The organism is Blastococcus sp. MG754426, from assembly GCF_021699055.1.
In the GTDB taxonomy this organism is placed as follows: Bacteria; Actinomycetota; Actinomycetes; order Mycobacteriales; family Geodermatophilaceae; genus Blastococcus.
On the sequence record NZ_SSXC01000004.1, the window covers coordinates 57,672 to 113,563 of the forward strand.

The 55,892-nt window shown below is 75.1% G+C and carries 60 protein-coding genes (2 of these 60 cut by a window edge); 26 read left to right on the plus strand and 34 right to left on the minus strand.

The window, feature by feature from the left end; all coding sequences use genetic code 11:
- The 3 genes from E9549_RS03305 to E9549_RS03315 form a co-directional block, all read left to right on the plus strand.
- Positions 1-360 carry the 3' portion of a universal stress protein gene (locus E9549_RS03305; RefSeq protein WP_236825160.1) on the plus strand. The gene continues 51 nt to the left of window position 1, outside the view, so only the last 360 of its 411 coding nucleotides appear in the window; its start codon lies beyond the left edge, outside the window; the stop codon is at positions 358-360.
- Positions 361-545: 185 nt separating this feature from the next.
- Positions 546-1,904 (plus strand): MFS transporter, encoded by a 1,359-nt coding sequence (locus E9549_RS03310; RefSeq protein ID WP_236825161.1) that lies wholly within the window; start codon positions 546-548, stop codon positions 1,902-1,904.
- Positions 1,905-1,950: 46 nt separating this feature from the next.
- Entirely contained in the window at positions 1,951-2,196 is a 246-nt protein-coding gene (locus E9549_RS03315; RefSeq protein WP_236825162.1) for a hypothetical protein, read from the plus strand.
- Positions 2,197-2,439: 243 nt separating this feature from the next.
- Here the strand turns inward: E9549_RS03315 and E9549_RS03320 are convergent, their stop codons facing one another.
- The 5 genes from E9549_RS03320 to E9549_RS03335 form a co-directional block, all read right to left on the minus strand.
- Complete coding sequence (locus tag E9549_RS03320) at positions 2,440-3,027, minus strand: nitrile hydratase subunit alpha (protein WP_236825163.1); 588 nt, start codon at positions 3,025-3,027, stop codon at positions 2,440-2,442.
- Positions 3,024-3,320, minus strand: coding sequence for an SH3-like domain-containing protein (locus E9549_RS23120; protein WP_255714746.1), 297 nt, complete (start codon positions 3,318-3,320; stop codon positions 3,024-3,026). Before E9549_RS23120 ends, E9549_RS03320 begins: the two co-directional genes overlap by 4 nt.
- On the minus strand, positions 3,313-3,618 hold the full coding sequence (locus tag E9549_RS23125) for an SH3-like domain-containing protein (RefSeq protein WP_308113068.1): 306 nt from the start codon (positions 3,616-3,618) through the stop codon (positions 3,313-3,315). Before E9549_RS23125 ends, E9549_RS23120 begins: the two co-directional genes overlap by 8 nt.
- Before the next feature lie 77 nt (positions 3,619-3,695).
- Positions 3,696-4,550 (minus strand): TMEM175 family protein, encoded by an 855-nt coding sequence (locus E9549_RS03330; protein ID WP_308191114.1) that lies wholly within the window; start codon positions 4,548-4,550, stop codon positions 3,696-3,698.
- An 8-nt stretch (positions 4,551-4,558) separates the two neighbouring features.
- Positions 4,559-4,774 carry an alpha/beta fold hydrolase gene (locus E9549_RS03335; RefSeq protein WP_374201405.1) on the minus strand — a complete coding sequence of 72 codons (216 nt, stop codon included), beginning with the start codon at positions 4,772-4,774 and terminating at the stop codon, positions 4,559-4,561.
- Positions 4,775-5,166: 392 nt separating this feature from the next.
- On the opposite strand from E9549_RS03335, the gene E9549_RS03340 reads away from it, so the two are divergent.
- Positions 5,167-5,457: a hypothetical protein gene (locus tag E9549_RS03340; protein WP_236825166.1), complete on the plus strand. Its 291-nt coding sequence runs from the start codon at positions 5,167-5,169 to the stop codon at positions 5,455-5,457.
- A gap of 190 nt (positions 5,458-5,647) precedes the next feature.
- Here E9549_RS03340 and E9549_RS03345 read toward each other — a convergent pair whose 3' ends face one another.
- The 4 genes from E9549_RS03345 to E9549_RS23965 are packed head-to-tail and all read right to left on the minus strand — an operon-like array spanning position 5,648 to position 8,724.
- A complete protein-coding gene (locus E9549_RS03345) occupies positions 5,648-6,439 on the minus strand; it encodes an IclR family transcriptional regulator (RefSeq protein ID WP_308191116.1) in 792 nt (263 codons plus the stop codon).
- Entirely contained in the window at positions 6,394-7,356 is a 963-nt protein-coding gene (locus tag E9549_RS03350) for a PDR/VanB family oxidoreductase (RefSeq protein WP_236825167.1), read from the minus strand. The genes E9549_RS03345 and E9549_RS03350 overlap by 46 nt, the downstream gene beginning before the upstream one ends.
- Before the next feature lie 10 nt (positions 7,357-7,366).
- Entirely contained in the window at positions 7,367-7,651 is a 285-nt protein-coding gene (locus E9549_RS03355) for a hypothetical protein (protein WP_236825168.1), read from the minus strand.
- Positions 7,648-8,724, minus strand: coding sequence for an aromatic ring-hydroxylating dioxygenase subunit alpha (locus E9549_RS23965; protein ID WP_236825169.1), 1,077 nt, complete (start codon positions 8,722-8,724; stop codon positions 7,648-7,650). Before E9549_RS23965 ends, E9549_RS03355 begins: the two co-directional genes overlap by 4 nt.
- A gap of 426 nt (positions 8,725-9,150) precedes the next feature.
- Between E9549_RS23965 and E9549_RS03365 the strand changes: the two genes are divergently transcribed.
- The 3 genes from E9549_RS03365 to E9549_RS03375 all read left to right on the plus strand — a co-directional run bounded on the left by E9549_RS03365 (position 9,151) and on the right by E9549_RS03375 (position 11,402).
- Positions 9,151-10,134, plus strand: coding sequence for a hypothetical protein (locus E9549_RS03365; RefSeq protein ID WP_236825170.1), 984 nt, complete (start codon positions 9,151-9,153; stop codon positions 10,132-10,134).
- Between the two features lie 300 nt (positions 10,135-10,434).
- The gene (locus tag E9549_RS03370) at positions 10,435-10,863 is read left to right on the plus strand and encodes a hypothetical protein (protein WP_236825171.1); all 429 of its coding nucleotides are present in this window, start codon (positions 10,435-10,437) and stop codon (positions 10,861-10,863) included.
- Positions 10,864-10,958: 95 nt separating this feature from the next.
- Positions 10,959-11,402, plus strand: a complete 444-nt coding sequence (locus tag E9549_RS03375; RefSeq protein WP_236825172.1) for a TIGR03618 family F420-dependent PPOX class oxidoreductase — start codon at positions 10,959-10,961, stop codon at positions 11,400-11,402.
- A 62-nt stretch (positions 11,403-11,464) separates the two neighbouring features.
- On the opposite strand, the gene E9549_RS03380 is transcribed toward E9549_RS03375, so the two are convergent.
- The 3 genes from E9549_RS03380 to E9549_RS03390 all read right to left on the minus strand — a co-directional run bounded on the left by E9549_RS03380 (position 11,465) and on the right by E9549_RS03390 (position 15,099).
- Entirely contained in the window at positions 11,465-12,043 is a 579-nt protein-coding gene (locus tag E9549_RS03380; protein WP_236825173.1) for a GNAT family N-acetyltransferase, read from the minus strand.
- The gene (locus E9549_RS03385; protein WP_236825174.1) at positions 12,040-12,486 is read right to left on the minus strand and encodes a cupin domain-containing protein; all 447 of its coding nucleotides are present in this window, start codon (positions 12,484-12,486) and stop codon (positions 12,040-12,042) included. Before E9549_RS03385 ends, E9549_RS03380 begins: the two co-directional genes overlap by 4 nt.
- A gap of 63 nt (positions 12,487-12,549) precedes the next feature.
- Positions 12,550-15,099 (minus strand): LuxR C-terminal-related transcriptional regulator, encoded by a 2,550-nt coding sequence (locus E9549_RS03390; protein ID WP_236825175.1) that lies wholly within the window; start codon positions 15,097-15,099, stop codon positions 12,550-12,552.
- A 77-nt stretch (positions 15,100-15,176) separates the two neighbouring features.
- On the opposite strand from E9549_RS03390, the gene E9549_RS03395 reads away from it, so the two are divergent.
- Positions 15,177-16,049: an SDR family oxidoreductase gene (locus E9549_RS03395; RefSeq protein WP_236825176.1), complete on the plus strand. Its 873-nt coding sequence runs from the start codon at positions 15,177-15,179 to the stop codon at positions 16,047-16,049.
- Between the two features lie 165 nt (positions 16,050-16,214).
- The gene (locus E9549_RS03400; RefSeq protein ID WP_236825177.1) at positions 16,215-17,225 is read left to right on the plus strand and encodes an SDR family oxidoreductase; all 1,011 of its coding nucleotides are present in this window, start codon (positions 16,215-16,217) and stop codon (positions 17,223-17,225) included.
- Here the strand turns inward: E9549_RS03400 and E9549_RS03405 are convergent.
- Positions 17,215-17,607, minus strand: a complete 393-nt coding sequence (locus tag E9549_RS03405) for a DUF2200 domain-containing protein (protein ID WP_236825178.1) — start codon at positions 17,605-17,607, stop codon at positions 17,215-17,217. The genes E9549_RS03400 and E9549_RS03405 overlap by 11 nt on opposite strands.
- 265 nt (positions 17,608-17,872) lie before the next feature.
- Here E9549_RS03405 and E9549_RS23970 point away from each other — a divergent pair, with 265 nt between their 5' ends.
- Complete coding sequence (locus E9549_RS23970; RefSeq protein ID WP_236825179.1) at positions 17,873-18,085, plus strand: DUF1918 domain-containing protein; 213 nt, start codon at positions 17,873-17,875, stop codon at positions 18,083-18,085.
- A 70-nt stretch (positions 18,086-18,155) separates the two neighbouring features.
- Here the strand turns inward: E9549_RS23970 and E9549_RS03415 are convergent, their stop codons facing one another.
- From E9549_RS03415 to E9549_RS03430, 4 genes are all read right to left on the minus strand, one after another.
- The gene (locus tag E9549_RS03415) at positions 18,156-18,344 is read right to left on the minus strand and encodes a hypothetical protein (protein WP_236825180.1); all 189 of its coding nucleotides are present in this window, start codon (positions 18,342-18,344) and stop codon (positions 18,156-18,158) included.
- 22 nt (positions 18,345-18,366) lie between these two features.
- On the minus strand, positions 18,367-19,143 hold the full coding sequence (locus E9549_RS03420; RefSeq protein WP_236825181.1) for a formate/nitrite transporter family protein: 777 nt from the start codon (positions 19,141-19,143) through the stop codon (positions 18,367-18,369).
- Between the two features lie 221 nt (positions 19,144-19,364).
- Entirely contained in the window at positions 19,365-19,952 is a 588-nt protein-coding gene (locus tag E9549_RS03425) for an SRPBCC family protein (protein ID WP_236825182.1), read from the minus strand.
- A 4-nt stretch (positions 19,953-19,956) separates the two neighbouring features.
- A complete protein-coding gene (locus tag E9549_RS03430; RefSeq protein ID WP_236825183.1) occupies positions 19,957-21,669 on the minus strand; it encodes an FAD-dependent oxidoreductase in 1,713 nt (570 codons plus the stop codon).
- 86 nt (positions 21,670-21,755) lie between these two features.
- Between E9549_RS03430 and E9549_RS03435 the strand changes: the two genes are divergently transcribed.
- Together E9549_RS03435 and E9549_RS03440 are read left to right on the plus strand one after the other, a co-directional pair.
- Positions 21,756-22,610, plus strand: a complete 855-nt coding sequence (locus tag E9549_RS03435; protein WP_236825184.1) for a hypothetical protein — start codon at positions 21,756-21,758, stop codon at positions 22,608-22,610.
- Entirely contained in the window at positions 22,607-23,080 is a 474-nt protein-coding gene (locus tag E9549_RS03440; RefSeq protein ID WP_236825185.1) for a hypothetical protein, read from the plus strand. The genes E9549_RS03435 and E9549_RS03440 overlap by 4 nt, the downstream gene beginning before the upstream one ends.
- A gap of 13 nt (positions 23,081-23,093) precedes the next feature.
- On the opposite strand, the gene E9549_RS03445 is transcribed toward E9549_RS03440, so the two are convergent.
- The gene (locus tag E9549_RS03445) at positions 23,094-23,510 is read right to left on the minus strand and encodes a cyclic nucleotide-binding/CBS domain-containing protein (RefSeq protein WP_236825186.1); all 417 of its coding nucleotides are present in this window, start codon (positions 23,508-23,510) and stop codon (positions 23,094-23,096) included.
- Between the two features lie 101 nt (positions 23,511-23,611).
- On the opposite strand from E9549_RS03445, the gene E9549_RS03450 reads away from it, so the two are divergent.
- A complete protein-coding gene (locus E9549_RS03450; protein WP_236825187.1) occupies positions 23,612-23,935 on the plus strand; it encodes a GNAT family N-acetyltransferase in 324 nt (107 codons plus the stop codon).
- Between the two features lie 39 nt (positions 23,936-23,974).
- On the plus strand, positions 23,975-24,847 hold the full coding sequence (locus E9549_RS03455; protein WP_236825188.1) for a DUF4349 domain-containing protein: 873 nt from the start codon (positions 23,975-23,977) through the stop codon (positions 24,845-24,847).
- 65 nt (positions 24,848-24,912) lie between these two features.
- Here E9549_RS03455 and helR read toward each other — a convergent pair whose 3' ends face one another.
- Positions 24,913-27,054, minus strand: a complete 2,142-nt coding sequence (gene helR, locus E9549_RS03460) for an RNA polymerase recycling motor ATPase HelR (RefSeq protein ID WP_236825189.1) — start codon at positions 27,052-27,054, stop codon at positions 24,913-24,915.
- Between the two features lie 203 nt (positions 27,055-27,257).
- Entirely contained in the window at positions 27,258-27,485 is a 228-nt protein-coding gene (locus tag E9549_RS03465; RefSeq protein WP_236825190.1) for a cation:proton antiporter, read from the minus strand.
- Positions 27,486-27,665: 180 nt separating this feature from the next.
- Between E9549_RS03465 and E9549_RS03470 the strand changes: the two genes are divergently transcribed.
- Positions 27,666-29,213: an MFS transporter gene (locus E9549_RS03470; protein ID WP_236825191.1), complete on the plus strand. Its 1,548-nt coding sequence runs from the start codon at positions 27,666-27,668 to the stop codon at positions 29,211-29,213.
- Positions 29,214-29,449: 236 nt separating this feature from the next.
- Here the strand turns inward: E9549_RS03470 and E9549_RS03475 are convergent, their stop codons facing one another.
- From E9549_RS03475 to E9549_RS03490, 4 genes are all read right to left on the minus strand, one after another.
- Positions 29,450-29,815, minus strand: coding sequence for a hypothetical protein (locus E9549_RS03475; RefSeq protein ID WP_236825192.1), 366 nt, complete (start codon positions 29,813-29,815; stop codon positions 29,450-29,452).
- A gap of 81 nt (positions 29,816-29,896) precedes the next feature.
- On the minus strand, positions 29,897-30,877 hold the full coding sequence (locus E9549_RS03480; RefSeq protein ID WP_236825193.1) for a sigma-70 family RNA polymerase sigma factor: 981 nt from the start codon (positions 30,875-30,877) through the stop codon (positions 29,897-29,899).
- A gap of 133 nt (positions 30,878-31,010) precedes the next feature.
- Positions 31,011-32,777, minus strand: coding sequence for a bifunctional UDP-sugar hydrolase/5'-nucleotidase (locus E9549_RS03485; RefSeq protein ID WP_236825194.1), 1,767 nt, complete (start codon positions 32,775-32,777; stop codon positions 31,011-31,013).
- 109 nt (positions 32,778-32,886) lie between these two features.
- Positions 32,887-34,536: a hypothetical protein gene (locus E9549_RS03490; protein ID WP_236825195.1), complete on the minus strand. Its 1,650-nt coding sequence runs from the start codon at positions 34,534-34,536 to the stop codon at positions 32,887-32,889.
- A gap of 232 nt (positions 34,537-34,768) precedes the next feature.
- On the opposite strand from E9549_RS03490, the gene E9549_RS03495 reads away from it, so the two are divergent.
- From E9549_RS03495 to E9549_RS03505, 3 genes are all read left to right on the plus strand, one after another.
- On the plus strand, positions 34,769-36,076 hold the full coding sequence (locus tag E9549_RS03495; protein WP_236825196.1) for a sensor domain-containing protein: 1,308 nt from the start codon (positions 34,769-34,771) through the stop codon (positions 36,074-36,076).
- Positions 36,067-36,711, plus strand: coding sequence for a response regulator transcription factor (locus E9549_RS03500; protein ID WP_236825197.1), 645 nt, complete (start codon positions 36,067-36,069; stop codon positions 36,709-36,711). Before E9549_RS03495 ends, E9549_RS03500 begins: the two co-directional genes overlap by 10 nt.
- A gap of 66 nt (positions 36,712-36,777) precedes the next feature.
- Positions 36,778-38,019, plus strand: a complete 1,242-nt coding sequence (locus E9549_RS03505; protein WP_236825198.1) for a GNAT family N-acetyltransferase — start codon at positions 36,778-36,780, stop codon at positions 38,017-38,019.
- Positions 38,020-38,103: 84 nt separating this feature from the next.
- On the opposite strand, the gene argG is transcribed toward E9549_RS03505, so the two are convergent.
- From argG to E9549_RS03520, 3 genes are read right to left on the minus strand one after another with little or no spacing between them, the layout of a single operon-like run.
- The gene (argG, locus tag E9549_RS03510; protein ID WP_236825199.1) at positions 38,104-39,555 is read right to left on the minus strand and encodes an argininosuccinate synthase; all 1,452 of its coding nucleotides are present in this window, start codon (positions 39,553-39,555) and stop codon (positions 38,104-38,106) included.
- Positions 39,556-39,609: 54 nt separating this feature from the next.
- Positions 39,610-40,188 carry a hypothetical protein gene (locus E9549_RS03515; RefSeq protein ID WP_236825200.1) on the minus strand — a complete coding sequence of 193 codons (579 nt, stop codon included), beginning with the start codon at positions 40,186-40,188 and terminating at the stop codon, positions 39,610-39,612.
- The gene (locus E9549_RS03520) at positions 40,185-40,676 is read right to left on the minus strand and encodes a ribose-5-phosphate isomerase (protein WP_236825201.1); all 492 of its coding nucleotides are present in this window, start codon (positions 40,674-40,676) and stop codon (positions 40,185-40,187) included. The genes E9549_RS03515 and E9549_RS03520 overlap by 4 nt, the downstream gene beginning before the upstream one ends.
- Before the next feature lie 26 nt (positions 40,677-40,702).
- On the opposite strand from E9549_RS03520, the gene E9549_RS03525 reads away from it, so the two are divergent.
- Both E9549_RS03525 and E9549_RS03530 read left to right on the plus strand, forming a co-directional pair.
- Positions 40,703-40,849, plus strand: a complete 147-nt coding sequence (locus E9549_RS03525; protein ID WP_236825202.1) for a hypothetical protein — start codon at positions 40,703-40,705, stop codon at positions 40,847-40,849.
- On the plus strand, positions 40,846-41,616 hold the full coding sequence (locus tag E9549_RS03530; RefSeq protein WP_236825203.1) for an MBL fold metallo-hydrolase: 771 nt from the start codon (positions 40,846-40,848) through the stop codon (positions 41,614-41,616). Before E9549_RS03525 ends, E9549_RS03530 begins: the two co-directional genes overlap by 4 nt.
- Here E9549_RS03530 and E9549_RS03535 read toward each other — a convergent pair.
- Complete coding sequence (locus E9549_RS03535; protein WP_236825204.1) at positions 41,603-42,364, minus strand: SDR family oxidoreductase; 762 nt, start codon at positions 42,362-42,364, stop codon at positions 41,603-41,605. The two genes, E9549_RS03530 and E9549_RS03535, sit on opposite strands and share 14 nt — an antisense overlap.
- A 127-nt stretch (positions 42,365-42,491) precedes the next feature.
- Complete coding sequence (locus E9549_RS03540) at positions 42,492-43,157, minus strand: DsbA family protein (RefSeq protein WP_236825205.1); 666 nt, start codon at positions 43,155-43,157, stop codon at positions 42,492-42,494.
- A gap of 132 nt (positions 43,158-43,289) precedes the next feature.
- On the opposite strand from E9549_RS03540, the gene pepN reads away from it, so the two are divergent.
- Positions 43,290-45,839, plus strand: a complete 2,550-nt coding sequence (pepN, locus tag E9549_RS03545) for an aminopeptidase N (protein ID WP_236825206.1) — start codon at positions 43,290-43,292, stop codon at positions 45,837-45,839.
- A gap of 65 nt (positions 45,840-45,904) precedes the next feature.
- Here pepN and E9549_RS03550 read toward each other — a convergent pair whose 3' ends face one another.
- From E9549_RS03550 to E9549_RS03565, 4 genes are all read right to left on the minus strand, one after another.
- Positions 45,905-46,369, minus strand: a complete 465-nt coding sequence (locus E9549_RS03550; protein WP_236825207.1) for a DUF5130 family protein — start codon at positions 46,367-46,369, stop codon at positions 45,905-45,907.
- 54 nt (positions 46,370-46,423) lie between these two features.
- Positions 46,424-46,825 carry a hypothetical protein gene (locus E9549_RS03555; protein ID WP_236825208.1) on the minus strand — a complete coding sequence of 134 codons (402 nt, stop codon included), beginning with the start codon at positions 46,823-46,825 and terminating at the stop codon, positions 46,424-46,426.
- A 30-nt stretch (positions 46,826-46,855) separates the two neighbouring features.
- Complete coding sequence (locus tag E9549_RS03560; RefSeq protein WP_236825209.1) at positions 46,856-48,289, minus strand: amidase; 1,434 nt, start codon at positions 48,287-48,289, stop codon at positions 46,856-46,858.
- 61 nt (positions 48,290-48,350) lie between these two features.
- Positions 48,351-48,878 carry an HNH endonuclease gene (locus E9549_RS03565; protein WP_236825210.1) on the minus strand — a complete coding sequence of 176 codons (528 nt, stop codon included), beginning with the start codon at positions 48,876-48,878 and terminating at the stop codon, positions 48,351-48,353.
- 220 nt (positions 48,879-49,098) lie between these two features.
- On the opposite strand from E9549_RS03565, the gene E9549_RS03570 reads away from it, so the two are divergent.
- The 5 genes from E9549_RS03570 (at position 49,099) to E9549_RS03590 (ending at position 55,457) form a co-directional block, all read left to right on the plus strand.
- Positions 49,099-51,168, plus strand: a complete 2,070-nt coding sequence (locus E9549_RS03570) for a prolyl oligopeptidase family protein (protein WP_236825211.1) — start codon at positions 49,099-49,101, stop codon at positions 51,166-51,168.
- Between the two features lie 153 nt (positions 51,169-51,321).
- Entirely contained in the window at positions 51,322-52,632 is a 1,311-nt protein-coding gene (locus E9549_RS03575; protein ID WP_236825212.1) for an MFS transporter, read from the plus strand.
- Positions 52,629-53,027, plus strand: coding sequence for a globin (locus tag E9549_RS03580; protein WP_236825213.1), 399 nt, complete (start codon positions 52,629-52,631; stop codon positions 53,025-53,027). Before E9549_RS03575 ends, E9549_RS03580 begins: the two co-directional genes overlap by 4 nt.
- 127 nt (positions 53,028-53,154) lie before the next feature.
- On the plus strand, positions 53,155-54,741 hold the full coding sequence (locus E9549_RS03585; RefSeq protein ID WP_236825214.1) for a glycoside hydrolase family 13 protein: 1,587 nt from the start codon (positions 53,155-53,157) through the stop codon (positions 54,739-54,741).
- A gap of 119 nt (positions 54,742-54,860) precedes the next feature.
- On the plus strand, positions 54,861-55,457 hold the full coding sequence (locus tag E9549_RS03590) for a biotin transporter BioY (protein ID WP_236825215.1): 597 nt from the start codon (positions 54,861-54,863) through the stop codon (positions 55,455-55,457).
- An 87-nt stretch (positions 55,458-55,544) separates the two neighbouring features.
- Here the strand turns inward: E9549_RS03590 and E9549_RS03595 are convergent, their stop codons facing one another.
- A protein-coding gene (locus E9549_RS03595; protein WP_236825216.1) for a bifunctional 2-polyprenyl-6-hydroxyphenol methylase/3-demethylubiquinol 3-O-methyltransferase UbiG crosses the window boundary here: on the minus strand, positions 55,545-55,892 show its end. It continues 786 nt past the right edge of the window; the window shows 348 of its 1,134 coding nt (coding positions 787-1,134); its start codon lies beyond the right edge, outside the window; the stop codon is at positions 55,545-55,547.

Below are 55,892 nucleotides of genomic sequence, written 5' to 3' on the forward strand. Positions count from 1 at the left end.
CTGCTGGAGCTGGCGTTCCAGGCCGCTCCCGGCCCGGCGCGCCTGCACCTGGTCACCCTGGTCCGGGTCGGGACCGAGGGCGACGAGGTCCAGCGACTCCGGCGCACGGAGCGGAGCCTGGCCCAGCAGGCCGAAGCCCTGACGGCCAAGGGCTACGACGCCTCCTGGGAGGCCGGCGTCGTTGCCGTCAGCGCGGCCGTGGACCTGGTCCGGATCGCCGAGACGCGCGCGGCCGACCTGATGGTCATCGGCCTGGCGAGGCGCAGCCGGGTCGGCAAGGCCCTGATGGGCAGCGACGCCCAGCGGATCCTGCTCAGCGTCGACTGCCCCGTGCTGGTCAGGCAGCTGCACGGCATGTAGCCGGCCGACGCCGGGCCGTACAGTCCCGACCGGAGCCAGGGCGGCGCCCCGCCATCGACACCACACTGCCCGCACATAGGGCACCGAACGGGTCCGGGAGGATCGTGCTCTCGCGCTCGGGCACCTCGACCGACCGGCGCCGTGCGCCCCGCGGTTCGACGGCCCCGGCGTCCCGGTTCGGGCGATTGCGGGCCGTCGACCTCGGACCTCGCCTCGTCGTCCCCCTCTGCGCCGGGGCGATGCTCAACCCGGTCAACTCCACGGTGATCGCCACCGCGTTGTCACCGATCGGCGGTGAGCTGGACATCGGCGCCGCCGCGACGGCGTGGCTGGTGGCGGTGATGTATCTGGCCAGCGCGATCGGCCAGCCCGTCGCCGGTCGGCTGGCCGACCAGTTCGGCCCGCGCCGGGTGTTCCTGGCCGGCGGCATCCTGGTCGCGGCCGCCGGCACCCTGGGTGCGCTCGCACCGACCTTCGGATGGCTGGTGGCCTCGCGGGCAGTGGTCGGGCTGGGCACGGGTGCGGCGTATCCGGCGGCGATTGCGATGCTCCGGGAGCAAGCCGACCGACTGGGCGTGCCCACTCCGCCCCGCACGCTGGGCCTGCTCAGCACGGTGAGCCTGGTGACGCTCACCATCGGTCCGCCCCTGGGCGGTGTCCTCGTGGACACGATCGGGTGGCGGGCCGTCTTCGCGGTCAACGTGCCCCTCGGCCTGGCCGTCACCGCCCTGGGCTTCCTCCTGCTCCCGCGGTCGCGCCCGCGGGCCCGGACGGTCGCGGCATGGCGGCTGCTGGACCTGCCGGGAACCGCCCTCTTCGGCGGCACCGTCGCGCTCTTCCTGCTGACCACCATGGAACTGCCCCACCCGCCGGTGCAGGTCCTGCTCGGGCTCGCGGCCGGTCTGGTGCTCCTCGTCCTCGTCGAGCTCCGCGCGCGGACACCGTTCATCGACCTGCGCATGCTGGCCTCGAACCCCGCTCTGGTCGTCGCCTACCTGCGGGTCTTCCTCACCTTCCTCGTCGTTTACGGCGTCCTCTTCGGGCTCACCCCCTGGCTGCAGGACAGCCGAGGGCTGTCCGCCAGCACGGCCGGACTGGTGCTCCTAAGCATGTCCGCGGTCGGGGCGGTCGCGTCGTTCGTCGGCGTCCGCGGTCGCCGCCTGGTCTGGCCGTTGCTCGTGGGAGCCCTCGGACTCCTCGCCGGGAGCGTCGGGATGCTCTCCCTGGACGCCGACTCCCCCACCGCTCTGCTCGTCCTGGTGTCTGCGGTGTTCGGCCTGCCGAACGGACTCGGGCTCGTCGGGAACCAGGTCCTCGTCTACCGGGCGGCGCCCGCCGATCAGGTCGGCGCCGCTGCGGGCCTGTTCCGCACTGCGCAGTACACCGGCGCGATGACCGCCACCGGAATGGTGGCACTCGCCTACGCCGGCGGGGCCGACGACGGCGGGATCCAGGTGCTCGGCTGGGTGTCGGTCGGTGCCGCGGCCCTCCTGGTCGGGCTCACGGTCGCCGACCGTGGCCTCTACCGGGACGCCCGCGACTGAGACCCGGTGTCGTGCCGATCGGCCTGGGATCGGCGGGCTCGCGGTCGTGAGCGGCAATGCCGACGCGCACGTCACCACCTGGGACAGCGGCCTGGCTGCCGCGCAGGCGGGCGAGATGCCGATCGTGGTAGCCAGCGACGAGTCCGTCGAGTTGCTCCCCGACGTCCCGCAGGCCACCGCGTTCACGCCGGACGCCTGTGAGAGCCAGAAGCTGCTGGAGAGCCTGGTCGAGCTGCAAGAGCCCGGGGGCGCGGACTCTTTCCGCCCCCCGGGCTCCCCGAGGAGCGACTGACCGGGCTGCGTGAGGCCTTCGAGTCCGCGGCTGGCAATGAGGAGCTCATCAGCGATGATGGAAGCCCAGCAGCGGGTCATCGACGTCGTCACCGGCGACGAGCACGCGACGCAGGTGCGCAACGTGCTCGACGCCTCCCCCGAGTCACGCCGTGCTCGAGGACTCCTTCTGGGAGCAGCACGCACCACGGGCGCCGGGACGCTGCGGGGTCCCGGGGCTCCGCGCCCCCGTCCTGGGGGCGGGTCAGACGAGGGCGGTGCCGATCAGACCGTTGCGCGTGACGAGCGCGGCCAGCTCTGTCTCGGTGAGCGCGTCGGTACCCTCGGGACGGCGGGGTAAGACCATGTATCGGGATTCGGCGCTGGCGTCCCAGACGGTGATCCGGGTGTCGGCGGGGAGTTCGAGGTCGAAATCCCCCAGGACGCCACGCGGGTCGCGGACCACCCGGGCACGGTAGGCATCGCTCTTGTACCAGGTCGGCGAGGGCCCCAGCAGCGTGGTCGGGTAGCAGGAGCAGAGTGTGCAGACCACGACATGGTGCTCCCCGGGACCGTTCGCGATGACCTTCAGGCGCAGTTCCTCGCCTCCGCCCATCGACAGCTCCAACTCACGGATGGCCGTGTTGGCATCGGCGAGCAGCCGGTCCCGGAAGGCCGGGTCCGTCCAGGCCCGCGCGACGATCCGCGCGCCGTTGAGCGGGGAGCCACCGGCGAGCAGGGCGTCGATGCGGTGGTCGATCTCGCCGGGAGCGATCACGCCGCGCTGTTCCAGCAGGTTCTCGATGTGTCGGACCTGCCCGGCGATCGGGGCGCTGGGGTGGTGCCCGCTCATGGCGCTGCGTTCCCGTCGTGGTTCGTGAGTGGCTCGAGGTAGTCCTGCCACAGCTCGACGGTGACGGTGTGGTCCCCGGAGCCGAACAGGTCACTGGCGCGGAACCTCACGTGGTAGACCGGCTGAGGCTCCCCGGGCAGTCCGCGCGCCCGGTCCTCGGCCCGGGGATGGTTGCCGGCCCGTTCCACGATCTCCCCCACCGCGCCGCGCGCGTAGCGGGGGAGGCGAGTGTGCCCGGGCGGATCGAACGTCGTGGTGCGGACCCGATCCCCCGGGTTGAAGGCCTCACGCATCGGCAGCGCCGTGCCCGTTGCCGGCCACCTCCGCAGCCGTGAGGACGCCCTTCTCCACCAGCAACGTGGTGATGGCGCAGTACCACCGCTCGTAGTACGAGGCGGTCAGGTACACCGCTGGCGCCATCCGCTCGAGGGCGTCCCGGAACTCGTCGCGGTTGTAGACGCCCTGGCGGATCAGCAACGCGTTCATCGCGTGCAGATGAGCTTCCCAATCGGCGTGGAAGGGCGGTTCGTCCGGCTCCTCCACAACCGCGAGGAATCCCTCCATGCCGCCTACGTCGTTGATCCGGCTCACCCCCACTTTCTACCGGCCGGCCCCACACCCCGACCAGGGTTCGGGGGCAAGTCGGGCGGTATCTCGTTGACCTGGGCCTATGAGGGCGGGCACGGGTCTCGTGGTGGTCTTGAGGTGTCGAATCTGTCGATCACCAGCGAGAAGGGCCCCCGGCAGTCGGTCGTCTGCGAGCACGTCCGCGTCCGTTCCGGGAGCTGATCGGCGACTGGTCCATCCCGGCTGGTCACGGCGTAGAAGACCGGGAGGGCGGCGACGACCCCTAGGCCGAGGAGTGGCTGCCAGGCGGCGCTGCCGGCGGCTACCGCGTAGGCGGCGATGCCGACGAGGGAGCGCCGGCGTTCGGCGGCGGAGAACTCGGGCGGCGTCCCGGCGACCAGCAGTCGAGGTCGGTGGCACAGGTGATGGAAGAGCGCCAGCCAACTCGTCCCCATGGCAGCCGCCAACGCGCAGTACAGGAGGAGTGCGGCAACCTGGTCGGCGCGGGTCCCGTGCTGGAACGCGGTGCTGTGGACCGCTGTGGGGAGCGGCAGGAACGACGTGGTCAGCAGAAGCAGGAGGTTGCGCCACAGCAGGCCGGCGTCGACGGCCCGGATCCGCGTGAACAGCTCGTGGTGGTTGACCCAGATGACCGCGATGTACCCGAACGAGGCCAGGTAGCCCAGGTAGCCGGGCCACTGCTCGAGCAGCTCGTGAGGCATCGCACCGGGTTCCGACGGCGGGTCCAGCTCCAGCACGAGCAGTGTGATGACGATGGCGAGGACCCGTCGTTGAAGGCCTGCACGCGTCCGGTCTCGGCCGTTGTTCCGCCGCGCACCGGAGCCACCGTCGCAGTGGCTCGGAGCCTCATCGGGAGTCCGCCCCCTTCCGTCCAGGCGAGCGACGTGGCGCCTTTGCGGGCAGGCGGTGCAGGCGGCCCGCACCCCCGCCCGCACCGCGCGTGTCAGGCCGGGATCGCCGTGACCGCCTCCACCGCCGCCAGGATCGTGGCGGCGACCTCGTCGGGCTGAGAGACCGAGAGCGCGTGCGAGCCCTCGGGGATCGCCCGGACCTCGCGGGCGCCGGCCCGTTCAGCCATGGACCGCTGGAGGGCGGCGGGGATGTTCAGGTCTGCGTCCCCGGACACGAACCACGACGGTCGCTCGCGCCACGCCGGCACCGCAGCGGGCAGCCCTTCTCCGGGGGCTCACGCGCCGCCTCATCCGCGACGGATGATCCGGGGCACTCCCGGCGCGCCGTTGCAGGTGGTCAATCGGTCCCTGGCGTAGCCGACGCCCCGCACCCCGGCGTCGAGCTGCCCGACGGTGCCTAGCGGGGACTGGGGCTCCGCCCGGCGCCGGGCCGGCAGGCTTGTGTGCAACGTCCGACATCATGAGGTCCACCCTCCGGCCGGCTCGACCGTCTGCTGCTGCGCCTGCCGGGGCGCGGGCACGTCCGCTGCCGCAGCGACCGCCGCCAGTGCCGTGGCGATCAGGTCGGCGACCGGTCCGGGCCGGGAGATCATGAGCACGTGCGAGCCGTCCAACTCGACGATCTCCGCACCCGGACGCCTTGTTGCTGATCAGCACACACGGCTGGCCCGGCTCGGTGATCGAACTGCTCGAGATCGTCGGCCCGCTCGCCGACCCGACCGCGCACGACGGCTCTCCCGAGGACGCGTTCGACCTGGTGCGGCCGCCCTCCCCGGCTACGGCTTCTCCGACGCACCCGCTCGAGCTCCTCCAGTCCGGCCAGGTCCGGCCCGGTGACCACCTCGCCGGCCGGGATGCCGAGCCCCTCGGCCACCGCCCGCCCCGCCGGTGTTCAGCCGACGGGGATCACTGCACAAGAGAGGCACGCTGAAGGCACGGTGTAGGGCAGAGAAGCTGCTGACCAGGCAGTTTGGATGCCAGTAGCCCTAGCCTTCCAAGCTGGCCATGCCGGTTCGATCCCGGTCACCCGCTCCAGGTACTTGCCATCTCGTATGCCGGTCCGCGCCGCTCAGCGGGGCAACCCTGGTCCCTCCGCACATCTCGACGACCGGCCGCCCGCGTCAGCCACGGGCCCGGTCGAGGGTGCGGGAGATGCCCAGGGCGGCGGCCCGCACGCCCGGCGTCACGGCCCGGACGTCGGCCGCCGACGTCCCCCGGACGACGATCGACAACGCCGCGACGGCCTCCCCCCGTGCGGTCACCGGGGCCGCGACCGACACGGCGTCCATGGTCACCTGCCGGTCGCTGACGGCGAAGCCCGTACGACGGACGTCGGCCAGCACGGCGCGCAGTCGACGGGGATCGGTGATCGTGAGGGGCGTGTAGCGCTGCAGCGGGACGGCGAGGACCCGCTCCTGGACATCCACCGGCGCGTGCGCGAGCAGGACCAGCCCCACACCGGTGGGCGGCATCGCGAAGCGGCCACCCACCTGGGTCAGGACGTCGACGGCCTCGCGCGAGGCCAGCCGCTCGACGAAGACCAGCTCGTCGCCGTCCCGCACGGCCAGCTGGACGTTCTCGTGGGTCACCTCGTAGAGGTCCTCCATGAAAGGCAGAGCGACCTCGCGGAGTCCCAGCGCCCGGGGGGCCAGCGCACCGAGTTCCCAGACGTGCAGCCCGATCCGGTAGCGCCCGTCGTCGGACCGTTCCAGGCCGCCCCAGCTCACGAGCTCGGCCACGAGCCGGTGGGCCGTGGACAGGGGCATCCCCGCCGCGCGGGCGATCTCCGACAGCGCGAGAGCCGGCCGCGAGCGGGTGAACGCGTCGAGGACCGCCAGCAGCTTGCCGCCGGCCGTCCGATGTGCGCTCAGAGGTCGAGCACCAGCTTCGGGCAGGCCGCCCGCGAGACGCAGATGAACATCGTGTCGTTCGCAGCCTGCTCCGCTGGGGTCAGCAGGGAGTCGCGGTGGTCGACCTCCCCCGCCAGAACCGCCGTCTCGCATGTCCCGCACGTCCCCTCCTGGCACGAGGAGAGCACCGGGATCCCGGCCTCCTCGACCACGTCGAGGACAGACTTGCCCGGCGGCACGGTCAGCGACAAGCCGCTGGCCGAGAGCTCCACCTCGAAGGACGACGTGAGCACCGGCTCGCCGACGTCCTTGGGCGCGAACCGTTCGAGGTGCAGCGTCCCCTCCGGCCAGGAGCGGCAGTGCCGCTCGACGGCCGCGAGGAGAGGCTCCGGGCCGCAGCAGTACACCAGCGCGCCGGATGGCGGCTCGCCGAGTACCCGGTCGAGGTCGATGAGGCCGACCTCGTCCTGGGGGTGGAGGGTGATCCGGTTGCCGGTCGACTCCTCGAGCGCCTCGAGGAAGGCCATGGACCGGCGACTGCGGCCGCCGTAGTGCAGCTCCCAGTCGGCGCCGGCCGACTCCGCAGCGGTGATCATGGGCAGGATCGGCGTGATGCCGATGCCGCCGGCGATGAAGACGTAGCGCGGCGCCGGCACCAGCGGGAAGTGGTTGCGGGGACCCCGGACGTCGATGTCCGCCCCCGCCTGCAGTGACTCGTGGACGTGCGCAGAGCCCCCTCGGCTGTCCGGCTCCCGCAGGACGCCGATCCGCCAGACCGACCGGTCGGCCGGGTTGCCGCACAGCGAGTACTGACGCGTCAGGCCGCCGGGCAGGCGGAGGTCGATGTGGGCCCCCGGCGCCCACCCCGGCAGTTCGGCTCCCGAGGGGTCGACGAGGTCGAGGACGACGACCCCTTCCGCGCCCGCGCGGCGTTCGGCGACGCGCAGCCGCAGGTCGGTCTCAGCGTGGGTGGTGTGCACGGTTCCTTCTTCAGGCGGGGACGGTGGGGCGCCGTCGCACCAGCGCAGGGTCGGCGACCAGGTGCGCCGGTGGTGGGAGGTGCACGTCGGGCGGCTCGGGCAGGGCCGGGCCGCCGACCGGGTGGGCAGGGTGCGCCACGAGCCAGTCCCACAGCAGGATCGGGTCCTCGGCCTCGGACTCGGCACCGCAGTGGCAGCGGCCGCGGAGCCGGTCGGAGCCCGGGAGCCAGCCGACGCGGATCACCCGGTCTCCGGCGAGCACCTCGCGCGGCGCGGGCGGAGCGAAACCGGTCACCGGACGATCGCGCCGGTCGCCGCGCCGGCCGGGGTCCCGGAGTTCTCGGCCGCGAGTCGGGCGATCATGCGGCGCGCCGCCAGGCCGCCGGTGTCGATGTTGATCGACAGCTCCTGGTAGCCGTCCGGCTCTCCGGTGAGCACCCGTTCGAGCACGTCCAGGGCGGTGACGTCCTGGAGGACGACGGTGCGGTTGCTCTCCCGCAGGAACCCAGAGACCTCCTCGTCGTCGAGCGCGAAGTCGCGGGCGACGGCCCAGAAGTCGTGGGTGGAGGACTCGGTCTCGGGGGTGATGGCGTACACGACCTCGACGTGGAAGGCGTCGGGGTCGGTGCCGTCCTCGTCGGGCAGGACGCCGACCGGCGCGATCCGCGAGTGCAGCTTGTACAGGCAGGGCGGGGTGAACTCGATGTCCTGCCAGCGGGTGATCCGGCCCTGGATGCCGGTGCTCTTCGCGTAGAACGGCGGGCACTCGGCATCGGCCATGTGCCGGCTCACGTAGACGATCCCCGCCTCGTCGTCCACCTCGGTGGTGATCGGGGTCTCGGCGACCTCCGGCGTCCCGATGTAGCCGCCGTGCAGGTACGTCTCGTGCGAGAGGTCCATCAAGTTGTCGACCAGCAGGCTCGCCCGGGCCGCCAGGGGCTCCATTCCCGACACCGTCGTCCAGCCGGCCATGTCCAGCCACGGCGCCCGGGGGATCCGGGTGGTGCCGGCGCGGTCGGGGTCGCCGATGAAGACCCAGACGAAGGAGTCCTGCTCCACGACCGGATAGGTCTTGAGCCGGGCCGTGCGGGGGATGCGGGTCTGGCCGGGGACCGCCACGCATGCGCCGTCGGCACCGTAGGTGAAGCCGTGGTAACCGCACACCACCGTGTCGCCGACGAGATGGCTCGGCGACTCCGACAGCGGGAACCGGCGGTGCACGCAGCGGTCGCTCATCGCGGTGACGTCGCCGGAAACGGTGCGCCAGAAGAGGATGGACTCACCGCAGACGGTGCGGCTGAACAGCTCCCGCCCCACCTCGCGCCCGTACGCGGCCACGTACCACTGGTTCTGGACGATCGACGTCACCTGGCTGCTCCTCGGGTGTCGGTTGGCTGGGCCGATCGTGACCGGCGACACGAGACGCCGGACACACGCCTTCCATGTGGTGGAAGCCGAAGGTGCTCCGCTGGGCCGGCCCACGCCGTGAGGGGTCGCGCGAGGCGACGCCGGGCAGCAACCCGCGCCAGTGCTTCTCGCGCCATTCGGAGGACGGATCGCTCCACCTCGTCGTGCGCGCCCAACACGCCCGGTCGACCGAGGAGCGTCGTGACCGAGGAGCCGTTGCACGCCGACGAGGCCCGCCGAACCGCCGGCCGGACGCGCTGTCGGCGACCGCCGCGACGATGCTGGTAGCGCGGCACGATCCTCCACGGCCACACTGACCGACGCCGGATCATCGAGGAGTCAGCCGTGGCCGCAGCCTCCGACGTCCCAGAACCCCGGAGCGGATCCGTGCCGGATCTGCCCGACCTCCTGCCGGTGCTGGCGCGACGAGCTCTGGTCTGCGAGTACGCCACCCTCACCGGGGACGGTCGACCGGTGACGTGGCCGGTCACCCCGTACCCCGGTGAGGACGGCGCGACGGTGGACGTCTCGACCGGGCTGACCTACCCGGCGAAGGCCGAACGGGCCCGCCGGGAGCCCCGGGTCGCCTTGCTGTTCTCCTCGACCAGCGACGCCGAACTCCCCGGCGCGCCCACGGTGTCGGTGCAGGGGCTGGCGACCGTGCGGGACTCAGCCCTGCAGGCCAACACCGACCGCTACCTGCGCCAGAGCCTGGCGAAGCTGCCTGAGGCCTACAAGGGCATGCCGCCGTTCCTCCTCCGCCGTCTGGACTGGTACCTGGCTCGCATCTGGGTGCAGGTGACGCCGCTCCGCGTCCTGTCCTGGCCCAGCGGGCGGCTCGATCAGCGACCCGAGAGCTGGCAGGCGCCGCCGGGCACCGCAGCACCTCCGTCCGATCCCGCCCCCCGGGGTCCCTCGCTGCCCTCGAGGTCCGAGGCGCCGGCGGACTGGCGCCCCTTCGCCGACCGGGCCGACCGGCTCGGCGTCCCCGTGCTCACCGTCGTGGACGCGGATGGATGGCCGCTCCCGGTGCGTTGCCGGAGCGCTGAGCGCGCAGCGGACGGCTACCTCCTCGTGCCGCCCACCGGCGTCCACCTCACCGGAGGACCGGCCTGCATCACCGCGCACTGGCACGCGCCGGACATGAGCCAGCAGGAGAACGTGGTCCTGCTCGGTACCGCGGAACCGGCCGACGACGGCCGCGTCCGGGTCCGGGTCGTGCGTGCGCTCAGGGACTGGAGCCTCACCGGCTCACGGCTGGGCAGGACCCTCGGCTTCCTCGCCAACGGCAGAACGCTGCGACCGCGACTGCAGCAGGAGGCGATGCGACGCGGGCAGGCGCCCCCCGCCGTCAACCTGCCGAGATCCTGACCCTCTCCGCGGGGACTGCCGGGTCCGGCCGGTCCTGGTGTGACTCGGGCCGGCTCGAGCGAGGGCAGCTCCGACCGGGGCACGGACCGGGGACCGACCTCTCGGTCGTTCGGCGGTCCGGGCCGGGAGTCGGCGCGATGGGGGCGATGCCCAGACGGCACCTCTCCCCCGGAACTGGTCGTGCGTGCAGCGCCGCTGGATCACCGGGACGGAGCTGCTGGAGCCCTCCTCCGAACCGGTCCCGGCTCCTACGATGCAGCCAGCATCCCCGATGACGCTCACGAACGGACGGTGCCGGCCGTGGACCTGCCCATGCTCGCAGCCGCCACCCTATTGGCGGGAACGGCGGCGTACGGGGCCCGAGTGGGAGCGCGCGAGGAGATCGCCGGGGAACCGTTCGGATGGCGGCTCCCCGGGCGGGTGGCTCGGCACCAGGCATGGGGCTACGGCTCCGGCACGATGGCGCCCTGGCCGATGCCGGTCGCGGCCCTGGCCGCGGCTGTCAGGGCCGGTGGAGGATCGGAACAGCCTGCCCGGGTGTGCCTCGCCATCGGATCCGTCTGCCTGATCGGCACCGTCGTCGAACCACAGACCTGGGGGCGTCGCTCCACCTCGCGCGCCGCGACCGTGGCCACGGCGCTGCACCTGCTCTCCGGCACGGCACTCGTCCTGGCGGGTCAGCGCGCCACGCTGGCCTCTCGCCGCTCCCGGTCGGTGGTCAGAGCCTGAGCGTGCCGCGTCCTGCCCCAGCGGGGGGCCGACCTCTCCGGTGGTGGGCCGGTGGAGTCGGCGGTCCCCCACGCGGCGTCGTGCCGCAGTGCGGCGTGACCATCCTCGACGACGTCGCGGCCCTCGCCGTCCGCGAGGAGCACCTCGCGGTCGTCTCCACGCTGCGAGCCGACCCGGCCATCCGGTCGTCGGTGGTCAACGCGGGGTTCCTCACCCATCCTTCGACCGGACGGCAGGCACTCGCGTTCGTCACCTCCGGCCGGGTCAAGCTCGCCGATCTCCGCGTCCGGCCGCAGGTCACCGCGACGTTCCGGCACGGCTGGGAGTGGGCGAGCGTCGAAGGACGTGCGGAACCGGCTGGACCCGACGATCCGCAGCCGTGGCTGGCCGACGCCGACCGGCTCCGCCTGCTGCTCCGCGACGTGTTCACCGCTGCGGGCGGCCGGCACGACGACCGGGAGGAGTACGACCGCGTGATGGCCGAGGAGCGACGCACCGCCGTGCTGATCGACCCGGTCAGGACCTACGGCGACAGCTAGCGGCGGCACCGCTTCCCACGCCAGGACGCTCCACCGTCCCTCCTGGCGGCAGGGGCCGGAGGTCACAGCCGACACCCCGGCGGGAGGAGTCGGCGCCGCGCAGCCCTCACCATGCGGATCTCCCGCACCCCGCCCTCCACCTCCACCGTCCCGTCGGCGAGGAAGCCCTGCTTGCGGTAGAACGCCTGGGCTCGAGGGTTCGGGTCGGCCACCCACAGCGCCACGGGCTCTTCCGGGTCGACGACCGCCCGCAGCAGCGCCGGCCCGGCGCCCGTGCCGTGCTCGCCCGCCACCACGTACAGGACGTACAGCTGCCGCCGCCACGGCGCCCCGGCGTCCAACGGCGGGCCCGACATGGCGATCCCGATCGTCTCGCCGCTCCGCAGGGCGACTGCCACGCGGTTCTCGCGGTAGCGCCCGTCGGTCAGCGCGGCGGTCCAGAACCGCGCCCGCGCGGCGAGGAAGCCCGGGGCGTCGAGCACCGCATCGGGCATCACTCCCCGGTACGTCTCCTGCCAGCACTGCACGTTCACGCGCGCCATCTGCGCGCCGTCGCCGGCCTGAGCCGGGCGAACGGTCAGGCCGGGCCGCGCCGCGGCCACGGCCGGGGTGCCGCCGTCGGCCGTGCCCGGTGGGCTCATCCGCCCGCGAGCGCGACGCCGTGGCGGCTGGTCACCGAGCGGATCGCCGTCATCGACTCCTCGATCGGCCGGTCCAGCGCGACGGTGCCGGCGAAGTCGGCGAAGAACCGCCCGGCGCCGTCGCCGGAGGTGATCACCAGGAGCCGGGCGGATCCGCCGACGACCCCGAAGGTGGCCGGCGTACCGGCGGGGACGACGACCAGCCCGCCGGGCTCCACGTCGTAGGACGTCCCGTCGACGACGGCGGTGATCCGGCCCTCCAGCAGGAACAGCACGCCGGCCCACGGCGAGATGTGCGGCGGAGCCATCGGCCCCGCGGGCGCGACCACCTCGAAGACCTCGAAGGTGCCGCCGGCGTCGTGGACGGTGGCCTTCGCGATGTGGTCGCCGTCGATCATGCGGTGGTGCCGGCCCTCACCGGGCCGGACGTGCACGGTGCTCATGTCTCCTCCTCAGGGTGGGAGGACAGCCTCGGGCGGCGGAGCAGCCGGCTCGCGAGTAGTGCGCTACCCGACCCCGAGGACGTCCGCCAGCGCCGAGCGCTCGGAGACGCCGAGCTTGAGGCCGGCGCGGTAGAGGTGACCCTCGACGGTGCGCACCGACACGGTCAGCCGCGCGGCGATCGCCTTGTTGGACAGCCCCCGGGCGGCCAGCGCGGCGATCTCGCGCTCGCGGGCGGTCAGGGGCAAGGGGCGGACCGCGACGGCGAGTGCCGGCGTCCGGGCACCGGACCGGCCGGCCGTCCTCTCGGCGAGGGCGGCGGCGTTGAGGGCCGACCCCGGCCGCCCGTGCCGGCGGTGCAGGTCGGCGGCCTGGGCCGCCGCGTCGCCCGCGGCGACGAGGTCGCCCAGTCGGGCCCAGGCGTCGGCGGTCGCGAGCAGCGCCTCGCCGTCCTGGTCGGCCCAGGCCCGGGCATGGGCGAGGGCCACCGCCGCCCGAGGGCCGAGCTCGGCGAGCGCTGCCAGGCGGGGCAGCGCCGCAGCGGCCTCGCCGAGCTGGACCGCGGTCTGCCAGGCCAGCACCTCGTAGGCGGGGGCGCCCGACTCGCGGGCGAGGTCGGCTGCCGCGGCGGCGTGGCGGAGCGACTCGGTCGCCGCCCCCGCCGCGGCTGCTCCCCACGCGAGCGCGAGGAGGTCGTCGGGCGCGTGGAGCCGGTAGGCCGGATGCCCTCCGGTGACGATGCCGGCCAGCAGCGGAGCCGCCGGCGCCACCTCACCGGCCTGCGCCCAGGCCGTCGCCAGCAGCGTGCGGCAGCGGAACCGGAACTCGTGCCCCGAGTCCGCCAGCCCGCCCCACGCCTCGCGCAGCAGGGCGAGCGCGTCACCGACCCGGCCTCCGGCGAGGGCGGCGTGCCCGGCGACGACCAGCCCCATCAGCCGGGCCGGGCCCGGGAGGTCGGCCGACGCGGCCTGCAGGCGCCGGGCCTGCCCGTCCGCCCGGTCCGGCCTCCCGGCGAGGCGGTGCCCGAGCACCTGCAGGTCCGCGAGCCCGAACCCGGGGATGGCGGTGGGCACCCGGTCGGCGGTCAGCCCACCCACCACCGCGGCCTCGTCGAGCAGCCCGACATCCCCGGTGACGGCGGCGGCCGCGGACACCGCGGAGGCGACCAGGATGCGAGCCAGGTCGTCGGGCAGCTCCTCGTGCAGCAGCTCCCGGCCGCGGGCCAGCACCGGCGCGACCTCGCCGCCCGCGGCGGCCAGGGCGAGGGACATGCCCACCACGTGGAGCGGCGCCGCCCCGGTGGCCTCGGCCGCGGCCAGGGCCCGGCGGGCGTCGTCGGGCCGGGCCAGCGTCCAGAGCAGGTTGCCGGTGCGGTGGAGCTGCGCACGCGCGCGCGTCCCGCTGTCCGGTGCGCTCCCGGCGAGCCGGTCGAGGATCGCCTCGGCCTCGTCGCCGCGGCTGAGCCAGGACAGCGCCGCGGCGTGCACCAGCCGGGCTGCGGGGTCGCCGGTCGCGGCGGCCGCGCGGGCGAGCCGCTCGGCCAGCGGCAGGTCGTACACCCGGGTCGCCGCCTCGGCCGCCCGGAGGAACAGCCCGGGTGCCGGGGGCAGATCGGAGTCGAGCGTGAGCACCGCTCCGGGGATCGGGTCGGTCGCGACGTCCAGGGTCCGCGCGACCCGGCCGCGCAGGCGGCGCGCACGCAGGGTGCCCATGACCTCGCGGCGGACCTCCCCGTACAGCGGGTGCGCCAGCCTGGCGACCAGCCCGTCGGTGCGCACCAGTCCCCGCTCCTCGGCCGCCTCCAGGTCTGCCGGCGAGGTCAGCGCGGACAGCGTCGCGACCGCCACCGGCTCGGCCAGCGCGACCAGGTCGACGACGTCCTGCACCCCGGGCGCGAGGCGGCCGATCTGCTGCTCGAGCAGGTCGACCAGCTGCGGCGAGATCGCCGGCTCGCTGGTCCACCGCCAGATCCCGGACGCCGGTGCGAACCGGCCCCCGGCCACCTCCCCGGCCAGCAGGTGCCGCAGGAACAGCGGGCTGCCCTCGGTCAGCCTCCACAACCGGCGGGCGGACCGCGATTCGACCGGGCCGCCGAGCACCCGGGCGACCAGGCCGGCGGTGGCTGCGGCGTCGAGGGGTGCCAGCTCCAGGCGCGGGAGGTGGTCGTCCTTCCACAGGGACGTCACCGTGTCCGGGGCCGGCTCCCCGGTGCGGAGGGTGACCAGGACCGGCGCCAGCCGCCGCACCACCACGCGGTGCAGCACGATCGCGGAGTGCTCGTCGAGCAGGTGCGCGTCGTCGACGGCGAGAACCGGGCGCGGCTGCCGGGCGAGCGCGTCCAGCGCCCGGCCGACGAGCTCCCCGGCGTCGCCGGCCGGGACGTCGAGCAGGCCGGCGAACGCGCCGAGGGGGTACGGCCGGGCGGCCAGGCTGCCGTGGGCCCAGACGACGGTCGTCCCCCGGTGCCCGGGAGCGGCCAGCGCCTCGCGGGCCAGCCGGGTCTTCCCCACCCCCGGCGGGCCCGCGACGACGATCCCCACCGCCCCGGGCCGGAGAGCCGCCGCAACCTCGCACAGCTCCTCGTCCCGGCCGGTGAGCGGCCACGGCCGCTCCATGGGGGTCAGGCTAGCGATCCCCGATCGGGTACCGCACTACTCGCAGCCCCGGCGCCGGTCCGCGCGAGGGTCGGCGCATGAGCACCGGATCCGTCCTCGTCACCGGCGCCGGCCGCGGCATCGGCCGGGCCGTCACCGTCCGCCTGGCGCACTCGGGCTGGCGGGTCTTCGGCGGCGTCCGCGGCGACGTCGCCGCCAAGAGCCTGGCCGCGGAATCCGACCTGATCACGCCGGTCGAGCTCGACGTCACCGTCCCGGAGCACCTGGTGGCGCTCGACCGCGTGCTGCCCGAGCGGCTCGACGCGCTGGTCAGCAACGCCGGTGTCGCGGTCGCGGGGCCGCTCGAGACGCTGTCCCGGGCCGACATGCACCACCAGTTCGACGTGAACCTGGTCGGGCCGCTCGCGCTGACCCGGGCCGTGCTTCCCCGGCTGCGCCGGGCCCGGGGCCGGGTGGTGTTCATCTCCTCGATCAACGGCCGGGTGTCCTTCCCGTTCACCGGGATCTACAACGCCTCGAAGTACGCGACCGAGGCCGCCGCCGACTGCCTGCGGGTCGAGCTGCGCCCCTTCGGCGTCCAGGTCGGCCTCGTGGAGCCCGGCGTCATCGACACCGACCCCTGGCACGGCATGGACCAGCTCATCGACGAGCTCGAGGCGAGGCTCGCGCCCCGGGATCGGGAGCTGTACGCACCCCACTTCGCCGGCGAGCGCCGGTTGACGGCGAAGCTCCGCACGAACGCCAAGCCGCCCGAGCTGGTCGCCGCCGCCGTCGAGCGCCAGCTGACCCGCCGGCGGATGCGGCCGCGCACCCTGGTGGGCGCCGACGCCCGGGCGATCCTCGTCATGAAGGTGCTGCTCCCGGCCCGCGGCCTCGACGCCCTCTGGGCCGAGGGCATCGGTGTCCGGCGTCCACGACGGACGCCGGTCGCGTCCCCGGCCGTCCCCTGACCCGCGGACCGCCCGTCCTCCGCGCGGGATCGGTGCAGCGAGCAGCCGGGCGACGGTCTCGCCCGGGTCCGCAGCAAGCCCGCGGCAAGTGCGCCGCAAGCGGGCCGGTCGAGGCTTGCGCACGAGGCCGGGAGGGACCCGGCCCGCAGCACGAGAGGCACCGCCGTGGCCCAGCCCCCCGTCCCCGTCCTCGCCGGCCCGCTCCCGGCCGGTACGCCCGTCCTCGTCATCGGCGCGACCGGCCAGGTCGGCCGCCAGGTCGTCGCCGCCCTGCTGGCGCGCGGCGCCACCGTCCGTGCCCTGCTCCGCGATCCCGAGGGCGCCGACGTGCCCGCAGGCGTCGCGCGCGTCCGCGGCGACCTCCGCGACCCGGCGTCGCTCCGAGCGGCGCTGCGCGGCGCCGGGGCGGCGTTCTACGTCTCCCCGCACGAGGCCGACGAGCGCGCCCTCGCCGCCGCCGTCGTCGCCGCGTGCGAGGCCGAGCGGGTCCGGCTGGTCTTCGTCGGCGTCCACGTCCACGCCCGCAGCCGCTGGCGGGCGGCCCTGCTGCGCGTCGTCTTCGGCCGGATCCTGCCGCACTACCGCGGCAAGATCGCCCTGGCCCGCGACGTCGCCCGCTCCCCGCTGCGCCCGGTCATGCTCGTCCCGGCCAACTTCATGCAGAACGACGAGGTGTTCGCCGAGGAGATCCGCGCCGGCCGGTTCGTGACGCCGCTCAGCGACAGGGGCGTCAACCGGGTGGACCTGCGTGACGTCGGCGAGGCCGCCGCCCGGGCGCTGCTCGACGGCGACGTGGCCCCCGGTTCCTACGACGTCGCCGGGCCGCGCGCCGTGGGCGGGAGGGAGTCGGCGGCGGTGTGGGCCGAGGCCCTCGGGCGTCCGGTGGCCTACCTCGGGGACGACGACGAGCTCATGGCGCGGACCTTCGCCCGCTACCTGGACGGGCAGCGTCTCGCGGACTGGACGGCGTCCTTCCGCGTGCTGCGCCGCATCTCGATGCCGACCTCGCGCCGGGAGCTCCGCACCACGAGGAAGCTGCTCGGCCGGGAGCCGCGGTCCTTCGAGACCTACGTCCACGACACCGTCGCGGCGTGGCGGGCCGCCGGTCTGCTGGACGGCTCACCGGCCACCGCTCCCGGCGCCGGCGCGTCCCCGCCGGTCGGCCTCACCCGGTAGCGCGGGCCTGCACCGCGGTGCTGCTGTCGTGACCACCCCGGAGCACCTTGCTCATCGGCCGCCCCTTGGCGATCTCGTCGACGAGCTTGTCGAGCATGCGGATCTTGCGCATGAGGGGATCCTCGACCTCTTCCACGCGGACCCCGCAGATGCTGCCGGTGATGAGCGCGGCGTGGGCCGTCATCGCCGGTGCGCGGTCGAAGAAGGCCGCGAAGTCCACCTCGCCCTCCAGCGCTGCGGCGAGGCCTGCGGCGTCGTAACCGGTGAGCCAGCAGATCGCCTCGTCGACCTCCTCCCGGGTACGGCCCTTGCGCTCGACCTTGGCCACGTAGTGCGGGTAGACGCTGGCGAACGGCGTGGAGAAGATGCGGTGTGCGGGCACGGCGGGGCTCCCGGGGTGCAGCTGCAGCGGCCTGGTCCCCGGGACGCTACGCCCCTCGACCGACCTGACCAGCAGCACGACCTGCCCTGGTTCCCCGCGCCTCGCGTCGGCGGCGGCCACGGTCCCTCCCGGGGCAGGGTCGGAGGTCCGTCCGGGCCAGGGTCCATCGGCGGTTACCCGCCCCGGCGGCCTCGGCCACGCTGACCCTGCGGGAGGCTCGCCCGGGCCGAGGCGCGAGCCCGCGTCGAGCACCGGGGAGGCCGCCGTGCGGGTACGGGTGGGTGACCGGCTGGTGGTGCACAGCCGGCGGGTGGACGACGGCGTCCGCGAGGGGGAGGTCGTCGAGATCCCCCACGCCGACGGCAGCCCGCCCTACGTGGTCCGGTGGCTCGACGACCAGCGCACCAGCCTCGTCTTCCCCGGCCCGGACGTGAGTCTCCGCCCCGACGAGCACGCGACCGAGCGGGCGGGGGGCTGACGCGCCCCGCACCGCCGGTCAGCGGCGAGCGCGGTCGCGGAGCGGGCCGGAGCGGCCGGGCGGGGCGGCGCTAGTCGGAGACCTCCTGGGCCTCCGGGTCCCCGGCGGAGACGAGGACCCGCTCGGCCATCGCGGCTTCCAGGCTCTCGGTCAGCAGGTAGGACACGCCGGCGACGAACGGCGCCAGCGCCCACACGGCGAGGTGCGAGAAGAAGGCACTCAGCAGCGTCGCGGCGCCCAGCCCGACCAGGACCGACACGCTGCCTCCGCGCCTCACGAGGTCACCCGCTCTTCGCCCGGGCGGTGTGCGTGACGGTGATGAGCAGCACCCCGCCCAGCAGGTTCCCCACCGTGGCCAGGCCCAGGTTCGTGGCCACGGCTCCGTAGCCGACGGCGCCGTCGAGCCACACACCCAGCAGCAGGTGCAGGGCGGAGACGACGACGTGGTCGAACGGGCCGAGAGCCAGGAAGAAGCCGACCATGTAGGCCAGCAGGATGCGCCCGGTCACCGTGTCGACGGCGTTGAGCATGTACGAGAGCAGGGTGATGAGCGCCCCGGCCAGCACCGCGCGGACGAGGGTGGCCGCCCAGCCCTTGCTCGCGATCTCCTCGGCGACGCGCGAGAGGGTGTGCGTGGCCTCCGAGGGGAGCGCGCCGTCCACGGTTAGCAACGCGACCAGCAACCCACCGCCGACGAGGTTCAGCACGAGGGTGACGCCCCACAGGCGCAGCAGCCGGGTCCACGGATGGCGTTCGCGGTGCTCCACCGCGGCCGCGACCGGGTCGAAGAAGTTCTCGGTGAAGAGCTCCGACCGGCCCACGACCAGGAACACCAGCCCGATCGCGAAGGCCAGGGCGCCCGCCACCCTGCCCACACCGGATGCGGCGCTCTGTGCGACGAGCCCCTCCACCACGCCCAGGGCGATGATCCCGAAGATGATCGTGACCCCGGCGATGAAGGCGGTGGACACCTGGTCCAGCAACGAGAGCGAGAGCCGGCGGTCACCCTCGTCGGTCGAGCGCTCGTAGATGCTGTCGGGGTTCGGGGCCACGCCCACGGGTGCACGCTCCTCTCACGGAGGACGCCCTCCCGCGATGCACGGACGCCCGTCCTCGCGCCGGGTGCCGTCGTCGACCCGGCCTCCTGCTCCCTCGGGTTCTGGGAGCGCGCAGAACCTGCCCGACGGGTCCGGCGGTCAACCCACGATCCCGGTCGCCGGTATCCGGCTCGACCGCTGTCTCCGGGCGGCCCGGCGCCTCCCGCGGCGCGGACGCGGCGTCACGGTCGCAGGGGCCGCCTGCGCTGTCCCCTCGCTCCCGACCGCCGGAGCAGCGCCCGGAGCCCCAGCGCCGCCGCCGGCCACACGGCGGCCGCGACCACCGCCGGTGCCAGGGCGGGCTCGCAGACCGTCGGTGCCAGCAGCCGCGTGCCCAGCCGCTGCGCCAGCGCCGCGCCACCCTCCTCCATCAGCGCCCGGTGGTTCCAGACGAACACCGGGCGGGCCACCGGTGAGAGCAGCCGCATCCAGAGCAGCTGCGGCCGCACCTCCCAGTCGAAGGCCACCAGCGCCCCGCCCTCGACCGCGCTGACCTCCCACCGGCCCTCGCCCTCGACCCGGCCGGTCACCGTCGTCCGCACGCCACGCAGCGGGTCGTCCCGCAGCACGCGGGCCTCGAACTCCATCCGGTAGGGCAGCCGCGTCCGGAAGACGAACCGCCACACCTCGCCGTCGCCGGTCGGCACCGGGGTGACGCTCTGCACCGACGGCCACCACTCCGGCCACCGTTCGACGGCGCGCACCACCTCGCGCGCCGCCTCCGGGGCCGCCGCGACCCGCCACTCGTCGCGGAACACGTAGGCGGCCACGGGATCAGCCCTGCCCCGCGGCGGCCCACGCGAGGTACTGGTGCACGAGCGCGACGGCAATCGCCCCGGCACCCACCCCGGAGGCCACCCGCTTCACCGAGCCGGCCCGCACGTCACCGGCCGCGAAGACGCCGGGCACGCTCGTCTCCAGGAACATCGGCGGCCGGTCCAGCGGCCAGGCCGGCGTCGCGCCGCCGAGGTCCGGCCCGGTGAGCACGAAGCCGGCCCGGTCCTTCGCGACCGCCTCGCCCAGGCACCCGGACGCCGGCGTGGAGCCGATGAGCACGAAGACGGCGTCCGCACGGAGCGTCCCCCGCTCCCCCGTGTCGAGGTCCTCGACGACGACCTCCTCGAGCACCTGCCCGCCCGACCCGCCGACCAGCTGCACGCGGGAGCGGACGTCGATGTTCGGCGCCTCGTCGATCTCGTGCACCAGGTACTCCGACATCGTGGTCGCCAGGCCCCGGCGCACCAGCACCGTCACCTGCTCGGCGTAACGGGCCAGGTGGACGGCGGCCTGGCCCGCGGAGTTGCCCCCGCCGACCACGAGCACGTGCCGGCCCGTCATCGCCTTGGCCTCGCTCACCGCCGCGCCGTAGAAGAGGCCGCGCCCCTGGAACGCCTCCAGGCTCGGCACGTCCAGCCGCCGCCACTCGGCCCCGGTCGCCACCACGACGGCGCGGGCCCGCAGGGTCGCGCCGTCGGAGAGGTGCACCCGGTGCTCGCCGTCGGCGCTGGACAGCCCCACCATGCTGCGCGACCAGAGGAAGGTGGCGCCGAACGACCACGCCTGCTGGTAGGCGCTCGCGGCCAGCCGGTTGCCGCTGATGCCCCGCGGGAAGCCGAGGTAGTTGCGGATCAGCGAGCTGGTGCCGGCCTGCCCGCCCATGGCCAGCGGCTCGATGACCAGGGTGCGCAGCCCCTCGGACGCCGCGTACACGGCGGCGCTGAGGCCCGCCGGCCCGGCACCCACCACGACGACGTCGAAGAGCGTGCCCTCGTCGACCGGTTCGAGCACCCCGAAGGCGGCGGCGATGTCCAGCGCGCTGGGATCGGTCAGCACCGGCACCTCCGGGCGGAACCGCAGGACGACGACCGGCAGCGCGGGCCGCTCCAGCCCGAGGGCCGCCAGCATCTCCCGGCCCTCGGGTGCGGAGGCCTCGTAGAAGCCGACGGGCACCCGGTTGCGGGTGAACATGTCCCGCAGCTCCTGCGAGCGCGGCGACCAGCGCTCGCCGATCACCTGCACCGCCTCGTAGCCCGAGCCCTGCCGGGCGTCCCACTCGGCGAGCAGCTCGGCCACCGAGAGGTGGAAGTCCTCGTCGCCGGCCCGCTCCGGGCGGTAGAGCCACCCGTCGAGCCGGCCCAGGGTGATCGCCTCGAAGATCGGCGCCGCCGTCTCGAGGTCGCCCCACCGCACCAGGCAGGCCCGCACCGCCCCCGGCGCCAGGGCACCCGCCCGGTCCAGCACGTCGAGCCCGCCCGGGTCGTCCGGGCCGAGGCCCGCCAGGACGAGCGCGACCGGCGTGCCGCCGTCCCGCAGCTGCGCGATCCGCGCGGCGACGTCGTCCCCCGGGTCGCACACCGCGACCGCGTAGTCGGCGCCGTAACGCCGCCCCAGCTCGGCCCCGACCTGCTCCCGCACCGGCGGGTCCCGGCTCACCAGGACGAGCGCCGCTCGCGGGGTGACATCGCTGTCGGGCTCGGACGCAGCCACGTAGCATGCCTAGGGCGTCACCGCACGGGGGTCAAGGGACATCGGGCTCACGCTCGTCCCGTCCTCCACCGCACCGAGGTCTGATCATGACCGGTCCGTTCGGCTCCCGTGCCGTGCTCCCCGGCACGCGCCGGATGCTGCAAACGTTCACCGCGCTCACCCTGCTGGCATTCGTCGCGCTCTTCATCGGCTCGTCGCGCACCGACGAGTCCTTCGCCTGGACCATCGAGCCGCCGGCGACCGCCGCGTTCCTCGGCGCCGCCTACGCCGCCGGGTGCGTGCTCGTCGTGCTGTCACTGCGCACCCCGGTGTGGGCGCACGTCCGCATCCCGTTCGCCACCGTGCTGGTCTTCACGGTCCTCACGCTGGCCGCCACCCTGCTGCACCTGGACCGCTTCCACTTCGGGGCCCCGGGCCTGGTGGCGAACGCGGCCGCCTGGTTCTGGCTGGCCGTCTACATCGCGGTGCCGGTGGGGATGCTCGCGATGCTCGTCGCGCAGGAGCGGCTCCCCCACCCCGACCCGCCGCGCCGGCTGCTGCTGCCCTCCGGCCTGGCCACCGTGCTCGCGGTTCAGGGCGTGGTGTTCCTCGTCGCCGGGGCGGTGCTGTACGCCGCACCGGCGACCGAGTCGGCGCTGTGGCCCTGGACGCTCACCCCGCTGACGGCCCGGGCGGTGGGGTCGTGGCTGCTCGCCTTCGGTGTCGGCATCGCCCTGGCCCTGCGCGACCGGGACCTCGACCGGCTCCGGCTCGCCGCGGTGGCCTACGCCGTGTTCGGCGCCCTGGAGCTGGTCGTCCTCGCCCGGTACCCCGACGTCGTGCGGTGGGACTCCGCCGCGGCGTGGGTGTACGTCGTCCTCATGGTCTCCACGCTGCTCAGCGCGGGGTACGCGCTGCGCCGTCTCCGCGCGGCGCACCCGGTCGGGGCAGGGTCGGCGTGAGCCGGGCGCACCTGTGGCGGGGGGCGCTCGTCGGCTACGCCGCCAGCCGCACCATGGACGCCGCGACCGCGGTGTTCCACCGCCGGCAGGACGACGCCTCGCGCGCCCGGGAGGAGGAGATCGCCCCCGGCGGGACGCTGGTGCAGCTCGGGAAGCAGCTGGGCGCCGCCGTGGGCCGCGACCTCGACGACGGGGCGGCGGGCCGCGTCGGGCTGGTGGTGCACCGGACGTTCGGGGTGCTCTACGGGATCACCGCCGCGGCCCTCGTCCGACGGGGGTTGCCGCCGATCGTCGCCGGGCCGGCCGTCGGGACGGCGGCGTTCCTGCTGGTCGACGAGGGGACGGCGCTGCCCACGCTCACCACCTACCCGCTGGTGAGCCACGCCCGCGGGGTGGTCGGGCACGCCACCTTCGGCCTGGCCGCCGGGGTCCTGCTCGCTCTCGTCGACGACGGGCACAGGCGGCGGTGACGGCGTGACCCCGCTACGCCGCCGGCCGGCCGAGCAGCGCGCGGCACACGAGGGTGAGGTCGACCAGTCCGAGCAGCCTGCCCTCCTCCACCACGGGCAGGTACTGGAGCTCCTCGGACAGCATCAGCTCGGCGGCGTCCGCCACGGTCATGTCCGGGCCCACGGTGACGGGCACCGGGCGGTGCAGGTCGGTGATCCGGGTCTCCTCCGGGTTCCGGCCGTCGGCGACCGCCTGCGCGATGTCGCCGTCGCAGAGCAGCGCCACGGGCCGGCGGCTCTCGGGGTCGTTGAGCACCACCAGGGCGCTGTCCCGCGCCCGCTTCATCAGGTACGCGGCGCCGGCGATGTGCGCGGTGCTCTCCACGGTCGTGACCGGGGGGCGCATCACCTCGCCCACGGTGAGCCGTCCGGCTGCTGGTTGCTCCGACATGGCGGTCCCTTCCGGGAGGGGTGGGGACGACGGCATTGTGCCGCTGATGACCGGCCGGCGGGACCCGTGCGGCGCCCCCGGCCCCGGGCGGAGGGAGAGACGTGACCACGAGTGCACCGGTCGTCGTGGACGACAGGGCGGCCGGCCGGTTCGAGGTGCTGGTCGACGGGCAGGTCGCGGGGTACGCGGAGTACCGGCGGCGGGGGCCGTCGGTGGCGTTCACCCACACCGTCGTCGAGCCGGAGTTCGAGGGCCGGGGCGTCGGCTCCGCCCTGGCACGGGGCGCGCTCGACGCGGTACGGGCGGAGGGGGCGTCGGTGCTCCCGTTCTGCCCGTTCATCCGCAGCTGGATCCAGCGCCACCCCGGCTACGCCGACCTCGTCCCCGAGGCCCGCCGGGCGCAGTTCGGGCTCGCGCCCGGCTGACCGGCGGAACCGTTTCCGCCGCCACCCCGTCCACCGGGCATGGACGCCGTTCCCGCCCGCCTCCTCGCCCCGGCCGTGCTCGCCCTCGCCCTGCTCGCCGGCTGCACGGGCCCCTCCGGCGGCGAGTCGGGGAGCGCCGACGGCGCCACCGGCGGTGGCGCGGTCGCCCCCGTCCCCGCTCTCCCCGGCAGCGGCGAGGCCCCCGCCGACCGGCAGGTGGTCGCCACCGCCCACACCTCGGTGTCGGTCGCCGACCCGGCCGACGGCGCCCAGCAGGTCAGCGAGCTCGTGGAGTCCGCCGGGGGGCGCGTCGACGAGCGCACCGTGCAGTCCACCTCCGGCCCGGACGGCGTCGAGGGTGCGGTCGCCGACCTCGTCGTGCGGGTGCCCGCCGATGCGCTGACCGGCGTCCTCGCCGACCTGGCCGAGCTCGGCGACGTCGAGGACGTGTCCGTGTCCCGCTCCGACGTGACCGCCACCGTCGTCGACCTCGACGCGCGCATCTCCGCGCTGCAGGCCTCGGTGGCGCGGCTGCTCGCCCTGCTGGCGGACGCCGCCACCACCGAGGCCCTGCTCGAGGCCGAGCAGGCGCTCTCCCAGCGCCAGCAGGACCTCGAGTCGCTGCAGTCGAGGCGGGCCGCGCTGGCCGACCAGGTGGAGCTCTCGACGCTCCGGGTGCACCTGCAGCCCTTCGGCGTCGCACCCCCCGGCGGGCCAAACGGCTTCCTGGACGGGCTGGCCACCGGCTGGCGGTCCCTGGTCGCCGTCGCGGGCGGGACGGTCGTGGTGATCGGCGTCGTCCTGCCGTGGCTGGCGCTCACCGCGCTGGTCGCCGCCGCGGTGCTGGTGCCGCTCCGCCGGTCGCGGCGGCGGGCCGCTGCCCCGCCCCCGGCGGCGGCCACCGAGGGCTGACCCGCGCCGGGCGACGTCGAGCCGGGTGCGCACGCGGCTGGACGGCGGCCGGCGCGGCTCGACCCTCACCGGCTCGTGAGGACGACGAGCCGCTGCGTCGCCCGGGTCATCGCGACGTAGCGATCCACCGCTCCCCCGACGCCCGGCCCGAACGCGTCGGGGTCGACGAGGACGACGAGGTCGAACTCCAGCCCCTTCGCGAGCGCCGGGGTCAGCGACCGCACCCGGGGCCGCTCCGGGAACGCGGGCGCCCCGATGACGCAGGCGGTCCCCCCGCCGTGTTCCGCCAGCCAGCCGTCCACGACCGCGTCCAGTTCCGCGACGGAGCCGTACCCCACCGGCACCCCCGTGCTGCGGACCGACGTCGGCACGTTGGCGTCCGGCAGCACCGCGCGGATCACCGGCTCGGCCTCGGCCATGACCTCCGCCGGCGTGCGGTAGTTGACGGTCAGCGACATCTGCCGCACCTCGGTGAGCCCGATCCGGCGCAGCCGCTCCGCCCACGGCTCGGGGAAACCGCGCCGAGCCTGCGCCCGGTCGCCGACGACGGTGAAGCTCCGCGACGGGCAGCGACGCAGCAGCACCTGCCACTCGGCGTCGGTGAGCTCCTGCGCCTCGTCGACGACGACGTGCGCGAACGCCCCGGCCAGCGGGTCGGCCTCCACCGCGGGCACGGCATCCTGGTCGACCAGGGCGTCGCGGAGGTCGCCGTGGCGCAGGCTGGTCATCAGCAGCAGCTCGGAGTCGTCGGCCGCGATCAGCTCGTCGATCACCGCCGACATGCGCTCGCGCTCCCGGGCCACGACGGCGGCCTCGCGCTGCCGCCGCCGCACCGCGCCGGCGTCGCCGAGCCGCATCCGGGCCGCGTCCAGCAGCGGCAGGTCGGCCGTCGTCCACGCCCGGGGGTCGCTCCGCTGGAGCCGCCGCACCTCGCCGGGCGCGAGCTCCGGTGCGCACCGCCGCAGGTAGGCCGGCACCGACCAGAGGTCCCCGACGACGTCGGCCGCGTCCAGCAGCGGCCAGGCCCGGTCGAGCGCGGCCCGCAGCTGCCGGTCCTGGCGCACCGCGGCGCGGACCAGGTCCGGGTCGACGTCGTCGTGCGCGTCGACCACGACGTCCACCAGCGACTCCCGCACCTGCTCGCGCGCCTCGTTGTGCGGGGTGCCGGGCTCCACCGCCTCGAAGGCCTCGGCCCAGTTCTCGACGGTCAGCCGGACGTCGTCCCACGGCGTCGTGACCGTCGTCCCGCGGGCCGGCGGCTCCTCGTAGAACCGGACGGCCGCCTCGATCGCCGCCACCATCCCCACCGACGACTTCAGCCGCGCCACCTCCGGGTCGGCCTCGTCGAGGGCGCCGGCCCCCTCGGGCACCAGGTCGCGCAGCGTGCAGGTGCGCACCCCCTCCTCACCCAGGCCGGGCAGGACGTCGGCGACGTAGGCCAGGTAGGGCTCGTGCGGGCCCACGAACAGCACCCCGCCCCCGCGGTGCCCCAGGCGCGGGTCGGAGTGGAGGAGGTAGGCCGCGCGGTGCAGGGCGACGACGGTCTTGCCCGTGCCCGGGCCCCCGTCGACGACGAGGGCGCCGCGGGAGCCGGCTCGGATGATCGCGTCCTGGTCGGCCTGGATGGTGCCGAGCACGTCCTGCATCCGGGCCGACCGGCTCCCGCCGAGGCTTGCCAGGAAGGCCGACTGGTCGTCGAGGGCGGCGTGCCCCTCCAGGCCGTCGGCGGTGAAGACCTCGTCCCAGTAGTCGGTGATCCGGCCGCGGGTCCAGCGGTAGCGGCGACGGCTGGCCAGCCCCATCGGTGCGGCATGGGTGGCGGCGAAGAACGGCTCCGCCGCCGGGGACCGCCAGTCGACGAGCAGCCGGCGGCCGGCGCCGTCGGTGAGCCCGAGCCGCCCCACGTAGACGGGCTCGCCGCCGTCGGCCGGGACGACCCGGCCCAGGCAGAGGTCCAGGCCGAACCGCCGCAGGGTGCGCAGCCGGGTGGCCAGCCGGTGCACCTCCAGGTCGCGGTCCAGCGCCGCCTGGCCGGTGCCGCCCCGGGCGGCTCGCTCGGCGGCCAGCCGTTCGGTGAGCTCGGTGATCGACCGGTCGAGGCTCACGGCGATCCGGGTGAAGTGCCGCTCGTCGGCTGCGGTCAGCGCGGGATCGGCCTTGGCGGCGAGGCGGTCGGGGAGGTCGAAGGCACGGGTGTGCACGGTCACGGCAGCGGCTCCGATCCGGGGCGGCCGCCGCGCCCGTCCGCGCACGGTCAGCCGGCCCCGGCGGACGAGTGTCCGAGCCCCCCGGGGTCTTGCCGCAAGCCCCGGGGCGCGCTATACGTTCGAGTGGGACGAAGGCACGTCACTGCTGCGCGGCCGGAAGCCGGTGAACAGGCCGTCGCGCCACTGCCCGCCCAGGGCGAGGGTCAGGCCGAGGCCGGTGCCGCTCGCGAGCACCAGCTGCAGGCCACCGGCGACGGCGATCCACGTCCACACCCGCGCCAGCCGCTCCAGCGAGAACTCGATCCCGATGTGAACAGCAGCAGGATGACGCCGATGTCGGCGGTGGCCTGCACCGCCTCGCTGCTGTCGACGACGCCGAGCTGGGCGGGGCCGATCAGGACGCCGGCCACCAGGAACCCGCCGATCGGCACCACTCCTCGCCGGCCCCGATGACGACGTCTGCCGAGGGCGACATGGCGACATGTCGCCCGCCGACGACGGCGGTTCCCGAGCCCGCCGGGCACCCGCGGAATCCCGGGTCGCCGCGGGCGTTGCACAGCAGCGGGCGCCGCACCGATGCTGGCGGCAGCCGTCCGAGGAGGATGACGCACATGACCGCACCACCTCCGGTCGGGGCGGGCCTGCGGATGGGCACCGCCCGGGGGCGCTGGGTGCTGCTCGCGACGGTGCTCGGCTCGGGCGTCGCGATGCTGGACGCCACGGTCGTCAACGTCGCCCTGGAGCGGATCGGGTCCGACCTCGGCGCCGACTTCGCGGGACTGCAGTGGACGGTCAACGCCTACACGCTCACGCTCGCCGCGCTCATCCTGCTGGGTGGCTCGCTCAGCGACCGCTACGGGCGGCGGCGGATCTTCGTCGTCGGGGTCTGCTGGTTCGCCCTGGCGTCGCTGCTGTGCGGGCTGGCCCCGAACATCGAGACGCTGGTGGCCGCCCGCGCGCTGCAGGGCATCGGCGGGGCGCTGCTGACCCCCGGCAGCCTCGCGATCATCTCGGCGTCCTTCTCCGGCCCCGACCGTGCCGCGGCGGTCGGTGCCTGGTCCGGGCTCTCCGGGGTCGCGGCCGCCGTCGGGCCGTTCGTCGGTGGCTGGCTGGTGGAGTGGAGCTGGCGGGCGGTCTTCCTGATCAACCTGCCGCTGGCGGCCCTGGTCGTCCTCGTCGCCGTCCGCCACGTGCCCGAGTCGCGCGACCCGGCCGCTGCGCCGCGGCTGGACTGGGCCGGGACGGCGCTGGTCGCCCTGGGGCTCGGCGCGCTGACCTACGCGCTCACCGCCGCCGGCGAGGGCGGCGTGGCTGCGGCGACCTGGCTGTGGGGCGCGGCGGGGATCGTGGGCCTGGCGGCGTTCGTGGCGGTCGAGCGCCGGTCGCGGCACCCCCTGGTGCCGCCGTCGCTGTTCGCGGAGCGGCAGTTCACCGCCGCGAACGCCGTCACCCTCTTCGTCTACGCCGCGCTCGGCGCGCTGTTCGTGCTGCTGGTCCTGCACCTGCAGGTGGTCCCCGGCTTCAGCCCGCTGCTCGCCGGCACGGCGCTGCTGCCGGTCACCGTGCTGATGCTGCTGTTCTCGGCGCGCGTGGGGGCGCTGGCCCAGCGGATCGGGCCGCGCCCGCTGCTCACCGCCGGGCCGCTGGTCGCCGCCGGTGGCGTGCTGCTCATGCTGCGGATCGGCCCGGACGCCTCCTACCTGCTCGACGTGCTGCCCGGGGCGCTGCTCTTCGGCGCCGGGCTCACGCTGCTGGTCGCCCCGCTCACGGCCACCGTGCTGGATTCCGCGCCCGACCGCTACGCCGGTGTCGCCTCGGGGGTCAACAACGCCGTCGCCCGGGCGGCCGGGCTGCTCGCGGTCGCGGTCGTCCCGGTCGCCGCGGGGATCGGTGGCACCGACTACACCGATCCCGAGGCGTTCGCCGACGGTTTCCGCGCGGCCATGCTGATCCTCGCCGGGCTCCTCGTCGCCGGGGCGCTGCTGGCGCTCCTGTACGTGCGCCGCCCGCTCGGGGACGCCGCTGCGGAGACGCCGGTGCAGCCGTCCGGCCCCGGGCGGGTCCACATCGAGGAGTACCCGCAGTGCCCGGTCGCCGGCCCTGCCGTGCTGCCGCGGGAGGACGCCCCGGCTCCCGGGGGCCGCTCCACCTCGTCGTGAGCGGGCCCGCCGAGGTCGGCCGGTGGCCGAGGACCCCCGACAGCAGGGTCGCGCCGCGGAGCGCGGCACGTGGGAGGCAGCGGACCGGCCGAGGCGGGACCGACGACGTTCCCGCGGGAACGCCCGCACGACCGGCGGCCGCGCGTGATCCAGCAGCGGAGGGATCGCGGGCCTCGGGCCGGGCAGCTGCGGGGTGAGCGGCCCGGGCCCCGGGCCCGCGTCCGGACCAGCGATCTCTACCGCGGCCGGCGCGCCGCCTTCCGGACCGCCCAGCCGCCGGCGGCGTCGGCCGCCCGCCGCCACAGCGGTGCGCGCCGCTGCTCCAGCCGCGCCGGCCGGCCCTCCAGCTCCGCCACCCGGGCCGCGTCCGGGCCGAGCACCCGCGGGCGGGCGGCCAGCGCGCCGAGCCCGTCGGTCAGCGCGGTGACCAGGTGCGCGACGTCCTCGGGCGCCGGCCGCGCCGTGCCGACGCACGTCTCCCCGCGCCAGAGGCCGAGGTCGAGCAGCCCCGCCTCGACGTGCCTCGACACCCGGACCGCCCGGCCCTCGCCGCGCGCGTCCCACGCCCACCGCCCGTGCACGGGCATCACCCGTGCCGCCATCCGCACAGGCCGGCGCGAGGCGCCGACCCGGTCAAGCCGGGGCGGACCGGGCCCGTCCCGGTGCGCCGCGGAGCCGTGGCCTCACAGCTCCGTCGGCAGCCCCAGGGCGGCGAACAGCTCGCAGTCGAGGTTCAGGAAGCTGGAGATGTGGGTGATCCGGCCGTCCTCGATCTCCAGCACGTGCAGCCCCCACGGCACGTGACCACCCCCCTCGGCCCGCCGGTACTGGGCGAACGCCGGCGTCCCGTTGGCGGACGTCTCGATCACCCGCGACCCCCGGCACCCGGCACCGGGGCCGAGCATCCAGGTGCCGATGTCCTCCCGCCCGCGCAGCCACATCTCGAACGGCGGCATGTGCTGGGTCGCGTCCTCGTGCAGCAGCTGCACGAAGGCGTCGATGTCGTACCGCTCGAAGGCGTCCAGGTAGCGGGCCAGCAGGGCGCGGGCGTCGTCGTCGAGGGTGCGCGGCGCCGGACGGCCGCCCGCGTCGGCGAGCGTGGCCCGGGCGCGCTGCAGGGCGCTGTTGACCGAGGCGACGGTGGTGTCGAGCAGCTCGGCGACCTCGTCGGCCTTCCAGCGCAGCACCTCTCGCAGGATGAGCACCGCCCGCTGCTTCGGCGGGAGGTGCTGGAGGGCGGCGACGAACGCCAGCCGCACCGACTCCTTGGCCACCGCCTGGTCGGCCGGGTCGCCGTCCTCGGGCAGGACCTGGCGGTCGAGGACCGGTTCGATCCACGCCGTCGCCGGCCTGCGCCCGCTCAGCGACGCAGGGACCGGCGGGTACGGGGAGCCGGCGAGGTCCATCGGCAGGGCGCGGCGCTGCCGGCCGGCGAGCTGGTCGAGGCAGACGTTCGTGGCGATGCGGTATAGCCATGACCGCAGCGCCGACCGGCCCTCGAAGTCCGACAGCCCGCGCCAGGCGCGGACGAGGGTCTCCTGCACCGCGTCCTCGGCGTCGAACACCGAGCCGAGCATGCGGTAGCAGTAGCCGGTGAGCTCGCGGCGGTGCTCGAGCAGCCGCGGGTCGAGCTGTTCCGCCGGGCCGATGACGGCACTGGTCACAGGAGTCACCCCTCGCGATCGATGTGGCGGTCAGCACACCACAGGCCACCGACAGATCGGGAGCCCCCGGAGCGCGGTGGCTCCGGGGGCTCCCGGCCCCTCACGCCCGTCCGGGCGGGTCGGTCTCAGCCCGTCACGGGAGCAGCGGCACCCCGTCGCGCACCAGCTGCCAGTTCTCGACGAAGAAGTCCGCCGGGTCGATCACACCGACCTCCTGGGCCCGCTCGATGAGCAGCTGGCGGATCTCCAGCTGCTCGTTGTAGACCACCGGCGCGGTGGAGATGTGCGGGAAGTTGCCCCCGCCGCTGCGGCGGTAGTTGTTCACGGCCACGACGAACCGGTCGCCGTCGGCCACCGGGGCCCCCTCGTAGGAGAGCCCGACGATCCGCGAGCCGGCCGGCTCCGCCACGTCGATCTCGTAGCTGACGCCCGACAGGATGTCGTAGTTGTAGTCGGGCCGGCCGCCGGCGTTGGTGATCGACCCGGGGTCGACGTCCCCGGTGGCCGGCACCTGGGTGAAGTACCCGGCGGAGAACTCCAGGTAGTCCCTCAGCTGGGCACCGGTCAGCTCCACGGCCTCGAGCGTGTTGTCGTAGATGTAGAGCCCGGCGATGTCGCGGATCGTGACGTTCCCGGCCGGGAACACCGCCTCCCGGCTGAACGGCGCCGCGATGGAGAGCACCGGCAGGTCGGCCCGGTCCGTGCCCTCCAGGGCGGTGGCCACGGTGTCGGTCTGCACGTCCTGGATGAAGTCCAGGATCGCGGTGTCCTCGTACCGGCTGGTGACCGCCGAGAGTTCCTCCGCCGATGTCGCCACCACCTGGTTGACGTACTCGACGGTGGTCGCGTGCGCCTCCTCCGTGGCGTCCACGACCTTCTCCGACTCCGCGACACCCGCGGTGCTCAGCGCCGTGGCGGAGGTGCCGACGACGTCCCACCGCCCGCGGACCCGCTGCAGGTCGATGTCGACCTGGGAGACGGTGGCGCCCCAGCGGTACGGCTGGGTGAGCAGCACCTCCTCACCGGTGACCTCGTTGGTGACGACCTGCGAGGCGGCGTTCCGGTGGGTGTGGCCGACCACCATCGCGTCGATGCCGGGCACGGTGCGGGCGATGACGTCCGACGGGTTCTCCGTGGGCACCTCGGGACCGTAGGAGGAGGTCCCGCCGACCCCGGCGTGCGAGAGGACGACGACGACGTCGGCCTTGCGGTCGACGACCGGCACCCACTTCTCCGCCGCCTCGACCATGTCCTGGAAGGTGACCCGGCCCTCGACGTTGCCCTTGTCCCAGATCGCCGAGCCCGGGGTGGTCAGGCCGATGATGCCGACCTTGACCGGCCGGTGGCCGGGGACGCGCATCGTCTCGATCGTGTACGGCTCCAGGTACGGCCGCGGGGTGCCGTCGCGGAGCACGTTCGCGCCGAGCACCGGGTGGTCGACGTCCTTCTCGTACGCCCGCAGCAGGTCCAGCCCGTAGTTGAACTCGTGGTTGCCGACGACCTGCGCGTCGTAGCCGATCGCGTCGTACGCCGCCGCCATCGGGTGCTCGACGCGGGTCTCGGTGACCGGCTCCTGCTTGGCGTAGTAGTACGTCAGCGGCGTCCCCTGGAGGAAGTCGCCGTTGTCCACCACGAGGACGCTCTCCTCCCCCCGCTCCGCGCGGACCGAGTGGACGACCGTGGCCACCTTCGCCAGGCCGGTCTCGAACCCCGCGTTCTCCGAGTAGGTGCGGTCGGCGAAGTAGTCCCAGTTCTGCACACGCCCGTGCAGGTCGGTGGTGGCCAGCATGGTGAGCGTCAGGTCGTCCGACGCCTGCGGCGCGGCCGCGGCCGGGCTCAGGGGCGCCAGGGTGAGCGCCGCCGCCGCGGCCGCCACGGACAGCGTGGTCCGCCGTCTCATCCGGTTGGTTCCTCTCGATCGATCGGTCCCCGTGACGGTGCGCAGGGGATCCGGGAGGGAGAGTAGGGACGGGCACCGACAGCCGGGCGGACGGCGGGTGACCGGAGCGCTACTGGTAGCTGATCAGCTGGGGATCGGGCTCCACGTCGCTGATCGTCTGCTCCGGCGTGAGCATCGGGATGTCCTCGTCGTAGAAGTTCTTCCAGCCCCACCACAGGCCCTCGGGAGCGCCCTGGCGCAGCGCGTTCCAGGTGCCCTGCTTGGCACCCTGCCCGCCCTGGCCGTCGGCGTGCACCATCACGGCCAGCTCGTCGCGGCCCAGGTCGACGCGGTCGCGGCCCGGGATCATGTCCAGGCGGAACTGGTGCAGCACCAGCAGCTTCTGCGGCAGCTGGTTCTCGCGGGTGAGGTCGGCCAGCCAGGTGACCACGCGGTTGACCTCCTCCACGTCCACCGACCCGATCTGGCGCAGGTGCACCTGGTCCGGCTCCAGCCGCCACTCGGGGTCCAGCGCCAGGCCGACGTGCGGCAGCTCCAGCAGCGAGCGGTACAGCTCGGCCTGGGTGACGAAGTCGGTCCGCCCCGGCTGCAGGTCGAGGACGACGTACATGCCGGCCTCCCCGGCCGCCTCCACCCACGGCCGCAGGAACTCGGGGTCGGCCTCCGCGGAGTAGTCGCCGTCGGGCCCGGCCGAGGCCGAGGCGATCGTCGCGATGATCTCGAACGCGGGCACGACCGTCTCCTCGACCAGTGGCTCGTAGGGCGCCGCGTGGGCCCGGGCCCGCTCGACGGCCGCCTCCACCGGCTGCTCGCCCATCAGGCCGAGCGCGGCGGTGCCGGGGTGGCCGTAGAGGGCGACCAGCAGCTTGCCCGGGAACAGGGTCTGCCCACCGCCGGGCAGCTGCACCCCGGTGGCGGCGGTCTCGACCTTCCAGTCCAGGCCGTCCTCGGCGGCGAAGCCCGCGCCGAGGGCGACGACCGAGCCGGGGTCCTCCTCGCCGAGCGCGCTGACGACGTCGGCGGAGGTGCGCGGGTCGGTGGTGCCGCCGGTGAGCAGCACCCGGGCGCCGGCGGCGCGGGCCGTCGCGATGCCGGCCAGCGAGCCGGGCTCGCCGGAGGCCAGCACGACGGTGTCCTCCAGCGACTCCGGGCGGGTGGTCGCCGGCAGTTCCCCGCCCGCGCCCTCCTCCGTCGGGTCCGCGGCAGCACCACTGCCGCCCTCCGCCCGCAGCGCTGCCGGCTCCTCGGGGTCGAGGGCCGCGACGGCCGCGGCGTCGCCGTCGGCCGGTACCGGCTCGCCGTCGGCCAGGTCGAGCCCGGTCGCCGCCGCCACCGCACCGGCGTCGGCCGCGACCGCCACGACGTCCACGTCGGAGCCGGTCAGCGCGGCGTCGCCGACGGCGAGCACCGCCCCGGTGCCCAGCCGGTCCAGCTCCCCGGTCACCGGCTCCGGCGTCTCCGCCCCGGTGGTGACCAGCAGCGGGACGCCCATCGCCACGGCCGCCGACGCGCCCATCAGCATCCCGGCGCGGTCGCCCTCGTCCGCCAGCACCGCGACGTCGGAGGAGCCGAACAGCGCGCGGCTGGTGCTCACCGCCGTCCCCACCGGGTCCTCGTCGGCGACGACCGTCAGCCGCTCCTCGGGAGCCGCCGTGACGGCCTCCGCGACGGGCGCCTCCGCGGGCTCCTCGTCGCCGGAGGAGGTGCAGCCGGCGAGCAGCGCCGCGCTGAGCGCGAGCGGGATGGTGCGAGAGCGCACGAGGGTCCTCCGTCGTTCGGGGGGCCGACGAGCGGACGGCACGTCGACGCCGGCGTGACAGCACCCGACAGTAGCCGTGGTGCCGCCGCGGCCGGGTCGCTGGACACGGCTCCGGCGGCGGTGGACCATCCCGCACCGAGATGACCGCAGCACCGCAGTCGGGACGGCCCGACCACGAACCGGCCAGCCAGCGGGATGGGTCCGGGAGCCGGCCCGCAGCAGGCTCGGGGCCATGACCGCGGACACCCTCGTGCTCGCCACCGCGGACGGACCGCTCCCTTCTCCCCGGCCGAACCGGCTGCGCCAGCTCGGGGTGGACACCGGCTACGCGCTGGCCGGGTTCCCCGCCGGGGTGGCCGCGTTCGTCGTCGTCGTTCCCGGGCTGGCGGCCGGCGCCGGCCTGCTGGTCGTCTGGGTCGGGGTGGCGGTGCTGGCCGCCACCCTGCTGGCCGCCCGGGGTTTCGCTACCGCCGAGCGGGCGTGGCTGCCCGCGGTGCTCGGCGAGGCCGTGCCCCGGCCCGTGTACCGCCGGGCCGAGGGGCGCCCGGTCCGCCGCCTGGTCACGCCGCTGCGCGACCCGCAGAGCTGGCTGGACGCGCTGCACGCCGTGCTCCGGCTGCCCTTCGTCATCCTGTCGTTCACGGTGACGGTCACGTTCTGGGCGGTCGCCCTCGGCGGCCTCACCTACTGGACGTGGGACTGGGCGCTGCCCGACGCCTCCCGCGACCCGGGCAACACCGACCTGCTCGAGGTGCTCGGCTTCGAGAGCACCGCCTTCCGGCGGATCGCGCTGTACGCGCTGATCGGCCTGGTGTTCGCCCTGCTGCTGCCGTTCGCCGTCCGCGCGGTGGCGCTGCTGCAGGCGGGGTTCGGCCGGCTGCTGCTCACCTCCCGGGCGGCGACGCAGGCCGAGATCGGCCGGCTGGCCGGTGGCCGGGACGCGGCGGTCGCCGCCGAGGCGGTGGCGCTGCGCCGGCTGGAGCGCGACATCCACGACGGCCCGCAGCAGCGGCTGGTGCGCCTGGGCATGGACCTCGCCCGCGCCCAGCGGCAGCTCGACCGCGACCCCGACGCCGCGCGGGAGACCCTGGGCGAGGCCGCCGGGCTCGCCCGCGAGACGCTGGAGGAGCTGCGCGCGCTGTCGCGCGGCATCGCCCCGCCGGTGCTGGCCGACCGAGGGCTCGCCGCCGCGCTGGCCGCCCTCGCCGCCCGCTCCCCCGTGCCGGTCGACCTCGCCGTCGACCTGCCCACCGAGCGGCTGGCCCCGGTCACCGAGAACACCGCCTACTTCGTGGTCAGCGAGGCGCTGGCGAACGTGGCCAAGCACAGCGGCGCGACGACGTGCCGGGTGCAGGTCACCTGCACCGGCACCCGGCTGCGGGTGGTGGTCGAGGACGACGGCGCCGGCGGCGCGGTCACGGCGCCCGGCCACGGCCTGGCAGGGCTGGCCGACCGGCTGCAGGCCGTCGACGGCGTGCTCGTCGTCGACAGCCCCCGCGGCGGGCCGACCCGGCTGACCGGGGACCTGCCGTGCGCGTAGTGCTCGCCGAGGACTCGGTGCTGCTGCGCGAGGGGCTGGTCCGGCTGCTCGAGGAGGCCGACGCCGAGGTGGTGGCCGCGGTCGCCGACGGGCCCTCCCTGGTCCGGGCGGTCACCGAGCACCGGCCCGACGTCGCCGTCGTCGACGTCCGCATGCCCCCGACGCACACCGACGAGGGCCTGCGGGCCGCGGTCGCGGCGCGGGCCGCGGCGCCGGGCACCGCCGTCCTGGTGCTCTCCCAGTACGTGGAGGTCGCCTACGCCGACGAGCTGCTGGCCGACGGCGCCGGCGGCGTGGGCTACCTGCTCAAGGACCGGGTCGCCGACGTCGACACGTTCCTCACCGCGCTGGAGGACGTCCGGGGCGGCGGCACGGTCCTCGACCCCCAGGTGGTGGCCCAGCTGTTCGCGCGCCGCCGGGCCGACGACCCGGTGCGCCGGCTCACCCCGCGGGAACGCGAGGTGCTCGGCCTGATCGCCGAGGGCCGCTCGAACACCGCGATCGCCCGGGCGCTGGTGGTCACGCCGGGAGCGGTGGAGAAGCACACCCAGCACATCTTCGCAAAGCTCGGGCTCGGCCAGGACGAGGACCAGCACCGCCGGGTGCTGGCGACGCTGGCGTACCTGCGCGGATGACCGGTGCCCCGGCCCGGCGCCGAACTCGTTGGCGGAGCGTCGGACCCGAGCGGTAGACACGTCGGCGTGACCGATGTCGACGCCCGCCTCCGCCCGGTGACCCTCGACGAGTGGCCGGCCTTCGCCCACGCCATGCACGACGCGTTCGCGGAGGAGGCGCCGGCGTCCTTCGCCGAGCGGCCGTCGTCGGTGGCGGAGCTGGACCGGTCGCTGTCGATGTGGGAGGGCGACCGCGTGGTCGCCACCGCCGGCATCTACAGCCGCATCCTCGCCGTCCCCGGCGCGCTGGTGCCCTGCGCCGGCGTCACGTGGGTCACCGTCGCCCCGACCCACCGCCGGCGCGGCGTGCTCACCGCGATCATGCGCCGCCAGCTGACGGAGCTGCACGAGCAGCAGCGCGAGCCGGTGGCGGGGCTCTGGGCCGCCGAGTACCCGATCTACGGCCGGTTCGGCTACGCGCCGGCGACCCGGGAGGCCCGGTTCTCCGGCCGGACGGAGAGGTTGCGGCTGCGGCCCGACGTCGACCTGGGCACCGGCCGGGTCGAGCAGGTCTCCGCGGAGGAGTTCCGCCCGGCCGCCGTGGCGGTGCACGGGGCGGTGCACCGGTGGGTGCCCGGCAACATGGTCCGCGACGACCGCTGGTGGGACCGGCAGATGCGCGACGACCCCTCCGGCCGGGAGGGCGCCTCGGCCCGGCGGTACCTGCTCCACCGGGAGGCCGACGGCACGGTCACCGGCTACGCCACCTTCCGGGTGAAGGGCGCGTGGAGCGACACCGGCGAGCCGGAGGGCACCGTGGTCGTCCAGGAGGTGCGGGCGACCGGCACCCCCGCCTACGCCGCGCTGTGGCAGGTGCTGCTGTCGGTCGACCTGGTGCGCACGCTCAAGTACCCGGCCGCATCGCCGGAGGACCCGCTGCGCTGGCTGGTCACCGACGCGCGGGCCCTCCACAGCACGCCGGTCGACGGGCTGTGGGTGCGGCTGGTCGACGTCGACCGCGCCCTGGCCGCCCGCCGCTACCCGGCCCCGATCGACCTCGTGCTGGAGGTGCGCGACCCGTTCTGCCCGTGGAACGAGGGGCGCTGGCGCCTCTCCGGGCACCCGGCCGGTGGCTACTGCGCGCGCACCGACCGCGATCCCGACATCGTGCTGGGCATCGAGGAGCTGTCGGCGGCCTACCTGGGCGGCGTCCCGCTGGCCGCGTTGCAGGCCGCCGGGCGGGTGACCGAGGTGAGCCCCGGGGCGGTGACGCTGGCGTCGACGGCGTTCAGCTGGCCGGTGACGCCCTGGTGCCCCGACAGCTTCTGAGGAGCGCCGACGAACGCGCCACGATGCCCCCCGGCCGGACATCCCGACGCGCGAGATGTCCGACCCGGGGCCGCTGCCCGGCCGTCAGTCGGTGCCGGCCTCCATCGCCGCGCGGTCCAGCAGCTCCTCGTCGGCCGGGACCTGGCCGCGGGAGGCGATCGCCTCGGCGCCGCCCTCCTCGGTGACGTCGATCAGCCCGGTCGCCGCGGCCTGGGCCGCACCGATGGCCGCGTGCGACGGCGCGCCACCGACCATCCCGAGCCGGGCGTACTGCTCGAGCTTGGCCCGGGAGTCGGCGATGTCGAGGTTCCGCATGGTCAGCTGGCCGATGCGGTCCACCGGACCGAACGCCGAGTCCTGCGTGCGCTCCATCGACAGCTTGTCCGGGTGGTAGCTGAACGCCGGGCCGGCGGTGTCGAGCACCGAGTAGTCCTCGCCGCGCCGCAGCCGCAGCGTGACCTCGCCGGTGACGGCCATGCCGACCCAGCGCTGCAGCGACTCCCGCAGCATCAGCGCCTGGGGGTCCAGCCAGCGCCCCTCGTACATGAGCCGGCCCAGCCGCCGCCCCTCGGAGTGGTAGGTCGCCAGGGTGTCCTCGTTGTGGATGGCGTTGACCAGCCGCTCGTAGGCGATGTGCAGCAGCGCCATGCCGGGCGCCTCGTAGATGCCGCGGCTCTTGGCCTCGATGATCCGGTTCTCGATCTGGTCGGACATGCCCAGGCCGTGCCGCCCGCCGATGGCGTTGGCCGCCAGCACCAGGTCGACGGCGGAGCCGAACTCCTCGCCGTTGATCGTCACCGGCCGCCCCTGGGCGAAGCCGATGGTCACGTCCTCGGGTGCGATCTCGACCGCCGGGTCCCAGAACCGCACGCCCATGATCGGCTCGACGGTCTCGATGCCGGTGTCCAGGTGCTCGAGCGTCTTGGCCTCGTGCGTCGCGCCCCAGATGTTGGCGTCGGTGGAGTAGGCCTTCTCGGCGCTGTCCCGGTAGGGCAGGCCGTGCGCGACCAGCCACTCCGACATCTCCGTGCGGCCGCCGAGCTCGGTGACGAAGTCGGCGTCCAGCCACGGCTTGTAGACCCGCAGGCCCGGGTTGGCCAGCAGCCCGTACCGGTAGAACCGCTCGATGTCGTTGCCCTTGAAGGTCGAGCCGTCGCCCCAGATCTGGACGTCGTCCTCGAGCATCGCCCGCACCAGCAGGGTGCCGGTGACCGCGCGCCCCAGCGGCGTGGTGTTGAAGTAGCTGCGACCCCCGGAACGGATGTGGAACGCCCCGCAGGTCAGTGCGGCCAGCCCTTCCTCCACCAGGGCGGCCTTGCCGTCGACCAGCCGGGCGATCTCCGCGCCGTAGGCCGTGGCCCGGCCCGGCACCGAGGCGATGTCCGGCTCGTCGTACTGGCCGATGTCAGCCGTGTAGGTGCAGGGCACCGCACCCTTGTCGCGCATCCACGCGACCGCTACGGAGGTGTCGAGACCACCGGAGAAGGCGATGCCGACGCGTTCGCCGACGGGCAGGGAGGTGAGCACCTTGGACACGGCACAAGTATGCACGACCATGCATGGTCATTCACACCGCCCCGGCCGAGGCCGTCAGCCGGCCGGTGGTCGCATCGCGTATCGCCACTCCCCGCGCCGGGGCCGACCGGGCAGGGCCAGCCGCCCGGTCGCCCAGAGCAGGTCGGCCAGCGGGTCGTCGCCCGCGGGGACGTCCGGGAACAGCCGGTCCCGCACCGCCCCGGCGACCTCGGCCGGCGGCTGCCAGTCCAGGCCGACCGCGCCCGCGACGTCGGCGCCGTGGACCAGCAGCTCGGCGCAGGCGATCGCGGCGAACCCGGTCGGGTCCGCGACGCCGTGGGAGTGCCACCCGCGCTCCCCCGGCGCCGCGCCGTCCAGCGTGCGCGCCAGCACCTCACCCCAGGCGGCGAGGCTCCGGGACGTCGTCCCCAGGCCGGCGTCCGGCCGCGCCACGAGGTCGGCGGCGCTGACCTCGCCGGCGCCGGCGGCGAGGTCGTGGGAGTACCAGGCCAGGGCAGCGGCCACGTGGTGGACCACGCCGGTGACCGGCCGCCCCATGACCGGCACCGGGGCCGACCCGTCCGGCACCCGGTCGAGCAGGTCCCCGACGACGGCGAGCGCCGTGCGGACCGCGCCGCCGCCGAGACCGCTCACGGGTGCTGGGACCGGGTGGGCAGCCCACCCGCGGGGCGGTGCCGGTCGCGCTCGTAGTCGCTGATCAGGCCGATCCGCCGGACGTGCCGCTCGTCGCCGCTGAACGGCGTCCCGAGGAACTCCAGCACGAGGGCCGTGGCCTCCTCGTCGCTGTGCTGGCGGGCGCCGACGGCGACCACGTTCGCGTCGTTGTGCTCGCGGGCCAGCCGCGCGGTCGCGGTGTTCCAGACCAGCGCGGCGCGGACACCGGGCACCTTGTTCGCGGCCATCTGCTCGCCGTTGCCCGAGCCCCCGATGACGACGCCGAGGGTGCCCGGCTCGGCGACGGTCCGCTCCCCCACCTCGAAGCAGAACGGCGGGTAGTCGTCCTGGGCGTCGTACTCGAAAGCGCCGCAGTCGACCGGCTCGTGGCCGGCCTCGGCAAGCGCCCGCTTGAGGTGCTCCTTGAACTCCAGGCCCGCGTGGTCGGTGCCGATGAAGACGCGCATGACCGGCAGTCTGTCAGGCTGCGACCGTGGCTGTTTCCCGAGTCGGCGGTCGGCGCGGGCTGCACGCCTGCGCCGCGGCGTGGTCGGCGCGGCGGCTGCTCGAGGGCCGCGGGGAGCGCGTCGGCGACGGCCGCCTGCACTCCGGCGGCCGACCGATGCGGGTCTGCTGGTGAGCACCGGCTGGCAGGAGGTGGCCGACGGCGTCCTGGTGCGCCGGCACCGCTCGCTGGACCTCAACTGCGGCCTCGTGCTCGGCGACGGCGCCTGCCTGGTCGTCGACACCCGCTCGCACCTCGGTGAGGCGGCCGACCTGGTGGCGGCCGTCCGCGCGGTCACGCCGCACCCGTGGACGGTGGTCAACACCCACGCCCACTACGACCACTGCTTCGGCAACGCGGCGTTCCGCCCGGCGCCGGTCTGGGGCTCGCGGGGCTGCGCGGCGGCCCTGCGCGCCGACGGCGAGGCGCAGCGGGCCGCCGTCGCCGACACGCTGGCCGGCGAGGAGGCCACCCTCCTGCGGGCGGCCCCGATCGACCCGCCGGACCACCTCGTCGACGACGTCGCCGTGCTCGACGTCGGCGGCCGCGAGGTGGTCCTGCGGCACCTCGGCCGGGGGCACACCGACCACGACCTGGTGGTCGAGGTGGAGGTCGCCGGCGACGCGACCGTGCTCTTCGCCGGCGACCTGGTCGAGCAGGGGGCACCGCCGGACTTCGGGGACTCCTGGCCGGCGGACTGGCCGGCCACCCTCGGCCGGCTGCACGCGCTCGCCCGCGGCCCGGTGGTGCCCGGCCACGGCGCGGTGGTCGACGCGGCGTTCGTCGGTGCCCAGCGGGAGGAGCTGCTCGCCGTCCTGACCGCGCTGCGCCAGGGCGGGCCGGGGCCCTACCCGGCCGGGACGATGGCGGTCGCTGCCGGGCGGCCGCTCACGAGCCGGTGACCCGCCGGACGACCGACAGGGGCAGCACGCGCAGCAGCGCCGCGACCGGCCGCCACGGCCACTCGGGCACGTAACCGCACACCGGCTCCCGCTCGACCACCTCGACGAGCGCCTCGACGCCCTTGTCCAGGCCGACGGTCAGCGGGCCCCGGCGGCCGACGTTGATGTCGGTCGCGATGTAGCCGGGCAGGATCGTCGAGACGACGATGCCCGAGCCGTACACGTCCGAGCGGATGCCCTCGGCCAGCGCGTTCAGCGCCGCCTTGCTCGCCCCGTAGGCGGTCCGGCTGCCGGGCATGCCGCGCACGGAGGCGACCGAGGAGATCAGCACCAGGTGCCCCATCCCCTGGCGGCGGAACAGCTCCATCGCCGCCTCGCACTGCGCGTGCGACCCGAGCACGTTGGTGTGCAGCACGGCGCGGTTGCCGGCCGCCCCGCCGGCGCCCACGGACGTCCCCGCGCCGATGCCGGCGTTCACGACCACGCGGTCGAAGCCGCCGAGCCGGTCGGCGAGGTCGGCGAAGGCGGTCGCCACCGACCCCGGGTCGTCGACGTCCATCGCGGCGACCTCGACCCGGATGCCGGGGTGGGCCGCCCGCAGCTCGGCCCGCAGCGCCTCGAGCCGGTCGGTCCGGCGGGCGCAGAGGGCGAGGTCGCGGCCCATCGCGGCGAACCGGCGGGCCATGCCCTCGCCGAGGCCGGAGCTGGCGCCGGAGATGAAGATGCGCTGGCGGGTGGGGTGCGGCATCCCGACAGGATGCCGCACCCCACCCGCGGCGCTTCGTGCACACAGCGCCGCGGCGCTTTGTGCACATAGCGCCGCGGCGCTTCGTGCACCCCACCCGCGGCGCTCTGTGCACGAGACGCCCGGGGCGTCACCGCCGGCGGGTGAGCTCCAGGGCGTCGGCCGGGACCGAGCTCATGTCCGGGTCCGAGGTACGGGTGCGCTTGAGCTCCCAGAAGTCGGGCAGGTTCGCCAGCAGCACAGCGCCGTCGAAGGCCCTGCCGGCGTCCTCCCCGGTGGGCACCTTGCTGATGACCGGGCCGAAGAACGCCACGCCGTCGATGTGCATGACCGGCGTCCCGACGTCCTCCCCGACCGGGTCCATGCCCTCGTGGTGGCTCTTCTCCAGCGCGATGTCGTACTCGGTCGAGCCGGCGGCCTCGGCCAGCGACGCCGGCAGCCCGACCCGTTCCAGGGCGGGGGCGATGAGGTCCTCGAGCTCGACGCCCTCGTGGTGCCGCAGGGTGCCCATCGCGGTGTAGAGGTCACCGAGCACCTCGTCGCCGTGCTGCTGCGCGGCCGCGATCGCGACCCGCACCGGACCCCAGGCCTTGGCCATCATCTCCTGGTAGGCCTCCGGGAGGTCGCGGCCGCGGTTGAGCACCGCCAGCGACATGACGTGCCAGTGCAGGTCGATCTCGCGGACCTTGGCCGCCTCGAGCACCCAGCGGCTGGTGAGCCAGGCCCACGGGCACAGCGGGTCGAACCAGAAGTCGACGCGGGCCCTCGTCGGGGCGCTCTGCACTGCCTCGGTCATCCTTGCTCCTCGCTCTGGGGTGCCCGGGTCGCCGAGTGCCCGGGCCGTCTGCGATGAGCCAAGTCGCCCGGCCGGGGGGTTGTTCCCGGTGGACGGCGGCGGGCCGTCGGCACCGCCTGACAAACTGCCGGGGTGGCCGTACCCAACCTGACCCGCACCGACGCCGCCGCCCGCGCCGAGCTCCTGGCCGTCCGGAGCTACGACATCTCCCTCGACGTCACCGACGGCGCGGGGCACCCCGGCGAGCGGACCTTCCGGTCGACGACGACCGTCGAGTTCACCTGCCGCCGCCCCGGCGAGGGCACCTTCATCGACCTGGTCGCCGAGACGGTGCACTCGGCGACGCTGAACGGCACCGAGCTCGACGTCAGCTCCTACACCGAGGAGGGCGGCCTGCCGCTGCCCGGCCTCGCCGAGCACAACACGCTGGTGGTGACGGCGGACTGCCGCTACTCCAACACCGGCGAGGGGCTGCACCGCTTCCTGGACCCCGAGGACGGGCAGGTCTACCTCTACACCCAGTTCGAGCCGGCCGACGCCAAGCGCATGTTCACCTGCTTCGACCAGCCCGACCTCAAGGCCACCTTCACGGTGCACGTGACGGCGCCCTTCGACTGGCAGGTCGTCTCCAACACCGGCGACCGCACCATCGAGGCCGGTGAGGGCGGGTCGCAGCTGGTGCACTTCGCGCCCACCAAGCGCATCTCCACCTACCTGGTCGCGCTGATCGCCGGCCCGTACGCCAAGGTCACCGACCTGCACGAGGGCATCCCGCTCGGGCTGTACTGCCGGGCGTCGCTGGCCCGGTACCTCGACCCGGACGAGCTGTTCCGGGTGACCAAGCAGGGCTTCGACTTCTACCACCGGGTGTTCGACTACCCGTACCCGTTCGACAAGTACGACCAGCTCTTCGTGCCCGAGTTCAACGCCGGCGCGATGGAGAACGCCGGTGCGGTCACCTTCCTGGAGGACTACGTCTTCCGGTCCAAGGTGAGCCGGGCCCGCTACGAGCGCCGCGCCGAGACGATCCTGCACGAGCTCGGGCACATGTGGTTCGGCGACCTGGTGACCATGCGCTGGTGGGACGACCTGTGGCTCAACGAGTCCTTCGCGACCTACATCAGCACGCTGTGCCAGGCCGAGGCGACCGAGTACACGACCGCGTGGACGACGTTCGCCAACACCGAGAAGGCCTGGGCCTACGCGCAGGACCAGCTCCCCTCGACCCACCCGATCGCCGCCGACATCCCCGACGTCGCCGCGGTCGAGGTCAACTTCGACGGCATCACCTACGCCAAGGGCGCCTCGGTGCTCAAGCAGCTGGTGGCCTACGTCGGGCGGGACGAGTTCCTCGCCGGGGTCCGGCGCTACTTCCGCCGGCACGAGTACGGCAACACCACCCTGGCCGACCTGCTGGGCCCGCTGTCGGAGAGCTCCGGACGCGACCTCTCGGAGTGGGCCGACCAGTGGCTGCGCACCAGCCAGGTCAACACCCTGCGGCCGGTGTTCGAGCTCAGCGACGACGGCCGCTACACGAGCTTCGCCATCGAGCAGACGGCGGTCGCCGAGCACCCGGTGCTGCGCAACCACCGGCTGGCCGTGGGCCTGTACAGCGAGGGCCCCGACGGGCTGACCCGCAGCCACCGGGTGGAGCTCGACGTGGCCGGCGCGCGCACCGAGGTGCCCGAGCTCGTCGGCCACCCCGCCGCCGACCTGGTGCTGGTGAACGACGACGACCTCACCTACGCCAAGATCCGGCTCGACGAGAAGTCGCTGGCCACCCTGCGCGCCCGCATCGGCGACATCCCCGACCCGCTGCCCCGCGCGCTGTGCTGGTCGGCGGCCTGGGACATGACCCGCGACGCCGAGCTGCCCGCCCGCGAGTGGGTCCAGCTGGTGCTGGCCGGGATCGGCGCCGAGACCGAGAGCAGCGTCATCCAGTCGCTGCTGGCCCGGGTGCAGAGCGCGCTCTCCTCCTTCGCCGACCCGGCCTGGGCGCCGACCGGCTGGGCGCTGCTGGCCGACCACGCGCTGGCGGCGCTCGAGGCCGCGCCGGCCGGGAGCGACCAGCAGCTGCTGTGGTCCCGCACGCTGGCCAGCGCGGCCCGCACCGAGGAGCACGCGGCGGCGCTGCGCGGGCTGCTCGACGGCTCACGCACCCCCGAGGGGCTCGAGGTCGACGCCGACGCGCGGTGGGCGTTCCTGCACGGGCTCGTCGCGATCGGCGCGGCTGGGAACGCCGAGATCGACGCGGAGGCCGAGCGCGACGCCACCGCCACCGGCATCCGGCGGGCGGCCACGGCGCGGGCGCTGCGGCCGACGGCGGAGTCGAAGGAGCAGACCTGGCGGCAGGCCTTCACCGACGAGTCGATCCCGAACGCCGTGCACGAGGCGATCCTGCAGGGGTTCTGGCACCCGGCCCAGCGCGAGCTCACCGCCGGGTACGTGGACCGCTACTTCGCCGACATCCGCCCGCTGTGGGACCGCCGCCCCGGCGAGATCGCGAAGAACGCGGTGCAGTACCTCTTCCCGCCGGTGGTGGAGCCGCGCACCATCGCCGCCGCCGACGCCTGGCTCTCCGACGCCGAGCAGCCACCGGCGCTGCGCCGGCTGGTGTTCGAGGGCCGCGACGGCATCGCCCGCGCGCTGCGTGCCCGGGAGCGGGACGCCGCCGCGGAGTAGCTCCTCCACCGCAGCACGGGAGAGGCGCCGCACCCGTCAGGGTGCGGCGCCTCTCCCGTCGTCGATCAGTGGGTGCGCAGCCCCGCGGGGTGCCCCGCCTGGTCCGACAGCTGGCGCAGGCCGTTCACGATGCCACCGACCAGGTCGCCGTTGGCGAACGCGCTGGTCATGGAGAGCACCGCGAGGGCGCAGGCGCGGTCGGGGAGCCGGCGCGCGGCCCCGGCACCGGTGACCACCTCCACCACCCGCTGGCCGGGCGACACGGCGATCAGCACGGCGTCGGTCGGGTGGTCCCCCGAGCGCGCGTGCAGCTGCTCGGCGGCGGCGCGGGTCGGGGTGTCCAGCTCGCCCACGTACAGCGTGAAGCGCAGCCCCGTCTCGCGGGAGGACATGGTCAGCGCCTCGTCGAGGCGGGCCAGCTCCCGGTAGCTGAAGACCTCGTCGAGCTTGGGCTCCGCCGTGCGCGGGTGGAGCGTGTCGCCGACGTCGGTGCCGGTGCGGGGGGTGTTGAGCTCGGGCGCGCGGGTCATCGCCGGCCTCCGGGGATGGTCGTCGGAACAGGGGAAGCGGTCACCGGGGCCCCGTCACCAGGTCCCACGGGCGCCGCCCAGCGGGCCCGCGGCCTGCGGGAGACGGGCGGCCGTCGCGCCACCGCGGTGCGCGTCCTGCGCACCGATCGCCACCTGGGGGCCGGCGCCGGCGTTCGCGTCCAGGGCGCGCTCCCCCGGCTGCTCCGGGTAGACCGACGAGCCCAGCGCGGCGGTGCCGCTGCCCGGGACGGCCGCCGGGCCGTGGCTGGGCGCCGGGCCGTGGCCACCGACGGTCGCCGGGTGCGGCTCGTACCAGACCGGGGCGTGCTTCCACGGCTGGCCGGGCTTGTAGCGGGGGCGCCGGTCGGCGCCGGGCCGCAGCGTCAGCAGCGCCAGCACGAGGACGATGGCCAGCGGGATGCCGGCGTAGACGAGGAGGGTCTCGGCGACGGTCACGCCCGACAACTTACCGGGACACCGTCGTCCTCATCGGCTGTCGGTCCAGACGGCGGGGCGGCGGTGCGCCCACGGCCGCGCGGCCTCCAGCTGGGCCGAGAGCGAGACGAGGGTCGCCTCGTCGGCGGGCCGGCCCACGAGCATGGTGCCGATCGGCAGCCCCCCGGCGCTCCAGTGCAGCGGGACGCTGACCGCGGGCTGCCCGGTGACGTTGAACAGCGCCGTGAAGGCGGCGTAGCGCTTCTGCCGCTCGAAGTCCGCCCCGCCCTCGCCGTCCTCGCCGAACCAGCCGAGCGGCCGGGGGGTCATGGTGAGCACCGGCGCGAGCAGGACGTCGTAGCCGGCCGTCGCGCGGAGGAACTGCCGGGAGAAGACGCGCAGGGCGAACATCGCCTGCATCGCGTCCCGCGCCGACAGCGCCAGGCCCCGCTGCTGCATCCAGCGGGTCAGCGGCTTCAGCAGCGGCTCGCTCCCGGGCGGCACCGGGAGCGTCGTGGCCCCCAGCGCCCAGACCGCCTCGAAGGAGGGCAGCACCGCGGGGTCGAGCAGCCCGGTCGGCACGTCCTCGACGACGTGCCCGAGGCCCTCGAGCAGCCGCCCGGCGTCCTCGAAGGCCTCGGCCACCTCGGGCTCCAGCTCCACCCCGGGCATGGCCGACTCCGTGTAGCGCCCGATGCGCAGCCGGCCGGGCTCCCGGTCGGCCCACCCGAGGAAGCTCTCCCCCGGCGGCAGCGGCGGCGCCCAGAACGGGTCGCCGATCTCCGCGCCGGCCATCGCGTCCAGCATCGCCGCGGCGTCCCGCACGGTCCGGGCCAGCGGGCCGCTGGTGCCCAGGCCGGTCACCTCGCTGCCGTACGGGGCGTTGCTGATCCGGCCGCGGGTCGGCTTGATGCCGAACAGGCCGTTGATGCTGGCCGGGATGCGGACCGAGCCCCCGCCGTCGCTGCCCTGCGCGAACGGCACGAACCCGGCGGCGACGGCGACGGCCGCTCCCCCGCTGGAGCCGCCGGCGAGCAGCGAGGTGTCCCACGGGCAGCGGGCCGGGCCGGCGAGGTCGTTGTCGGTGTAGCAGGGGAAGCCGAACTCGGGCGTGTTCGTCTTGCCCACGCTGATCGTCCCCGCGTCGGCGAGCCGGGTCACGACGGCGTCGTCGACGGCCGGCACGAAGTCGGCGAGCGCGGCCGAGCCGAACGTCGTCCGCACGCCGGCGGTGTTGTTGAGGTCCTTGATCGCGGTGGGGACGCCGAGCAGCGGGGGCAGCTCACCACCCTCCCGGACCCGCGCCTCGGCCCGGGCGGCCTGGGCCAGCGCCCGCTCGGGGGTGACGGTGATGAAGGCCCCGAGACCGGCGTCGTGCGCGTCGATGCGCGCCAGCGCGTGCGCCACGAGCTCGGTGGGGCTCACCTCCTTCGCCCGGACGGCGGCGGCCTGCTCGAGGGCGGTCAGGTCGTGCAGCGCGGTCACGGCAGGCACGCTAGCCCCCTGGACCGCCCGCGCGCGCCGGCGTGGTGGGGGCCCGGGGCCGTCAGGCGCTGACGCTCTCCGGCACCCCCAGCCACTCGCGCCAACGGGGGTCGACGGTGCGGTGCCCGAGCAGCCTCCAGGCCGCACCGCTGGGCGTGCTGGGCGGGCGGGGCAGCTTCCAGCCGAGCTCGGCCAGCGAGCGGTCGGCCTTCGTGTGGTTGCACCGGCGGCAGGCCGCCACCACGTTGTCCCAGGTGTGGGTGCCGCCGCGGCTGCGCGGCACCACGTGGTCGATGCTCGTGGCCGACCCGCCGCAGTACACGCAGGTCTGCCCGTCGCGGGTGAACACCGCCCGGCGGGACAGCGGCACCGACGCCGGGTAGGGCACGCGGACGTAGCGGGTGAGCCGCACGACGACGGGCACGGGCAGGCTCACCGTCTCGGCGTGGCAGACGTCGGCGGTGACGTCGACCGACTCCGCCTTCTCGGCGAGGACGAGCACGATCGCCCGCCGGCTGGACACCACGCACAGCGGTTCGTAGGTGGCGTTGAGCAGGAGGGTGGCGCCCGTGGTCGTGGGCGAGGGCACGGGGACGAGCGGCGGGACAGGGTCGCGCCGCGAGCCTGGGTGACCCGCCGGCGTCGACCCGGGCGCGGAACGCGGCACGGATCACCTCCGGAGGCCCCGGACCGCCGGGTGCTGCACGACCCGCGGGCACCCCCATTCTGACCCGAGAACCCCCGGTCGGCGCACCGGAAATCCCCGCCGTCCCCCGGCCGGCCCCGCCGCGGCGACTAGCGTGCCGGTCATGCGCTACCCGGAAGCCCCCCGGCTGGACCTGGTCGAGGAGCTCCACGGCCACCGCGTCGCCGACCCGTACCGCTGGCTGGAGGACCCCGCCGACCCGCGCACGCGGGAGTGGTCGGAGGCCCAGGACCGCCTGGCGGCCGAGGTGCTGGGCGCGCTGCCGGCCCGCGATCGGTTCGCCGCGCGGCTCGGCGAGCTGGTCCGGGCGGGCGCCGTCGGCGTGCCCGTGTGGCGCGGCGGCCGGGCCTTCTCCACCCGCCGCGACCCGGGCCAGGAGCACGCGGTGCTCCGGGTGCGCGAGGCGGACGGATCGGTCCGCGTGCTCGTCGACCCGATGGCGCTCGACCCGGAGGGGACGACGACGCTCGACGCGTGGTCGCCGTCGTGGGAGGGCGACCGGCTGGCCTACCAGGTGAGCACGGGCGGCGACGAGGAGTCGGAGCTCTACGTCCTCGACGTGGCGACCGGCGAGCTGCTCGACGGGCCGGTCGCCCGGTGCCGCTACTCCCCCGTCGGCTGGCTGCCCGGCGGCGAGGAGCTGTTCTACGTCCGCCGGCTCGCCCCCGAGCAGGTGCCCGCGGGCGAGGAGCAGTTCCACCGCCGCGTCTGGCGCCACCGGGTCGGCGGTCCGGCGGACGACGACGTCCTCGTCCACGGTGAGGGGCTGGACCCCACCAACTACTACGGCGTGCGCACCAGCGCCGACGGCCGGTGGCTGGTCGTCTCGGCGTCCGCCGGCACCGCCCCGCGCGACGACGTCTGGCTGGCCGACCTCTCCGGCGACGGCGCCCTGCGGGAGCTGCAGCGCGGCGTCGACGCCCAGACCGCGGCGTGGGTGGCGCGCGACGGCCGGCTCTGGCTGATGAGCGATCGCGGCGCCCCGCGCTGGCGGCTCGCGGTGGCCGACCCCGAGGACCCCGCCACCTGGGCGCCCGAGGCGTGGACCGACGTCGTCCCGGAGCAGGAGGGCGCCGTGCTCTCCGACGTGGCGCTGGTGGACGCACCGGACGGCGCACTGCAGGTGCTCGCGGTGCACGCCGTGGACGCCACCGACCGGCTCTCCCTCTGGGCGGGGGACGGCGGCGGCCGGATCACCGAGGTCGTACCCCCCGGCCCCGGCAGCATCTCCGGGGTCAGCGCCCCGCCCGAGGGCGGTACCGCCGCCTGGGTGGGCTACACCGACTACGCGACGCCGCCCTCGGTGCTGCGCTGGGACGCGGCGGCACCGGAGGCGCCGGCGCCGTGGGAGTCCGCGGACGTCGCCGCGGAGGTGCCGGAGCTGACCGTCGTCGAGACGCACGCGCGGTCGCAGGACGGCACGCCGGTGCACCTGTTCGTCCTCTCGCGAACGGGCACCCCGGACCGCCCGAGACCGACCGTGCTCTACGGCTACGGCGGCTTCAACGTCTCGCTCACCCCCGCCTACACGGCGCAGGCCCTGGCGTGGGTGGAGGCCGGCGGCGTGTGGGTGGTGGCCAACCTGCGCGGCGGGTCCGAGCACGGCGAGGAGTGGCACCGCGCCGGCATGCGCGAGCGCAAGCAGAACGTGTTCGACGACTTCGCCGCCGCCGGGGAGCACCTGGTCGAGCAGGGCTGGACGACGCACGGGCAGCTCGCGGTCATGGGCGGGTCGAACGGCGGCCTGCTGGTCGGTGCCACGCTGACGCAGCGTCCCGCCCTCGCGGCCGCCGTCGTCTGCAGCGCACCGCTGCTGGACATGGTGCGCTACGAGCGCTTCGGCCTGGGCCGCACCTGGAACGACGAGTACGGCACCGCCGAGGACCCGGTGGAGCTGGGGTGGCTGCTGGCTTACTCGCCGTACCACGCGGTGCGCGAGGGGACGGCGTACCCGGCGGTGCTGGTCACGACGTTCGAGTCCGACACCCGCGTCGACCCGTTGCACGGCCGGAAGCTCGCCGCCGCGCTGCAGCACGCGACCTCGGCGGCGGCGCCGGTGGTGCTCCGGCGCGAGACCTCGGTCGGGCACGGCGCCCGGGCGGTCAGCCGCACCGTGGGGCTCGCCGCCGACCAGCTGGCGTTCCTGGCGGCGCACACGGGCCTGACCGACTGACCGGTGCGGCGGGTAACGGGATGGACACGCGCAGTCCGCGGTGCGGACGCAGCGGGTTGCGCTTGAGATGATTCCGGTAATGACCGGACCACCGCCCGCGCCCGCCGCCGTGGCCGCGGCAGGCGTCGCCTCCCGCGCCGGGACGTGCCACCGGTGACCGCCGCCACGCCCGACGGCCCGGCCGAGGGCGCCACCGTCCGGCAGGCCACCTTCCGCGAGGTCTTCGCCGTCGGCGAGTTCCGGCCGCTGTTCGGCACCTACCTGCTCTCCGCGGCCGGCGACGAGCTGGCCCGGGTGGCGCTGACCGTCCTGGTCTACGACCGCACCGCCTCACCGCTGCTCGCGGCGCTGACCTTCGCCATCAGCCACCTGCCGTGGCTGCTCGGCGGGCCGCTGCTGTCGGCGTTCGCCGACCGGCTGCCCCGCCACCGGGTGCTGATCGCCACCGACGCCGCCCGCGCCGTCCTGGTGGCGCTCATGGCGATCCCCGGCATGCCGCTGCCGGTCCTGCTCGCCCTGCTCTTCGTCGTGGGGTTGTGCGCACCACCGTTCGAGTCCGCCCGGTCGGCGCTCATGGCCGACGTGCTCGACGGGGACCGCTACGCCGTCGCGACGTCGCTCACGGGGATCACCCTGCAACTGGCGCAGGTGGGCGGGTTCCTGGCCGGTGGCGCACTCGTCGCCGTCCTCAACCCGTCCGCGGCCCTGCTCGTCGACTCGGCGACCTTCGTCGTCTCCGCCGTCTGGCTGTGGGCGCGGCTGCAGCCCCGGCCGGCACCGGTTGCCGAGGGGGGCGGCAGCCCGGGGTCGCTGTGGCGGGACGCCGCCGAGGGCCTGCGGTTCATCCGGTACAGCCCGCGGCTGCTGGCCATCGTCGGGGTCCTGTGGGTGACGACCGGGTTCGTCTACGCCTCCGAGGGGATCGCCGCCCCGCTGGTCGACTCGCTGGAGCAGGGGGCGACGGCGGTCGGCGTCCTGCTGGCGGCCAACCCGCTGGGCGTCACGATCGGCGGGCTGGTGATCGCCCGCCTCGTCGCCCCGGCGCGGCGGGAGCGGCTGGTCGTCCCGCTGGTGCTGGTCTCGCTGGCGCCGGTGCTCGTCGGCGGCGTCGTCGCGGCGGTGGCCGGGCCGGGCACTGTGCCGTTCTGGGTGCTGGTCGGCATGCTGTTCGTCTCCGGCCTCGGCGCGGCCTGGTCGATCCCGCTCAACGTCGCCTTCGTGCAGGCCGTCCCCAGCGCCTACCGCGGGCGCGCCTTCGGAGTCGCGGCGAGCGGGCTGGCCGGGGTCCAGGGGCTGGGCGCGCTCGCCGCCGGGCTGGCCGCGGAGGGCCTGCCCCCCGCCGTGGTGGTCGCCCTCTCGGGGGCCATCGGAATGATCGCGGTCGCGCCGGCGCTGAGGGCGTATCGGCGGACGCGCAACCGGGCGGACGCCGTGGTCGAGACCGAGGAGGCACCCGGGGCATGAGCGAGTCGAGGCGGTCCCTGCCGTCGGCGCGGACCTTCTACGACGAGGTCGGCGGCGAGGAGACCTTCCGCCGGCTGGTGCAGCGTTTCTACGCCGCCGTCCGCACCGACCCCGTGCTGCAGCCGATGTACCCCCAGGACGACTGGGAGGGCGCCGAGACGCGGCTGCGCGGCTTCCTCGAGCAGTACTGGGGCGGGCCGACCACCTACTCCGAGCAGCGCGGCCACCCGCGGCTGCGGATGCGGCACGCACCGTTCGCCATCGGCCCCGTCGAGCGCGACGCCTGGCTCACCCACATGCGCGACGCCGTGGACTCGCTCGGCCTGACGCCGGAGCAGCACGCCACGCTGTGGGGTTACCTGGAGATGGCGGCCCGGAGCATGCAGAACCGCTGAGGAAGCCGCCGTAGGCTCGGCGCCGGCCCTCGGAGCGACGATGCACGAACCGGCCCCACCCCGCGCCGCGCTCCCCTCCCGGGGGCCCGGGCGCCCACGCCCGCACGTACCGATCCAGAGGAGCCCGGTGAGCCTCCAGCCGCCCCCCTTCCGCACGTCCGGCGCCGACTGGTGGCGTGACGCGGTCTTCTACCAGGTCTACATCCGCAGCTTCGCCGACGGGAACGGCGACGGCGTCGGCGACCTGGCCGGCATCCGGTCGCGGCTGCCGTACCTGCGCGACCTCGGCGTCGACGCCCTGTGGATCACGCCGTTCTACCCCTCCCCCATGGCCGACCACGGCTACGACGTCGCCGACCCGCGCGACGTCGAGCCCGTCTTCGGTGACCTCGCGCAGTTCGACGCGATGCTGGCCGAGGCGCACGCGCTCGGCATCCGGGTGACCGTGGACCTGGTGCCCAACCACAGCTCGCACGACCACGAGTGGTTCCAGGCCGCGCTGACCGCCGGCCCGGGCTCGCCGGAGCGGGCGCGCTACCTGTTCCGCGACGGGCGCGGCCCGGACGGCAGCGAGCCGCCGAACAACTGGCCGTCGGTGTTCGGCGGCCCGGCCTGGACCCGGGTGCCCGACGGGCAGTGGTACCTGCACATCTTCGCCCCCGAGCAGCCGGACCTGAACTTCGGCAACCCCGAGGTCGTCGCCGACCTCGAGGAGACGATGCGGTTCTGGCTCGACCGCGGGGTGGACGGCTTCCGCATCGACGTCGCGCACGGCATGGCGAAGCCCGACGGGCTGCCGGACATGGTGCCGATGGACGACACCGGGCTGCTCGACGACCACGGCCCCGGGGACCACCGGTTCGACCAGGACGGCGTGCACGTGGTGCACCGCCGGATCCGGGCGGTGCTCGACCAGTACCCCGGCACGATGGCGGTCGGCGAGGTGTGGGTCTCCGACGACGACCGGCTCGCCCAGTACCTCCGGGAGGACGAGCTCCAGCTCGCCTTCAACTTCAAGCTGCTCACCGCCGACTGGACGCCCGAGGGTCTGCGCGACGCGATCACCCACTCCCTCGCGGCGGTCGAGGGCACCCCGGCGCCGGCCTGCTGGGTGCTGTCCAACCACGACCGCCCGCGGCACGTGACCCGCTACGGCGACGGCGAGCTCGGCACCCGGCGCGCCCGCGCGGCAGCGCTGCTGCAGCTCGCGCTGCCCGGGGCGGCCTACCTCTACAACGGCGACGAGCTCGGCATGCCCGACGTCGACCTGCCCGACGAGGTGCTGCAGGACCCGATCTGGTTCCGCTCGGGCGGCGCCGAGCGCGGGCGGGACGCCTGCCGCATCCCGGTGCCCTGGTCGGGCGACGAGCCCTCGTACGGCTTCTCGTCGGGTGCGGAGACCTGGCTGCCCATGCCCGGGGGCTGGGGCCCGCTCACCGCCGAGGCACAGGCCGCCGACGACGGTTCGATGCTGTCGCTGTACCGAGCTGCCCTCACCCTGCGGGCCTCCTCCGAGCTGTTCCGGGGCGAGGACCTGCAGTGGTTGCAGTCACCCGACCGTTGCATCTCCTTCCGCCGCTCCGGCGGGCTGACCTGCTTCCTGAACCTGTCCGGGGCGCCCGTCCCGCTGCCCGAGGGCCGCGTGCTGCTGAGCAGCGCCCCGGTGGACGACGGGAAGCTGCCCGACGACGCGACGGTGTGGCTGCAGGCCTGAGGTCCGCGCGAGGCCGCCGACCGCCCGGTCGGCGGCCTCGCGGCGTAGTGCACACTCACCCGTGATCCGCGGCGTCCGACCGGGCAGGTCGGCGCCGACCCGCCGCTCCAGGAGGATTCGTGGCCACCGCTTCGATGCCCGCGCTGCCGTCGCGCCCGCTCGTGCTCGCCGACCTCGTCCCGGCCGTCCGCGCCCGCAACGCGCTGCTCGTCGGCCTCGGCGTGCTGTTCACCGCGCTGCTCGCGCAGGTGTCGGTCCCGGTCCCGGGGTCGCCGGTGCCCATCACGGGCCAGACGCTCGCGGTCGTCCTGACCGCCGCGGCCCTGGGTCCGGTGCGGGGCACCGCGGTGCAGGTCCTCTACATCGCCGCCGCGCTCGTCGGGCTGCCCTTCTACTCGGAGGCCAGCGGCGGCGTCGAGGTGGTCTTCGGCGCCACCGGCGGTTACGTCGTCGGCTTCATCCCCGCGGCCTACCTGATCGGGCTGGCGGCCCGCCACGGCGCGGACCGCAACCCGCTGAAGTCGGTCCCGCTGTTCATCGCCGGCCAGGCCGTGATCTTCGCGGTGGGCGTTCCGTGGCTGGCCCTGAGCGCCGACCTGTCGGCCGCGCAGGCGCTCGACGCCGGCTTCTACCCGTTCATCCTGGGCGGCATCGTGAAGGCCGCGGTCGCCGCAGCGGTGCTCGGCACGGCGTGGCGGTTCGCGCGTCGCGGCTGAACCCCCACCCCTCCCCACGGCCCTCCGGACGCCTCGGCGTCCGGGGGGCCGTGCACGTCCGGCTCCGGCCCACCCCCGGCTGCCGGCTCAGCCGACGAGGCGGTAGAAGCGGAAGAAGTCGTCGGCGATCGGGAGCACCTCCACGTCGGTGAACCCGGCTTCGCGGGCGTACCCGCGCAGGACGGCGGGCCGCATCACCGTGCCGGTGCCGACCGAGGGCCGGGACGAGAGCCCGTCGGCCAGGCAGCACATCACGCTGTAGCCGTACATGAGCCGCTCGACGTCGTCTCCAGGGGCACCGAAGGTCTCGGCCACCCGTTCGTCCATGACCAGCACGTGACCGTCCTCGCCGGCCAGCCGGCGCATCGCGGCGAGGACGTCGACCGGCCGCGGCAGGTCGTGGATGCACTCGAACGCGGTGACGAGGTCGTAGGT

Coding starts and splice junctions, on each gene's coding strand:
- E9549_RS03580 (WP_236825213.1), top strand. CDS start 52,629: ATGAGCGAGTCGAGGCGGTCCCTGCCGTCGGCGCGGACCTTCTACGAC.
- E9549_RS03470 (WP_236825191.1), top strand. CDS start 27,666: ATGACCGCACCACCTCCGGTCGGGGCGGGCCTGCGGATGGGCACCGCC.
- E9549_RS03540 (WP_236825205.1), bottom strand. CDS start 43,157: ATGACCGAGGCAGTGCAGAGCGCCCCGACGAGGGCCCGCGTCGACTTC.
- E9549_RS03435 (WP_236825184.1), top strand. CDS start 21,756: ATGACCGGTCCGTTCGGCTCCCGTGCCGTGCTCCCCGGCACGCGCCGG.
- E9549_RS03380 (WP_236825173.1), bottom strand. CDS start 12,043: ATGAGCCCACCGGGCACGGCCGACGGCGGCACCCCGGCCGTGGCCGCG.
- E9549_RS03520 (WP_236825201.1), bottom strand. CDS start 40,676: ATGCGCGTCTTCATCGGCACCGACCACGCGGGCCTGGAGTTCAAGGAG.
- E9549_RS03445 (WP_236825186.1), bottom strand. CDS start 23,510: ATGTCGGAGCAACCAGCAGCCGGACGGCTCACCGTGGGCGAGGTGATG.
- E9549_RS23120 (WP_255714746.1), bottom strand. CDS start 3,320: ATGCGTGAGGCCTTCAACCCGGGGGATCGGGTCCGCACCACGACGTTC.
- E9549_RS03475 (WP_236825192.1), bottom strand. CDS start 29,815: ATGGCGGCACGGGTGATGCCCGTGCACGGGCGGTGGGCGTGGGACGCG.
- E9549_RS03385 (WP_236825174.1), bottom strand. CDS start 12,486: ATGAGCACCGTGCACGTCCGGCCCGGTGAGGGCCGGCACCACCGCATG.
- E9549_RS03320 (WP_236825163.1), bottom strand. CDS start 3,027: ATGAGCGGGCACCACCCCAGCGCCCCGATCGCCGGGCAGGTCCGACAC.
- E9549_RS03485 (WP_236825194.1), bottom strand. CDS start 32,777: ATGAGACGGCGGACCACGCTGTCCGTGGCGGCCGCGGCGGCGGCGCTC.
- E9549_RS03455 (WP_236825188.1), top strand. CDS start 23,975: ATGGACGCCGTTCCCGCCCGCCTCCTCGCCCCGGCCGTGCTCGCCCTC.
- E9549_RS03550 (WP_236825207.1), bottom strand. CDS start 46,369: ATGACCCGCGCGCCCGAGCTCAACACCCCCCGCACCGGCACCGACGTC.
- E9549_RS03395 (WP_236825176.1), top strand. CDS start 15,177: ATGAGCACCGGATCCGTCCTCGTCACCGGCGCCGGCCGCGGCATCGGC.
- E9549_RS03535 (WP_236825204.1), bottom strand. CDS start 42,364: ATGCCGCACCCCACCCGCCAGCGCATCTTCATCTCCGGCGCCAGCTCC.
- E9549_RS03390 (WP_236825175.1), bottom strand. CDS start 15,099: ATGGAGCGGCCGTGGCCGCTCACCGGCCGGGACGAGGAGCTGTGCGAG.
- E9549_RS03570 (WP_236825211.1), top strand. CDS start 49,099: ATGCGCTACCCGGAAGCCCCCCGGCTGGACCTGGTCGAGGAGCTCCAC.
- E9549_RS03495 (WP_236825196.1), top strand. CDS start 34,769: ATGACCGCGGACACCCTCGTGCTCGCCACCGCGGACGGACCGCTCCCT.